The 57,671-nt window shown below is 17.5% G+C and carries 52 protein-coding genes, 4 tRNA genes and 1 pseudogene (1 of these 57 cut by a window edge); 38 read left to right on the top strand and 19 right to left on the bottom strand.

The features are described 5' to 3' along the window. The 15 genes from gpmA to tsaB all read left to right on the top strand — a co-directional run. Positions 1–310, top strand: the 3' end of a protein-coding gene (gpmA, locus tag GFK87_RS00835; RefSeq protein ID WP_226799314.1) for a 2,3-diphosphoglycerate-dependent phosphoglycerate mutase. The gene continues 398 nt to the left of window position 1, outside the view; only the last 310 of its 708 coding nucleotides appear in the window; its start codon lies off the left edge, out of view; it ends in the stop codon at positions 308–310. Positions 311–379: 69 nt separating this feature from the next. Then, positions 380–2,296: a threonine--tRNA ligase gene (thrS, locus tag GFK87_RS00830; RefSeq protein WP_226799312.1), complete on the top strand. Its 1,917-nt coding sequence runs from the start codon at positions 380–382 to the stop codon at positions 2,294–2,296. Continuing rightward, positions 2,277–2,837 (top strand): translation initiation factor IF-3, encoded by a 561-nt coding sequence (gene infC / locus GFK87_RS00825; RefSeq protein WP_226799310.1) that lies wholly within the window; start codon positions 2,277–2,279, stop codon positions 2,835–2,837. The genes thrS and infC overlap by 20 nt, the downstream gene beginning before the upstream one ends. 33 nt (positions 2,838–2,870) lie before the next feature. After that, on the top strand, positions 2,871–3,068 hold the full coding sequence (rpmI, locus tag GFK87_RS00820) for a 50S ribosomal protein L35 (RefSeq protein WP_226799308.1): 198 nt from the start codon (positions 2,871–2,873) through the stop codon (positions 3,066–3,068). A gap of 20 nt (positions 3,069–3,088) precedes the next feature. Next, entirely contained in the window at positions 3,089–3,445 is a 357-nt protein-coding gene (rplT, locus tag GFK87_RS00815; protein ID WP_226799306.1) for a 50S ribosomal protein L20, read from the top strand. Between the two features lie 49 nt (positions 3,446–3,494). Then, complete coding sequence (gene pheS / locus GFK87_RS00810; protein WP_226799304.1) at positions 3,495–4,481, top strand: phenylalanine--tRNA ligase subunit alpha; 987 nt, start codon at positions 3,495–3,497, stop codon at positions 4,479–4,481. A gap of 14 nt (positions 4,482–4,495) precedes the next feature. Next, entirely contained in the window at positions 4,496–6,832 is a 2,337-nt protein-coding gene (gene pheT / locus GFK87_RS00805) for a phenylalanine--tRNA ligase subunit beta (protein WP_226799302.1), read from the top strand. A 66-nt stretch (positions 6,833–6,898) separates the two neighbouring features. Then, positions 6,899–7,246 carry a HesB/IscA family protein gene (locus tag GFK87_RS00800; RefSeq protein ID WP_226799300.1) on the top strand — a complete coding sequence of 116 codons (348 nt, stop codon included), beginning with the start codon at positions 6,899–6,901 and terminating at the stop codon, positions 7,244–7,246. 40 nt (positions 7,247–7,286) lie between these two features. Beyond that, entirely contained in the window at positions 7,287–9,047 is a 1,761-nt protein-coding gene (aspS, locus tag GFK87_RS00795; RefSeq protein ID WP_226799298.1) for an aspartate--tRNA ligase, read from the top strand. 116 nt (positions 9,048–9,163) lie between these two features. Continuing rightward, on the top strand, positions 9,164–9,895 hold the full coding sequence (cmoA, locus tag GFK87_RS00790) for a carboxy-S-adenosyl-L-methionine synthase CmoA (RefSeq protein ID WP_226799296.1): 732 nt from the start codon (positions 9,164–9,166) through the stop codon (positions 9,893–9,895). A 28-nt stretch (positions 9,896–9,923) separates the two neighbouring features. Then, the gene (cmoB, locus tag GFK87_RS00785) at positions 9,924–10,868 is read left to right on the top strand and encodes a tRNA 5-methoxyuridine(34)/uridine 5-oxyacetic acid(34) synthase CmoB (RefSeq protein WP_226799294.1); all 945 of its coding nucleotides are present in this window, start codon (positions 9,924–9,926) and stop codon (positions 10,866–10,868) included. A 79-nt stretch (positions 10,869–10,947) separates the two neighbouring features. Beyond that, positions 10,948–12,372, top strand: a complete 1,425-nt coding sequence (zwf, locus tag GFK87_RS00780; protein WP_226799293.1) for a glucose-6-phosphate dehydrogenase — start codon at positions 10,948–10,950, stop codon at positions 12,370–12,372. Between the two features lie 245 nt (positions 12,373–12,617). Continuing rightward, complete coding sequence (gene cspE, locus GFK87_RS00775) at positions 12,618–12,827, top strand: transcription antiterminator/RNA stability regulator CspE (protein WP_226799292.1); 210 nt, start codon at positions 12,618–12,620, stop codon at positions 12,825–12,827. 245 nt (positions 12,828–13,072) lie between these two features. Next, on the top strand, positions 13,073–14,245 hold the full coding sequence (locus GFK87_RS00770) for a TerC family protein (protein ID WP_226799290.1): 1,173 nt from the start codon (positions 13,073–13,075) through the stop codon (positions 14,243–14,245). A 334-nt stretch (positions 14,246–14,579) separates the two neighbouring features. Then, positions 14,580–15,242, top strand: a complete 663-nt coding sequence (gene tsaB, locus GFK87_RS00765) for a tRNA (adenosine(37)-N6)-threonylcarbamoyltransferase complex dimerization subunit type 1 TsaB (RefSeq protein ID WP_226799289.1) — start codon at positions 14,580–14,582, stop codon at positions 15,240–15,242. A gap of 22 nt (positions 15,243–15,264) precedes the next feature. On the opposite strand, the gene argS is transcribed toward tsaB, so the two are convergent. After that, complete coding sequence (gene argS / locus GFK87_RS00760) at positions 15,265–16,995, bottom strand: arginine--tRNA ligase (protein ID WP_226799288.1); 1,731 nt, start codon at positions 16,993–16,995, stop codon at positions 15,265–15,267. A gap of 42 nt (positions 16,996–17,037) precedes the next feature. Next, the gene (locus GFK87_RS00755) at positions 17,038–17,577 is read right to left on the bottom strand and encodes a shikimate kinase (protein ID WP_226799287.1); all 540 of its coding nucleotides are present in this window, start codon (positions 17,575–17,577) and stop codon (positions 17,038–17,040) included. 113 nt (positions 17,578–17,690) lie between these two features. Between GFK87_RS00755 and GFK87_RS00750 the strand changes: the two genes are divergently transcribed. After that, positions 17,691–18,314 carry a DUF2076 domain-containing protein gene (locus GFK87_RS00750; RefSeq protein WP_226799285.1) on the top strand — a complete coding sequence of 208 codons (624 nt, stop codon included), beginning with the start codon at positions 17,691–17,693 and terminating at the stop codon, positions 18,312–18,314. 47 nt (positions 18,315–18,361) lie between these two features. On the opposite strand, the gene GFK87_RS00745 is transcribed toward GFK87_RS00750, so the two are convergent. Next, positions 18,362–18,967, bottom strand: coding sequence for a peroxiredoxin C (locus GFK87_RS00745; RefSeq protein WP_226799283.1), 606 nt, complete (start codon positions 18,965–18,967; stop codon positions 18,362–18,364). Positions 18,968–19,076: 109 nt separating this feature from the next. Here GFK87_RS00745 and brnQ point away from each other — a divergent pair, with 109 nt between their 5' ends. The 3 genes from brnQ to tgt are packed head-to-tail and all read left to right on the top strand — an operon-like array spanning position 19,077 to position 22,592. After that, positions 19,077–20,402 (top strand): branched-chain amino acid transport system II carrier protein, encoded by a 1,326-nt coding sequence (brnQ, locus tag GFK87_RS00740; RefSeq protein ID WP_226799281.1) that lies wholly within the window; start codon positions 19,077–19,079, stop codon positions 20,400–20,402. 12 nt (positions 20,403–20,414) lie between these two features. After that, entirely contained in the window at positions 20,415–21,461 is a 1,047-nt protein-coding gene (queA, locus tag GFK87_RS00735) for a tRNA preQ1(34) S-adenosylmethionine ribosyltransferase-isomerase QueA (RefSeq protein ID WP_226799279.1), read from the top strand. Between the two features lie 18 nt (positions 21,462–21,479). Then, entirely contained in the window at positions 21,480–22,592 is a 1,113-nt protein-coding gene (gene tgt, locus GFK87_RS00730; RefSeq protein WP_226799277.1) for a tRNA guanosine(34) transglycosylase Tgt, read from the top strand. 4 nt (positions 22,593–22,596) lie between these two features. Here the strand turns inward: tgt and GFK87_RS00725 are convergent, their stop codons facing one another. Genes GFK87_RS00725 through cyoA form a run of 6 tightly spaced genes read right to left on the bottom strand, consistent with a single transcriptional unit; the run spans position 22,597 to position 28,661 of the window. Further along, positions 22,597–23,934 carry an MFS transporter gene (locus tag GFK87_RS00725; RefSeq protein ID WP_226799275.1) on the bottom strand — a complete coding sequence of 446 codons (1,338 nt, stop codon included), beginning with the start codon at positions 23,932–23,934 and terminating at the stop codon, positions 22,597–22,599. 39 nt (positions 23,935–23,973) lie between these two features. Continuing rightward, complete coding sequence (cyoE, locus tag GFK87_RS00720; protein WP_226799273.1) at positions 23,974–24,834, bottom strand: heme o synthase; 861 nt, start codon at positions 24,832–24,834, stop codon at positions 23,974–23,976. Between the two features lie 11 nt (positions 24,835–24,845). Beyond that, positions 24,846–25,136 carry a cytochrome C oxidase subunit IV family protein gene (locus GFK87_RS00715; RefSeq protein ID WP_226799271.1) on the bottom strand — a complete coding sequence of 97 codons (291 nt, stop codon included), beginning with the start codon at positions 25,134–25,136 and terminating at the stop codon, positions 24,846–24,848. A 32-nt stretch (positions 25,137–25,168) separates the two neighbouring features. Continuing rightward, positions 25,169–25,762 (bottom strand): cytochrome c oxidase subunit 3, encoded by a 594-nt coding sequence (locus GFK87_RS00710; protein ID WP_226799269.1) that lies wholly within the window; start codon positions 25,760–25,762, stop codon positions 25,169–25,171. After that, positions 25,752–27,740, bottom strand: a complete 1,989-nt coding sequence (gene cyoB / locus GFK87_RS00705) for a cytochrome o ubiquinol oxidase subunit I (RefSeq protein ID WP_226799268.1) — start codon at positions 27,738–27,740, stop codon at positions 25,752–25,754. Before cyoB ends, GFK87_RS00710 begins: the two co-directional genes overlap by 11 nt. 48 nt (positions 27,741–27,788) lie before the next feature. Continuing rightward, positions 27,789–28,661: a ubiquinol oxidase subunit II gene (gene cyoA, locus GFK87_RS00700; protein WP_226799266.1), complete on the bottom strand. Its 873-nt coding sequence runs from the start codon at positions 28,659–28,661 to the stop codon at positions 27,789–27,791. Positions 28,662–28,887: 226 nt separating this feature from the next. Here cyoA and clpP point away from each other — a divergent pair, with 226 nt between their 5' ends. The 3 genes and pseudogenes from clpP to GFK87_RS00685 all read left to right on the top strand — a co-directional run bounded on the left by clpP (position 28,888) and on the right by GFK87_RS00685 (position 30,918). Then, positions 28,888–29,460, top strand: a complete 573-nt coding sequence (gene clpP, locus GFK87_RS00695) for an ATP-dependent Clp endopeptidase proteolytic subunit ClpP (protein WP_239022512.1) — start codon at positions 28,888–28,890, stop codon at positions 29,458–29,460. Between the two features lie 28 nt (positions 29,461–29,488). Next, positions 29,489–30,550: pseudogene (clpX, locus tag GFK87_RS00690) on the top strand (ATP-dependent Clp protease ATP-binding subunit ClpX); the annotation flags it as partial. 158 nt (positions 30,551–30,708) lie between these two features. Further along, complete coding sequence (locus GFK87_RS00685; RefSeq protein ID WP_226799264.1) at positions 30,709–30,918, top strand: RnfABCDGE type electron transport complex subunit B; 210 nt, start codon at positions 30,709–30,711, stop codon at positions 30,916–30,918. Here the strand turns inward: GFK87_RS00685 and tyrS are convergent. After that, positions 30,915–32,189, bottom strand: coding sequence for a tyrosine--tRNA ligase (gene tyrS / locus GFK87_RS00680; RefSeq protein ID WP_226799262.1), 1,275 nt, complete (start codon positions 32,187–32,189; stop codon positions 30,915–30,917). The two genes, GFK87_RS00685 and tyrS, sit on opposite strands and share 4 nt — an antisense overlap. 120 nt (positions 32,190–32,309) lie before the next feature. On the opposite strand from tyrS, the gene GFK87_RS00675 reads away from it, so the two are divergent. Further along, positions 32,310–32,927, top strand: coding sequence for an exonuclease domain-containing protein (locus GFK87_RS00675; RefSeq protein WP_226799260.1), 618 nt, complete (start codon positions 32,310–32,312; stop codon positions 32,925–32,927). A gap of 15 nt (positions 32,928–32,942) precedes the next feature. Here GFK87_RS00675 and grxD read toward each other — a convergent pair whose 3' ends face one another. Continuing rightward, complete coding sequence (grxD, locus tag GFK87_RS00670) at positions 32,943–33,251, bottom strand: Grx4 family monothiol glutaredoxin (protein WP_226799258.1); 309 nt, start codon at positions 33,249–33,251, stop codon at positions 32,943–32,945. Between the two features lie 115 nt (positions 33,252–33,366). On the opposite strand from grxD, the gene GFK87_RS00665 reads away from it, so the two are divergent. Then, on the top strand, positions 33,367–34,716 hold the full coding sequence (locus GFK87_RS00665; protein WP_226799256.1) for an MATE family efflux transporter: 1,350 nt from the start codon (positions 33,367–33,369) through the stop codon (positions 34,714–34,716). A 108-nt stretch (positions 34,717–34,824) separates the two neighbouring features. Here the strand turns inward: GFK87_RS00665 and pykF are convergent, their stop codons facing one another. The 3 genes from pykF to prfA all read right to left on the bottom strand — a co-directional run bounded on the left by pykF (position 34,825) and on the right by prfA (position 38,223). Continuing rightward, positions 34,825–36,240 carry a pyruvate kinase PykF gene (gene pykF / locus GFK87_RS00660; protein WP_226799254.1) on the bottom strand — a complete coding sequence of 472 codons (1,416 nt, stop codon included), beginning with the start codon at positions 36,238–36,240 and terminating at the stop codon, positions 34,825–34,827. Positions 36,241–36,324: 84 nt separating this feature from the next. Next, positions 36,325–37,158 carry a peptide chain release factor N(5)-glutamine methyltransferase gene (prmC, locus tag GFK87_RS00655; protein WP_226799252.1) on the bottom strand — a complete coding sequence of 278 codons (834 nt, stop codon included), beginning with the start codon at positions 37,156–37,158 and terminating at the stop codon, positions 36,325–36,327. 3 nt (positions 37,159–37,161) lie between these two features. Then, positions 37,162–38,223: a peptide chain release factor 1 gene (prfA, locus tag GFK87_RS00650; protein WP_226799251.1), complete on the bottom strand. Its 1,062-nt coding sequence runs from the start codon at positions 38,221–38,223 to the stop codon at positions 37,162–37,164. A gap of 130 nt (positions 38,224–38,353) precedes the next feature. Here prfA and GFK87_RS00645 point away from each other — a divergent pair, with 130 nt between their 5' ends. Beyond that, positions 38,354–39,298 (top strand): ribose-phosphate pyrophosphokinase, encoded by a 945-nt coding sequence (locus tag GFK87_RS00645; RefSeq protein WP_226799250.1) that lies wholly within the window; start codon positions 38,354–38,356, stop codon positions 39,296–39,298. Positions 39,299–39,317: 19 nt separating this feature from the next. Here GFK87_RS00645 and GFK87_RS00640 read toward each other — a convergent pair. After that, positions 39,318–39,404, bottom strand: a tRNA-Ser gene (locus GFK87_RS00640). 29 nt (positions 39,405–39,433) lie between these two features. On the opposite strand from GFK87_RS00640, the gene pth reads away from it, so the two are divergent. The 7 genes from pth to GFK87_RS00605 all read left to right on the top strand — a co-directional run bounded on the left by pth (position 39,434) and on the right by GFK87_RS00605 (position 47,818). Then, positions 39,434–40,009: an aminoacyl-tRNA hydrolase gene (gene pth, locus GFK87_RS00635; RefSeq protein ID WP_320411430.1), complete on the top strand. Its 576-nt coding sequence runs from the start codon at positions 39,434–39,436 to the stop codon at positions 40,007–40,009. A 36-nt stretch (positions 40,010–40,045) separates the two neighbouring features. Continuing rightward, positions 40,046–41,128 carry a redox-regulated ATPase YchF gene (ychF, locus tag GFK87_RS00630; RefSeq protein WP_226799249.1) on the top strand — a complete coding sequence of 361 codons (1,083 nt, stop codon included), beginning with the start codon at positions 40,046–40,048 and terminating at the stop codon, positions 41,126–41,128. Positions 41,129–41,170: 42 nt separating this feature from the next. After that, the gene (gene mnmA, locus GFK87_RS00625; protein WP_226799247.1) at positions 41,171–42,286 is read left to right on the top strand and encodes a tRNA 2-thiouridine(34) synthase MnmA; all 1,116 of its coding nucleotides are present in this window, start codon (positions 41,171–41,173) and stop codon (positions 42,284–42,286) included. Positions 42,287–42,405: 119 nt separating this feature from the next. After that, entirely contained in the window at positions 42,406–44,052 is a 1,647-nt protein-coding gene (gene metG / locus GFK87_RS00620) for a methionine--tRNA ligase (RefSeq protein ID WP_226799245.1), read from the top strand. An 11-nt stretch (positions 44,053–44,063) separates the two neighbouring features. Beyond that, positions 44,064–45,164, top strand: a complete 1,101-nt coding sequence (dnaX, locus tag GFK87_RS00615) for a DNA polymerase III subunit gamma/tau (protein ID WP_226799243.1) — start codon at positions 44,064–44,066, stop codon at positions 45,162–45,164. Positions 45,165–45,271: 107 nt separating this feature from the next. Continuing rightward, positions 45,272–47,140 carry a molecular chaperone HtpG gene (gene htpG, locus GFK87_RS00610; RefSeq protein WP_226799241.1) on the top strand — a complete coding sequence of 623 codons (1,869 nt, stop codon included), beginning with the start codon at positions 45,272–45,274 and terminating at the stop codon, positions 47,138–47,140. Between the two features lie 21 nt (positions 47,141–47,161). Continuing rightward, the gene (locus GFK87_RS00605) at positions 47,162–47,818 is read left to right on the top strand and encodes a nucleoside monophosphate kinase (RefSeq protein ID WP_226799239.1); all 657 of its coding nucleotides are present in this window, start codon (positions 47,162–47,164) and stop codon (positions 47,816–47,818) included. 38 nt (positions 47,819–47,856) lie between these two features. Here GFK87_RS00605 and GFK87_RS00600 read toward each other — a convergent pair whose 3' ends face one another. From GFK87_RS00600 to GFK87_RS00585, 4 genes are all read right to left on the bottom strand, one after another. Then, a complete protein-coding gene (locus GFK87_RS00600) occupies positions 47,857–48,621 on the bottom strand; it encodes an ABC transporter permease (protein ID WP_226799237.1) in 765 nt (254 codons plus the stop codon). Continuing rightward, a complete protein-coding gene (locus tag GFK87_RS00595; protein ID WP_226799235.1) occupies positions 48,622–49,536 on the bottom strand; it encodes an ABC transporter ATP-binding protein in 915 nt (304 codons plus the stop codon). 180 nt (positions 49,537–49,716) lie between these two features. Further along, positions 49,717–50,568 (bottom strand): polyamine aminopropyltransferase, encoded by an 852-nt coding sequence (speE, locus tag GFK87_RS00590; protein WP_226799233.1) that lies wholly within the window; start codon positions 50,566–50,568, stop codon positions 49,717–49,719. A gap of 82 nt (positions 50,569–50,650) precedes the next feature. Continuing rightward, positions 50,651–52,270, bottom strand: coding sequence for a glutamine--tRNA ligase/YqeY domain fusion protein (locus GFK87_RS00585; RefSeq protein ID WP_226799232.1), 1,620 nt, complete (start codon positions 52,268–52,270; stop codon positions 50,651–50,653). 77 nt (positions 52,271–52,347) lie between these two features. On the opposite strand from GFK87_RS00585, the gene GFK87_RS00580 reads away from it, so the two are divergent. The 6 genes from GFK87_RS00580 (at position 52,348) to leuS (ending at position 57,194) form a co-directional block, all read left to right on the top strand. Beyond that, a tRNA-Leu gene (locus GFK87_RS00580) sits at positions 52,348–52,432 on the top strand. Between the two features lie 8 nt (positions 52,433–52,440). Then, positions 52,441–52,512 (top strand) — tRNA-Gln (locus tag GFK87_RS00575). A gap of 12 nt (positions 52,513–52,524) precedes the next feature. Then, positions 52,525–52,598, top strand: a tRNA-Met gene (locus tag GFK87_RS00570). A gap of 104 nt (positions 52,599–52,702) precedes the next feature. After that, positions 52,703–54,025, top strand: a complete 1,323-nt coding sequence (gene miaB, locus GFK87_RS00565) for a tRNA (N6-isopentenyl adenosine(37)-C2)-methylthiotransferase MiaB (protein WP_226799231.1) — start codon at positions 52,703–52,705, stop codon at positions 54,023–54,025. 47 nt (positions 54,026–54,072) lie between these two features. Further along, on the top strand, positions 54,073–54,531 hold the full coding sequence (ybeY, locus tag GFK87_RS00560) for an rRNA maturation RNase YbeY (protein WP_226799230.1): 459 nt from the start codon (positions 54,073–54,075) through the stop codon (positions 54,529–54,531). An 83-nt stretch (positions 54,532–54,614) separates the two neighbouring features. Beyond that, on the top strand, positions 54,615–57,194 hold the full coding sequence (gene leuS / locus GFK87_RS00555) for a leucine--tRNA ligase (RefSeq protein WP_226799228.1): 2,580 nt from the start codon (positions 54,615–54,617) through the stop codon (positions 57,192–57,194). Positions 57,195–57,671 lie beyond the last annotated feature (477 nt).

Here is a 57,671-nt window from a genome sequence, read left to right as displayed (position 1 = left end):
TACTGGTTACGATAAAAAGTATTATGGATTAAATAAAGAACAAATACCTTTATCTGAAAGTTTATCAATGACATATAAACGTGTATTACCTTATTGGAGAAATTGTATATTAAAAAATCTTAAAGATAAAAAAAAAATATTAATTGTAGCTCATGGTAATTCTTTAAGATCATTAATTAAATATTTAAATAATCTAAACGATGAAGAAATATCTAAAATAGAAGTACCTACTGGTAAACCGTTAATATATGAATTTGATAAAGATTTTGAAGTTAAAAATTGTTATTATATAAAAAATAAAAAATTTTAATACAAATAATCACTTTTTTAATATTATTATATAAATTATTAAATTATATAAATAAATAAGAATAATGATATGCCTACTATTATTATTTCTAATGGAAAAAAATCTTTTTATAAAAAAAATATCAGTATTAAAAAATCTATAAAAAATATAAGTAAAAAATTATTAGAAAAATGTATTGCAGTAAAAGTAAATAATACTTTAGTTGATATAAATGATTATATAAATAAAGATGTTTTTTTAGAAGTTATAACTAATAAAAATCATAAATGTAAATTAATTATTAGTAAATCATGTGCTTTTATTTTAGGATATGTAATAAAAAAAAAATGGCATAATGCAAAGATGTCAGATTTTAAGATTACATCAAATGGTTTTTATTATGATATAGATTTAGATCATAAAATTAATAAAAATGATTTAATTGAAATAGAAAAAGAAATGAAAAGATGTATAAATAAAAATTTTAGATTTAATAGATTTTTTATAAAAACAAAAAATATTTTTAAATTTTTAAAAAAAAATAAAGAAATATATAAAATCAATGTTTTAAATGAATATATAAAAAAAAAATATAAAATTTATTTTTATTGTTATAAAAAATATTTTGATATGTCTAATATACCTCTTGCTTTTAATACAAAATTTTGTAATAATTTTAAAATATGTAATGTTTCTAATACAAATATTAAAATTAATGAAAAAAAGTATTTATTACAAAGAATTAATGGTAAAATAGATTTTAAAAAATATGTTTTTTTTAATAATAAAAAAAAAAATAAACAATGTTATGATCATCGTGAAATTGGAAAAAAACTAGACTTATATCATACTGAAGAAGAAACTCCAGGTGTAGTTTTTTGGCATAATAATGGATTGATAATATTTAATCAAATAAAAAAGTTAATAAAAGATAAATTAAAGAAATATAATTATCAAGAAGTTCAAACTCCTATTATTATGAACACTAATTCTTGGAAAAAAACTGGACATTGGAAATATTATAAAGATTTTATATTTACTACTAAATATAAAAAAACAAAATATTGTATTAAACCTATGAATTGTCCTGGTCATATACATATATTTAAAAAAAATATTAAATCATATAAATTATTACCTTTTAAAATATCAGAATTTGGTGTTTGTCATCGTCATGAACCTTCTGGGTCTTTACATGGTTTAATGAGATTAAGAAATTTTACTCAGGATGATGCTCATATTTTTTGTAGTGAAAATCAAATACAATCAGAATTAACAGATTGTATAAAAATGTTATATGAAGTATATAAAATATTTGGTTTTAATAATATTAAAGTTAAACTATCTACTTATTCAATTAAAGAAATAAAAAATAACTATTTATGGAAAATAGCTGAGAAACATTTAATATATTCTCTTAAAAAAAATAATATAAAATTTGAATTGCAAAATGGAGAAGGGGCTTTTTATGGTCCTAAAATAGAATTTATATTATTTGATAGTTTAAATAGAGAATGGCAATGTGGTACTATACAATTAGATTTATATTTATCTAAAAGACTAAATTGTTTTTATATAAACAAAAATAACAATAAAATTATACCTATAATAATACATAGAGCAATATTAGGATCAATAGAAAGATTTATAGGAATTTTGATAGAAGAATATCAAGGTTGTTTACCTTTATGGTTAACCCCTATACAGGTAGCTATAATTAATATAAATAGTAATCAAATAAATTACGTAAAAAAAATAAATAAAAAATTTAATAAAAAAAAAATAAGAACAAAAATAGATATAAGAAATGAAAATATAGGTTTAAAAATAAGAGAATATACATTATTAAAAATACCTTACATAATAATATGCGGCGATAGAGAAATAAAAGAAAATAAAATTTCTGTTAGAAATATATATGGTAAACAATATAATAATATTGATATATTAATGTTTATAAAAAAAATAAAAAAAGAAATATCAAATTATGAAATTAAACAAAAATAATAGTATAAGTAGATTTAAAAAGGATTATTTTTATAAAATTATTAATAAAATTGAAAAAAAAATAAAAGCAAGATTAACTGGTTTAAAAGGTGAACAAATAGGATTAGTATTATTAAAAAATATTATATTTAAATCTTATAAACTAGGATTAGATTTAGTAAAAATTAGCTCTAATTCTAAACAAACAGTATATAGAATAGTAAATTATAAAAAATTTGTTTATAAAAAATGTAAATCATCAAAATTTAAAAAAAAAAAAAAAAAAATTATACAGACAAAAGAAATAAAATTTAGACCTAATACTGATAAAAGCGATTATATTATAAAATTACGTAATTTAGTTAAATTTTTAAAAAACGGTTGTAAAACAAAAATTACGTTAAAATTTCGTGGTAGAGAAATAATTCATAAACAAATTGGAATAGATATGTTAAATAATATAAAATATGATTTAAAAGAAATATCTATTTTAGAATTTTTTCCTACTAAAATAGAAGGAAGACAAATGATAATGATGTTATCTCCTAAAAAAATAATCTAAAAAATTTTATAGAATAAATTAATTAGGAATAAAATGTTAAAAATAAAAACTATTAAAAGTGCTGCTAAAAGATTTAAAAAAACTTCATCTGGTAATATTAAATATAAAAATGCTAATTTAAGACATATTTTGACTAAAAAAAATACAAAAAGAAAAAGACATTTAAGATTAAAAAAAAAATTATCTAAAAAAGATATAAATAAAATATTATTATGTATACCTTATTTTTAAAAAAATAGGATTATTTAAAAATGGTTAGAATAAAACGTGGTGTAAGAGCACATTATCGTCATAAAAAAATATTAAAAAAAACAAAAGGTTACTATGGATCTCGTTCTAGATCTTATAGAATTGCTTATCAATCATATATAAAATCAGGTCAATATGGATATCGTGATAGAAAACAAAAAAAGCGTCAATTAAGAAAATTATGGATTATGCGTATTAATGCATCAGCTAGATTAAAAGGTATTACTTATAGTAAATTTATACATGGTTTAAATAAATCTCATATTAATATAAATCGTAAAGTTTTATCTAATTTAGCTGTAATTAATAAAACAATCTTTTTTAAATTAATAGAACATATAAAAAAAAAAATTAATTAATAATTTTTTATATTAATTTTATAAAATATTATTAAAATGTAATAATTATATGAAATCAATTTTTGAAAAATTATTAAAAGAAGCAAAGTATTCAATTAGAAATTCTAAAGATTTAAAATCATTAGAAAAAATAAGAATTAAATATTTAGGTAAAAATAGCTATTTATCTAATAAAATTAATATTTTAAGTAAAACTTCAAAAGAAGAAAAATCAATATTAGGTTATAATATAAATATTACAAAAAATAAAATTATAAATATTATTTTAAAATATAAAAAAAAAATAGAAAAAAAAATTTTATATAATAAATTTATTTCAGAAAAAATTGATATATCATTACCAGGGCGTAAATTAAAAAATGGAAAAATACATCCTATTAATAGTACAATATCTCGTATTGAATTTTTTTTTCAAAATTTAGGTTTTGATATAAAAATTGGTCCTGAAATAGAAAATGTATTATATAATTTTGATTATTTAAATATTCCTAGATATCATCCTTCAAGAAAATTATCTGATACTTTTTGGTTTAATAAAAAAACTTTATTAAGAACACAAACTTCAAATGTACAAATTCATGTTTTAAAAAATAATAAACCACCTATTAAATGTATATCTTCTGGAAAAGTATATAGAAAAGATAACGATAATACACATACTCCTATGTTTCATCAAATGGAAGGTTTTATAGTTGATAAAAAAATAAATTTTTCTAATTTAAAATATACATTATATAATTTTATAATGTATTTTTTTAATGATAAAAAATTAAAGATAAGATTTAGACCATCATATTTTCCATTTACTGAACCTTCTGCGGAAATAGATATTAAACAAAAAAATAATAATTGGTTAGAAATATTAGGTTGTGGTATGATTCATCCAAATATATTAAAATTATGTAAAATTAATTCTGATATTTATTCTGGATTTGCTTTTGGTTTAGGTATAGAAAGAATAACTATGTTATATTATAATATAAATGACATTAGATTGTTTTTTGAAAATGATTTAAATTTTTTAACTCAATTTTAATAAATAATTATTATATGAAATTAAATACAAAATGGTTATATGAATTTTTAAAATATAATATTACAACAAAATTATTATGTAAACAATTGTTAATTTTAGGTATAGAAATAAATAATATTTTAAATCTAAAAAAAATATTTTCTAAAATTATTGTTGGTAAAATTGTAAATTTTAGTATTAATAAAAAAAATATATGTTCAATATTAGTAAATTTAGGAAAAAAAAAAAATATAATAGTTAATTATAAATATAATAACTATTATATTGGTTTAAAATTAGCAGTTTTAAAATATAATGATATAAATAAAAATAAAAATTATAAAATATGTTCTTTTTCAGAAATAGGTTTAAAAAAATCTGATAATAAAATAATAAAATTAGATAATAGTATTCCTATAGGAACTAATATAGGTAATTTTTTTAACGTTAATGATAATATTATAAATATTAATACTAATACAAATAGATTTGATTATTTATCAATAATTGGTATAGCAAAAGATTTATCAATTTTAAATAATTTTAGTATTAAAAGTATTAAAAAATATAATATATTAAAAGATAATAAAGATTTTATTCCTATTAAAATAAATAATAAAAAAGCTTGTCCTATTTATATTTGTGTTACTATTAAAAATATAAATAATAAAATAGATACTCCAAAATGGATGCAAAGTAAATTATATTCTTATGGTTTATCTTCAAAAGATATAATTAATAATATTATTAATTACTTAATTATAGAATTAGGTATACCACTTTATGTTTTAAATTTGGATTGTATTAATAATTATATAAATATTAGAATGTCTGAAAAAGGTGAATATTTTAATTTAAGTAAAAATAAAATAATTAAATTAAAAAAAAATACATTATTAATTAATGATAAAAATAAAATTTTATCATTAGCAGGTGTTTATGTTAATAAAATAGCTAAAGTTTCTAAAAATTCTAAAAATATTTTATTATCATGCGCTTTTTTTAATTATAAATATGTTTTAGGAAAAAAAGAAATTTATAAAATTAAAAATAATATTTGGAATAATTATTCATCAACAAATATTAATTTAAATTTATTAAAAAAATCTTTTATGAAAGCAATTTATTTTATAAAAAAATTTTCTGGAGGTAAAGTAGGTAAAGTTACTAAAAAAATATATAAAAAATTTTTACCAAATAATAAAATAAAAATTAAAGTACAAGAAATATATAATATTATTGGTATTAAAATATCTAAAAAAAAAATAATTAAAATATTAAAAAATATAGATTGTTATATTAAATTAAATAAAAATTATTGGAATATAGTTACACCTAAAAATAGATCAGATATATTAATTAAAGAAGATATAATTAAAGAAATAATTAAATTTTACGGATATAATAATATTCCGATGATTCCTATAAAAAATAGCTTATTAAAAAAAAAAAATATATGTCATATTAAAAAAAAAATAAAATGTATAAAAAATTTTCTATTAAATAAAGGTTATCAAGAAATAATAACTTACAGTTTTATAAACCCTAAATTACAAAAAATATTATTTCCTAATATCGTACCTTTAAAAATATGTAATTATATTTCTAAAGAAATGTCTATTATGAGATCTACTCTTTTAAATGGTTTAATATCAACTTTATTATATAATCAAAATCGTCAGAAAAAATCTATTAAACTATTTGAATATGGTACTTGTTTTATAAATAATAAATTTAATTTAATAGATCAAGTAAACTGTATATCTGGTTTATTAAATGGTAATATTTATGATAAAAACTGGATTATGAAACCTAGAATAGTAGATTTTTATGATATGAAAGGTGATATAGAAATTTTATTTAATATTTTAGGTAATAATAATATAAAATTTTTACCAAATAATTTACATAAATATTTACTACATCCAGGCCAGGGTTCTTTAATTTATCAAAATAGTGATGTAATAGGTTATATGGGAACATTACACCCTATATTACAAAAAAAATTAAATATAAATAATAAAACTATAATTTTTGAAATTTTATATGATAAAGTTATATTAAAAAAAAAATTTGAATATAAAAACTTTTCAAAATTTCCTTGTAACAATAGAAATATTAACATTATAATAGATAATAATATTTTATCTGAAAATATTATTTTATTTTGTAAAAAAATAACAAAAAAAATTATAAATGTAGAGTTAATAGATGTTTATCATAATAATATAGATAAAAACAAAAAAAGTATTACAATAAGCTTAACTTTGCAATCAAAAAAAAAAACTTTAGAAGATAATGAAATAAATAAAATTGTAAAAAATTGTTTAATTTTGCTTAAAAAAAAATTTAATGCATATTTAAAATATTAAAAAATAATTATTTTATATAAATAAAATAATTTTTTTAATAATTTAAAAAATTATTTTAATATTAAAATGAAAAAAAAAAATAATTTAATTGGTATTACTATTTCTAAAAAAGCTGAAAAACAAATAAAAAATTTATTGAATAATAAATTTCAAGGAATTAAAATAGATATTAAATATTCAGGATGTATGGGTTTCAAATATAAATTAAATATTATAGAAAAAATATATAAAAATTATATAGTATTTAATAACAAAAATATAAATATATATGTAAAAAAAAATAAAATACATTTAATAGATGGTATGGAAATAGATTTTGTAGAAGATGGTTTGAACAAAAAATTTTGTTTTAATAACCCTAAGGCAAAAATTACTTGTGGTTGTGGTTCTAGTTTTAATAATGTTACAATATAAATAAAAATGTAATATATTTATTAAATAATAGGTATATTTTATGATAACTAATTATACTAATAGTATTAAATATAAAAAAATAGGTTCAATAATAAAATTATTTGGTTGGGTTAATAATTTTCGTAACTTAGGTAATATAATTTTTATTAATTTACGTGATCGTGAAGGTATAATACAAGTATTATTTAATAAAAATAATAAAATTTTATTTAATAAAGCCAATGAACTTAGAAAAGAATTTTGTATTCAAATAATTGGAGTTATACATCATCGTAATAAAAAAAATATAAATTATAATATATATAATGGTAATGTTGAAATATATGCAATAAAATTAATTATTTTAAATAGATCAAAATCTTTACCTTTAAATATTAACGTTAAAAATAATGAGAAAATTAGATTAAAATATAGATATTTAGATTTAAGAAGTAAATATATGATAGAAAGAATTAAAGTTAGGTCTAAAATTAATAATTTTATTCATAATTTTATGAATTCAAATGGTTTTTTAAACATTGATACTCCAATTTTAAACAAAGAAACACCAGAAGGGGCTCGTGATTTTATAGTTCCAAGCAGAATAAATAAAGGCAAGTTTTATGCATTACCTCAGTCACCTCAACTATTTAAACAATTATTAATGATTTCAGGGTTAGATAAATATTATCAAATTGCTAAATGTTTTAGAGATGAAGATTTAAGATTTAATAGACAACCAGAATTTACTCAAATAGATATTGAATCTTCATTTAGTTGTTCTTTTCAAATTAGAAAATTTATTGAAAATATGATAAAAAAACTATTTTGGAATATAAAAAAAATTAAAATTAAAAAATTTAATGTATTAAGTTTTTATGATGCAATAAAATTTTATGGATCAGATAAACCTGATTTAAGAAATCCTCTTAAATTAATAGATATTAATCATTTATTTCATTTAGATGAAATAAAAAAAATTTATCCTGAAATTATTAAAAATAAAAATATTAGAATAACAGCAATATTAGTTTCTAAAAATAATATTTTAAATAATAATAAAATTAATTTTTATTCTAAAATACTATTGAAATATGGTTTAAAAAAACTTTTTTATATAAAATTTAAAAATTATAATAATGATATTATAAAAATATATAATTCTTGCAAATATTTATCTTTAGATAAAACTAAAAAAATCATAAAATTTTTAAATGCTAAAAAAAACGATTTAATTTTTTTTTGTATAGATAAAAAAGATATAGTTACAAAATCATTATGTTATCTACGTAATAAACTGGGAAAAGATTTAAACATAATTGATAAAAATATTATTAAACCTTTATGGATAATTAATTTTCCAATGTTTAAATTAAATAAAAAAAAAAAAATATCTCCTATGCATCATCCTTTTGTTAATCCTATTAATAATAAAATAGAAATTAAAGATTTAAAAAATAATTATAAAAATATTATTTCTGATTCTTATGATATAGTAATTAATGGTTATGAAATAGGTGGAGGTTCAGTGAGAATAAATAATTTTGAAATACAAAAAGTTATATTTAATTTAATAGGTATAAGCAAAAAAGAAATTGATAATAAATTTGGTTTTTTTTTAGAAGCTCTTAAATTTGGAACCCCACCTCATTCTGGTATTGCCTTAGGTTTAGATCGTTTGGTTATGTTATTAACTAATACTGAGAATATTCGAGATGTTATACCATTTCCAAAAACTCATAATTATAATTGTTTATTAAGTAATACCCCTAATTATATTAATAAAATATTATTAAAAGAATTAAACATATCTATAACTTAATTAATTAATTAAAGTATTATAGTTGTTTTATCTTTTATAAATAATTAAAAGTGTACATATTTTTATAAAATTAATATAATGAGTTATAATATGATAATATAAATTTGGATTAAACAATGTTTGAAAAAGATAAAATTTTTTTTAAGATTAAAAATAAAATTAAAAAGTGGTCTTTTAATAACGAAGTTTCGAAAGCATTTCCTGATATGATACAAAGATCTATACCTGGATATAATGATATCAAATGGATTATAAGTATTTTAGCTAAATATGTAGTAAAGTATAATACTAATGTTTATGATTTAGGTTGTTCAACGGGTAATACTACTTTTTTAATAGGAAAATACATACCTAAAAATATTAAATATAAAATTATTGCTATAGATAATTCATCTTATATGATAGAGAAAATAAATTATATATTTAATAAATATTATAATTATTTACCTATTAAAATATTGAAATCAGAAATACAAAATGTAATTATAAAAAATGCATCATTAGTAATTTTAAATTTTACTTTACAATTCATTGATAAAAAAGATAGACAAAAAATAATTAATAGAATATATAATGGATTAAACTATAATGGTATTTTTATTTTATCTGAAAAAATTTATATTAAAGATAAAAAAATAAATAATATTATTTCTAAAATTTACCATGAATTTAAATTTTTAAATAACTACAATAAGATAGAAATTTTTAATAAAGAAAATTTATTAAAAAAAACTATGTTATTAGATAGTATTAATATACATAAAAATAGATTAAAAAAAGCAGGATTTAAATGTTATAGTTCTTATTTTCAGTATTTAAATTTTTGTTCTATAATTGCTTTTAAATAAGTTTTTTTTTTGGGGGATATTTAAAATAATGTTTAATTTTAATTATTTTTATAAAACTATTATAAATACTCCATTACATAATTGGTTAAACACTTTACCAACACAAATTCTACAATGGTATAATAATAACATTAATAATGTTAATTTTAAAAAACTTTTTTATATTTTGAATAATATTCCTATTGTTAAACCAAAATATTTAGATTTAAAAAATAGTATAATTGTTTGTAATAATTTAAAAAAAAAAAAAAAAAATATAATAAAGAAGTTATTATTTAAGTTGTTACCTTGGAAAAAGGGGCCATTTTATTTGTATGGAATAAATATTGATTCTGAATGGCGTTCAGATTGGAAATGGAGTATTATAAAACCTTATGTTAAAAATATTAAAAAAGATTTAGTATTAGATATAGGTTGTAATAATGGATATTACATGTGGCGAATGTTAGGTATGGGGTCTAAGATCATAATAGGTATAGAAAATATTCCATTATATTTTTTTCAATTTGAAGTTATACGTAAATTAGTTGGAAATTATAATAATATACATATGATACCATTAAACTTTAATATTATAAAAAAAATTGAAGCTTTTAATATTGTATTTTCTATGGGTTTATTATATCATTTAAAATCACCATTTAATCATATAATAAAAATAAGAAAAAATTTATTGAATGGTGGTGAATTAATTTTAGAAACTTTAGTAACTTTAAAAAAAGATAACACAATAATATTACCTATAGAAAAATATTTAAATATGAAAAATATTTGGTTTATACCATCTATAATATTATTAAAAAAAATATTAATAAAATGTAAATTTGAAAATATTAGAATTATAAATTATCGCTATATTAACGTTAAAGAACAAAGAAATACTAAATGGATTTTAAATAAATCATGCTTAAATATTAAAAATAAAAATCATAATATTCCTTTAAGAGTAATAATAATGGCTACTAAATGTTAATTAAAATATTAATCTATTTTAAAAAAATTATTTATAATATATAAATGATAAAATATAAATTTTTTTTGGAATTTTTAAAATGAATAATATAAATAATAAATCTTATGATTTATTAATTTTTGGAACTAAAGGTGATTTAGCTCGTAGAAAATTATTTCCTGCATTATATAATTTAGAAAAAAATAATTATTTAAAAAATAATGATAATATTATTGGTATTGGTAGAGCTAATTGGGATAAAAAAAAATATATTAGTTTTATTTATTATTCTTTAATTAGCTTTCTAAATTCTTGTATTGATATTAATGTATTTAACAGATTAATTAAAAGAATATTATTTATTAATTTAGATATTAATAATATTCAAGATTTTATAAAGATTAAAAAATTAATTAATTGTAAAAATAAAATAATTATTAGTTATTTTGCAGTTCCATTTAAAATATTTAAAAATATATGTAAAGGTTTAACATATATTAATTTAAATCATGAAAATGTACGTATAATAGTTGAAAAACCTATTGGAAATTCATTTAACACTTCTAAAATAATAAATAAAGAAATAAATAAATATTTTAAAGAAAAACAAATATTTTATATAGACCATTATTTAGGTAAAGAAACAGTATTAAATTTATTTGTTTTAAGATTTGCTAATACATTATTTTTAAATATTTGGAATAATAATTTTATTGAAAGTATTTATATAAATATATATGAAGAAATAGGTATTGAGGGAAGATGGAATTATTTTGATAATATTGGTCAAACAAGAGATATGATACAAAATCATCTTCTACAGTTATTAAGTATTATTGCTATGTCACAACCAAATAATTTTAGTAGTAAAAATATAAAAAATGAAAAAATTAATGTATTAAAGTCTTTGAGAAAAATTGATATAAATAATATAAAACAATATACTATAAAAGGACAATATATTAATGGTGTAGTAAATGGTAAAATAGTTCCAGGTTATTTAGAAGAATTGGGGGCTAATAAAAATAGTAAAACAGAAACTTTTATATCAATATGTACATATATAGATAATCTTCAATGGTCAGGAGTTCCATTTTATTTAAATACAGGAAAAAGATTAAATAAAAAAAAATCAGAAATTATTATTTATCTAAAAAAACCATTTATTAATATATTTAATAAATATATAAAAAAAATATATAATAATAAGATAATAATAAACTTACAAAATAAAGAAAGTATAGATATTAATATAATGAATAAAGTTCCTAATTTAGAATCTGAATTTTTATTAAAAGAAGTAAATTTAAACTTTGATTATAAAAAATCATTTAATTATGATTATATATATGATTCATATGAGCGCCTTTTATTAGAAGTAATTAATAATTCTCAAAGTTTATTTGTAAATAAAAATGAAATTGAATTATCTTGGTTATGGATAGATAGTATTATAAATTCCTGGAAAAAGAGTAATCAAAAACTATATAAATATCATGCTGGTATAGAAATAAAAAATTATTAATATTAAATAATTTTGTTATATATCTATTATTAAATTAATATTTAGATTATTGATAAAATATTATTTTATTAAGTACAATATTTAAATTAAAAAAACATTTGACTATTTTATTTTATAATGATATAATTTTATTTCAATAAGTGTTATTATTACATCTATATCATTTATATTGTAATATAAATGTTTAATATTTAATAATAAATTAGTTTTTTTATTTTTTTTAAATAAGTGCAAGGAATTTTAAAATGACAAAAATTAAAGGTCAAGTTAAATGGTTTAACGAGTCTAAGGGTTTTGGATTTATTACTCCAGCTGATGGAAGTAAAGATGTTTTTGTTCACTTTTCGGCTATTCAGGGTAATGGTTTTAAGACATTATCTGAAGGGCAAAATGTTGAATTTGAAATCCAAGATGGTCAAAAGGGTCCAGCAGCTATAAATGTAGTTTCTATTTAATAATAATTAGTAGATGAATAATTTGGGAAAATAATATTATATAATAAAATATAATATAGTCTAAACTTAAAAATAATATTATGATATATTGAAAAATATATTTTATAATATTGTAGTTTAGACTATTTATAAAATATATATAATAATAATATAATTTTGATTTTTTTTAGTTATTTAATCCCTATATTAATATATTATATAATATATTAATATATTATATAATAATAATAATAAAAAAAAACGGAGTGGTATTGGAAGTATATAGTTTAATAGTTAATTTAATTATTTTAGTATTATTAGAAATGTTACTAAGTATTGATAATTTAATATTAATTTCAATTATTATAAGTAAACTTCCGTATAATAAACGGGATAAAGCAAGTAATATAGGTATTTTATTAGCTATGTTAGCTAGGTTTTTATTATTATATATTGTTTATTGGACTTCTAAATTTAATAAAATATTAAATATATTAAGTTTTAATTTTTCTATAAAAAATTTAACATTTTTATTTGGAGGATTTTTCTTATTAATAAAAACCTCTATAGAAATATATAATTTTATTAATAAAAATCATAAAAAAAAAGATAATATAAAGGAGAGAAATGATAAATATTTTTTTTATTACGTTATATCACAAGTAGTTTTTTTAGATTCATTATTTTCTATTGATTCCATTATTACTTCTATAGGGATTATTGATAATATATGGATTATTTTTTTATCAATATTAATAGTAATGATTATTATTTTCTTTTTATCTAAAAAAATAGTTATTTTTTTAAATGATAATCCTAATGTAGTTCTTTTATTTTTAAGTTTTCTTTTATTAATGGGTATAAATTTAGTATTAAGTGGTTTTAGTATTTATATACCTAAAAGTTATTTATATAGCATTATATTTTTTGCTTCTTTAGTTGAATTTTTTAATTATATACTTCGTTATAAAATTAAAAATAAAAAATATATAGAAGATAACAAAAAAATAGAAAATGATATAGAAGATAGCAAAAAAATAGAAGATAATATAAAAGAGTATGATATAAAAGAGATTAAAAGCATAGAAGATGATATAGAAAAGTATGATATAGAAGAGAACAAAATAATAAAAGATAATATAGAAGAGCATGATATGGAATATAAAAAAATAATAGAAGATAATATAGAAAATAAAAAGAAAATAGAATATAATATAGAGGAGAACAAAAAGACAGAAAAAGTTATAGAAGAAAAAAAATGTGAAGAAGTAGAAAAAAATATAGAAAAAAAATATAAAAAAATAAAAGATGATATAAAAAAAAGAAGAAAAAAAAAAAAAAGAAGATTTAGAAAAAAAAAAAAAAGAGAAAAAAAAGAAGAAAACAAAAACATAGAAGAGGTTATAGAAAGAAAAAAAGATAAAAAAATAATAATATAAAAAAGTATACTATTATTAATAATTTATTTATTATTAACTATATTTAGTTAATAATAAATAAATTTAAAAAATATTATTGATAATTAAATTAAAACTAATTAAAATTAACTATTATATTAATCAAAAATAAATAAATAATAAAATTATTAATAATTATTTATTTATAATAAATATATAAATGATAAAAAATTATTTTATTAATAAAAATTTTAATTTAACAAATAAAAAATTAATATATTTAATAGTAAAATTTTTATATAATAAAAATAAAGTAATTAAAAAAAAATAAAATTAAAATTATAGATAAAAAAAACAATGCTTTAAAGGCTAATATATGATAATTTTAATAATTAATGTTAATCACAAAAAGTGCTCAGTTTCCTTAATTATAAATGAAAAAATTAGTTATTTAGAAAATATATGTTATAAAAACGGAAATGATCACATTTTATTAATGATAAAAGAAATACTAAATAATAACAATTTAAAAATTAATCAATTAGAAGCAATATCATTTTTAAATGGTCCTGGTCATTTTACTAATATAAGAATGAATATTAGTATTGCTCAAGGATTAAGTTTTGGTATGAATATACCTTTAATAAGTATTTCTATTTTAGATATTATTGCATATAAATTATATAAAAAAAAAAAAGTAAAAAAGATATTATCAATAGTTAATAGTGATTATAATGAAATATATATAGGAAAATATCAAAATATTAAAGGATTATGGACAATATATAAAAAAAAAATATCTATTAATAAACTTTTTAATGTAAAAGATATAATTTTAAAATCATGCTTTTGGATAATTATTAGTTTAAAAGGATATTTAAATATAAAATTAAAAAATGATTTATCAAATAATATTAATTTATTTGATGAAATAAATTCAATAGATATGATTGATTTAACTATAAAATATTTTAATAAAAATAATGTATTTTTTAATAAAAATATTAATCCTATATATTTAAAAAAAAAATTTATATAAATTATTTTTGTTAAATAATTTATTACATAAAAGTTACAGTATCAATTCCTATCATATTTAATCCTATTTTTAAAGTTTTAGCTATTAATAATAATAGTTGCAAATTATTAATTTTTTTTATATTATTTTTTGAATATAGTATTGGATATTTACTATAAAAAAATGAAAATAATGATGCTAAATCATATAAGTATCTACAAATAATATGTGGCATTCCTAATTTAGAAGCTTCAATAATATTTTCTTCAAATTGTAAAATTTTTATTGCAATATTAGATTCGTTTTTATTTTTTAATATAATTTTTTTAGAAGATAAATAATTATAATTAAAATTTGTATTTTTAAAAATAGAAAAAATTCTAGTATATGCATATTGAATATAAAATGAAGTGTTTCCTTCAAAAGATAGTATTTTATTCCAATTAAAAACATAATTTGTAGTTCTATTTTTTGATAAATCTGAATATTTTATAGCACCTACTCCTAATATTGATGATAAAAAATCTAATTTATCTTTTTTTATATTAATATTTTTTTTTAATATCATATTTTTAGATTTTTTTATAGATTTTTCTATTAGATAGTTTAATTTAATATTATTACCTTCTCTTGTTTTAAAAGGTTTACCATTATTGTTTAGTATCATTCCAAAATGATGGTGTTTTAATTTTACTTTTTTATCTATATAGTTTGCTTTATGTACAATATTAAATACTTGTTTTAAATGTTGTTTTTGACGATTATCTACATAATATATAATCTCTTTTGCTTTTAGTTTTTCAAATCTATATTTTATACAAGCTATATCAATTGTACTATATAAAAATATACCATTTTTTTTTTTAATAATAATACCCATGATATTTCCATTTCTATTATTAAATTCTTTTAATTTAATTACTGTATTACCATTTATAATTTCAGCTATATTTTTTTTTTTTAAATCTATTACAATTTTTGATAAATAATTGTGATAAAAACTTTCTCCAAAAATATCATCTTTACATAAACTTACATTTAGTTTTTTATATATTTTTTGATTATAATTAATAGTGATACTTACAAATTTTTTCCATATTTTTATATATTTTTTTTTACCATTATATAATTGTAATAAACAATAATCTGAGTATTTAGAAAAATTTTTATTTGTTTTATAATTTTTATTAGATTTTTTGTAAAATTTTTCTAGGTTTTTTAAATCAATTTTTTTTATTTTTTTTTTATTTTTGAAATAATATGCTAATAGTGATCCAAATTGTTGTCCCCAATCACCTATATGATTAGCTTTAAATACTTTATATCCTAAAAATTTTAATATTTTAAAAATTGAATCTCCAATAATAGTAGATCTTAAATGCCCTACATGCATTTCTTTAGCAACGTTAGGTGAAGAATAGTCTATAATTATATTTATACTTTTTTTTTTTTTAATACCAAGTTTAGGTAAAGATAATTTTAATAATAATTGTTCAGATAACCATTTATTATTAAAATATATATTAATAAAACCAGGATTGTAAACTATAATTTTTTTAGATATATTATATAAATTAATTTTATTTGCTATTTTTATAGATAAATTTAAGGAATATGTATTTAAATTCTTAGAACAATTTAATATACCGTTAATTTGGTATTTTATTAAAAATTTATCTTTAGAAGGATGTACTATTGGTTTATAAAATTTAGGTATATTAAAAATAGACATTGCTTGTCTTGTTTTTAATGAAATTATTTTTTTTATATTCAAAAAGATACCTTTTATATATTTATTTTATAATATTTTAAATAATTATAATTTGATATTATTTTTTTTTATTTTTAATATATATAAACATATATTCATTAAAATTTTTGTAATTGATATTTTTGATAAAATTTTATAATCTGATGTTTTTTCATATTTATTTTTTCTTTTTTTTAATATTTCTATTACTTCTTGTTTTAAATTTTTTTTAGTTAAGCTAGGTCTTTGACTTAATTTTTTATCATTATTTAATCTATTCAAAATTAATTTTGAATTAGCACATAAATATATTATTTTGCCATTATTATTCATATATTTAATATTTTTATCTAATAAAATTATTCCACCACCAGTTGATATAATAATGTTTTTCTTATTATTAACTATTTTTAATACAAAATTTTCATAGTTACGAAATTTTTGCCAATTATTATTAAATATTATTTCAGATATATTTTTACAATATAATTTTGTAATATAATTATCTATATCTAAAAAAAAATAATTAATTTTTTTAGATAATTTTTTACAAATAGTAGTTTTACCTGTTCCTCTCATACCTATTAAATATAATATTATTGACATTATAATTTGCTCTCTATGTTTTTTATAAAATCATATAACTTAAAAAAAATATAATATAAAATTATTTATTATTAATTTATTAATATTAAATAATAAAATTAGGAAATATAAAATTGAAAATAGAAGAAAAAAATTTAATTGAAGAATTATTTTTTAAATTAAAAAAAATAGAAAATATGGGGATTAAAAAGGATACAATGGCAGAAAAACTAATTAATAAAAACTTTATTAAACAACCTTATGCAGCATATTATATAACACAAACTATTTTAGTACAAGAAGCGGCTATTAAAATGTTAAATAGAAAAATAAAAAAATTAAAAAATAAAATTAATAAAAATTCTTTAAGTGATAATAAAAGTATATTTTCTAAATTGTTTAATTATAATGATAAAAAAAAAAATAATATTAATAATGAAGATAACATAAATAATAATTATAATAAAAATAGTAATAGTACTTTTTTAGGTAATGCTTTACAAACTGCAGTAGGTGTTGCTGGTGGTGTTTTTATGGGAAATCTATTAACCGGATTATTTAATAAAAATAATAATAATAAATCAGAAGAAATATTAAATATTATAAATGAAGAAGAATCAGATAATGATATTAACAATATAAATAAAAATGAATATAATAATGATAATTTTATTTCAAATACGGAATTATCAGAAGATTATGATGATAATTATGATTATAATGATGATGATTACGATAATTTTTCAGAAAATGATTAATAATTTTAATATTTTATTAAAGGAGAATAAAAAATTCTCCTTTGGAATTATTTTAAATCATTATATGATTCGGATAAATAATTTTTTATACCATTATCATTAGCTACTATTCCTTTTTTTCCTTTATACCATTGAGCTGGGCAAACTTCACCATATTTTTCATGAAAATGTAAAGCATCAATTATTCTTAACATTTCATCAATATTTCTTCCTAAGGGTAAATCATTTATAATTTGATGTCTTATTATTCTATTTTTATCTATTAAAAATGAACCTCTTAATGCAATACCTAATTTAGGATGTTCTACACCATAAGATTTTTGTATTTTTCTTTTAATATCAGATACCATTGTAAATTTTATTTTACCTATTCCCCCTTGTTCAATTGGTGTATTTCTCCATGCACAATGTACAAAAATAGAATCTATTGATATTCCTATAATAATAGTTTTTTTTTTTTTAAAAATTTCATATCTGTTATTAAAGGCTATTAATTCAGAAGGACAAACAAAAGTAAAATCCATTGGCCAAAAAAATAATACTACATTTTTATTTTTAGTAAATTTTTTTAAATTAAAATTTTCTATTACTTCTCCATTACCCAATACAGCTGATGAAGTAAAATCTGGAGCTATTTGAGAAACTAAAACCATTTTATTTTCCTATTAAATTTAATAAAAATAAATTATTTTAAAAATTAATTTATTTTTTTTAATAATATTAAATAAACTTATTTTAAACTTAATAAATAAGGTATTAAATATGAAAGAAAAATTATCTTATAAAGATATATTTGCTATTAGTTTTATGAATTTTGCTTTATTTGTAGGAGCAGGAAATATAATATTTCCTCCAATGGTAGGTATACAATCTGGTATATATATATGGAATGCTGCTATAGGTTTTTTAATTACAGCAACTATATTACCTACAATATCAATAATTGCTTTAGCAAATAAAGGGGGAAGTATTAATAAATTAATATCTCCTATAGGTAAAATAATGGGCATTGCATTAATTACAATATGTTATTTATCAGTAGGTCCATTTTTTGCTATTCCTAGAACAGCAGCAGTATCTTTTGAAATAGATATTGCTCCTTTTATTGGCAATTCTAATATTTCTCTATTCATATATAGTATAATTTATTTTATAATTATTAATATTATATCTTTGTATCCTGGAAAATTATTAAATACAATAGGATATTTTTTAGCTCCTATAAAAACAATAGCTTTACTTATGTTAAGTATTTCAGTAATATTTAATATTTCAGGAAAAACTACTACTAATGCAATAGATATATATAAAAACGCAGCATTTTCTAATGGTATTATTAATGGTTATTTAACTATGGATACTTTAGGATCTTTAATGTTTGGTATTATTATAATTAATGCTATAAAATCTAAAGGGGTATATAATGTTAAACGTTTAGTTTATTATACTATTTTAACTAGTTTAATTTCTGGATTAGGTATAATTATTGTTTATTCAAGCTTATTTAAACTTGGATCTAATAGTGGTTCAATAATTAGTCAAAAATCTAATGGTATTGAAATTTTAAGTGCTTATGTTAATAACATGTTTGGTATTTTTGGAAATTATTTTCTTAGTATTTTAATTTTTATTACTTGTATTGTAACTGCAATAGGTTTAACATGTGCATGTGCAGAATTTTTTTATAAATATTTGCCTATATCTTATAAAAAAATAGTATTTATAATAAGCCTAATTTCTATTTTGATTACTAATTTAGGTTTAGATCAATTAATAAAATTTTCTATTCCTATATTAGCAGCAATATGTCCACCATGTATGGTATTAGTTACTACAAGTTTTTTATCAAATTTATTTTGTAATACAAACATTATATTTATAACAGTTATTACAAGTTTAGTTTTTAGTATTATAGATATTATTCAAAAAACTAAAATAATAAAATGTTTTTCATATAATTTACCTTTATCTCAACAAGAATTATCTTGGTTATTACCAACTATTATAGTATTTATTTTTTTAATATTATATTATTTTTATAATATTATTAAAAAATTTTTTTTTGTAAAACTTAAAAAATTTTTTTAATGAGATTTATATATGCATTTAAATAATTTTTTTTTTAAATTACCAAAGAAACTAATTCGTCAATATCCAATAAAAAATAAAAAAAAAAAATTAATGATATTAGATAGTGTTAAAAAAAAAATATATCATGGTAAATTCAATAATATTATAAATATTTTGAAAAAAAATGATTTATTAATATTAAATAATACTAGGGTAATACCAGCTAGAATTTTTGCAAAAAAAATAAGTGGTGGTAAAGTAGAAATATTAATAAATAAAATTTTAAATAGTAATACAATATTAGGTATAATAAGATCAAATAAAAAAATAAATATTAATACATTTTTGTTTATAAATAATAATATTTACGCTATTATAAAATCTAAACGTAATTTTTTATATAAAATTGAATTTAAATCTAAAATTAAAATATGGGATATAATAAATAACTTTGGTAATATACCGTTACCACCTTATATTAAAAAAAAAAGTAAAGATATATATGAGTACCAAACAATATATAGTAGTAAATATGGATCTATTGCATCACCTACTGCTGGATTACATTTTAATAAATATTTACTTGATAAAATAAAAAATAAAGGAATAAAAGTAATATTTATTACATTACATATAGGATATGGTACTTTTAATTTAGTAAAATCATCAAATATTAAAAATCATATTATACATAAAGAGTATGTAATTGTTACAAAAAATACGATAAATGAGATTATTAAATGTAAATTAAAAGGAAATCGTATAATTGCAGTAGGTACTAGTACTTTACGTGCATTAGAAAGTATAATTTTTAAATCAAAATATATTACATCATTAAATCAAAACACCGGGATATTTATATATCCTGGTTATAAATATAAAATAGTAGATGCTCTTATAACTAATTTTCATTTACCTTATTCTACTTTAATTATACTTGTTTCTTCTTTTGCTGGTTATTATAATATAATGTCGTGTTATAAAATAGCAATTAAAAAAAAATATAATTTTTTTAGTTATGGAGATGCAATGTTAATTACATATAATCCTACTGCTTTTTTAGATAAAATTAATTAATAAATTTAGAGGTATTAATTGAAATTTAAAATATATAAAAAATTTAAAAATGCTCGTTGTGGTTATATTTTTCTAAAAAATGGTATTGTTAAAACACCAGCATTTATGCCAGTAGGAACTTATGGATTTATTAAATCAATATCTTTAAATGAATTAAAAGAAATAGGTAGTGATATGATTTTAAATAATGCTTTACATATGTATTTAAATTGTGATATTAAAATGATTGAAAGTAATGGTGGTTTACATAATTTTATGAAATGGAAAAAACCTATTATAACTGATTCTGGAGGTTTTCAAATTTTTAGTTTAAAAAAAATAATTAATATTGATAATAAAAAAATTATTTTTTATAATCCTATAAATGGTAAAATAGTAAGTATGGATCCTAAAAAATCAATTTATATTCAATACATTTTAGGATCTGATATTTCTATGGTTTTTGATGAATGTATTTATTATACTTTAAATTATGATAAAGTATATAATTCTATGAAAAAATCTATTAATTGGTCTTTAATTAGTAAAGAATATTTTAATAATATAAACAATTCAAACTATTTATTTGGTATTTTACAAGGTGGAGTATTTCAAAATTTAAGAGATATTTCTATAAAAGAAAATATTAAAATAGATTTTGATGGATATGCTATAGGAGGTTTATCAGTAGGAGAACCTAAAGAAGACATGTATCGTATTATAAAAAATACATGTTTACAAATTCCTGAAAATAAACCAAGATATTTAATGGGGGTAGGAACTCCTATAGATATAATAAACAGTGTATATTTTGGTATAGATCTTTTTGATTGTGTTATACCAACTAGGAATGCTAGAAATGGATATTTATTTACTAATAATGGAATCATAAGAATTAGAAATGTTATATATAAAAACAATATAAACCCTCTTGATATTAATTGTCTTTGTTATACATGTAAAAATTATAGTTGTTCATATTTACATTATTTAGATAAACGTAAAGAAAGTTTAGGATTAAGATTAAATACTATACACAATTTATATTTTTATGAAAATTTAATGTCAAATATAAGATATGCTATTTATAAAAATAAATTTGAAAATTTTATTAAAAATTTTTATAAGAAATTTAATAATATTAATTTATAATTTTTTATTTTTTTTGCTGTATTATTATATCTTTAATATTTTTTTTTTTAATTAATGTATTATTAATTTTTAAATATAAAAAATTTTTGTTATATGAAAAATGAGCTTCTAAAATTCCTTTATTATTGAATAATTTATTAATAGATACATGAGATAATTTTCTATTTAATTGAATACAAACATTACTTTTATTTAAGGGTTCTTCTATAGTTAATATTATTAATAACCATATTATTATAAGTACAAGTGTTGCCATAAATAAATAATCTATATTAAATTTATATTTTATATATTTACTTATTATACTACCAGAAAAAGAACCTAATAATTGAAATGTACTATATAAACTCATAGCAGCACCTTTTGATAACAATGAAGATTCTCTATTAATCATAGATGGTAATACTGATTCTAATAAGTTAAAAATTATAAAAAATATTTGTACAGATAAAATTAATAACCAAAGATATTTATTAAATTTCCATAAAATTAAAAATATAAAGAATGTTAAAATTATAATATTTATTATTGCTTTTTTAATACTATTAAAAATTTCAATAATTTTAATAATTGGAATAGCTAAAAATAAAGCTATAAATATTTCTATTAAATACATTTGCCAGTGTTCATCAACATCAAATCCTGCAGATGTTAGTTTATTTGATAAATTTAAAAACATAATATTTAATAATAAATGTAAAAATAAAACACTAAAATTAATTTTTAATAATTGTAAATTATTAATAACTTTTAAAATTTTATTTCTAAAATTAAATTTAGAATATATAGGATATTCTTCAGGAACTAAATATAATAACACAAAAAAAGCAATTAAAGATAAAATAGACATAAAAAAAAATAAACTTCTTAAACCAATAATACATGCAATCATAGGACCTATTATAAGAGATGATAAGTATGTAAAAAATAAAAGAATATTTAAAGCTGCCATAGCTTTAGGTATACTTTCTTCTTGAATTAAATCTGAAATTAATAATAAAATAATAGTATTAATAGCTCCAGAACCCTGTATAATTCTACCTAATATAATAATATAAATATTATTACTACAAGAGGCGACAATACTACCTATCATAAAAATAATTAAACCTAATTTTATAACTGGTTTTCTTCCCATTATATCAGATAATATTCCATATGGAATTTGAAATAATATTTGTAATAATCCATATATAGATATTGCTATAGAAATTAAATTACTTTTATTAGAATATGTTGGTAAATACATATTCATAATTGGTAATAACATTAAAATCCCAGACATACGTAATATGAATACTGTAATTAGACTAATAATAGTTTTATTTTCATTTTTATTCATATTTTCTTATATTTTTTTTTATTATTTTTATAATTAATTTTAAAAATTATAATTACAAAAACTAGTAATACTAAATATTATTATTATTAATATAGATAAAATAAAAATTACTCTAGACCATAATTCATTTTTTAATGTTCTTAATCCCAATATTGAAACTAAAATCCATGCAAAATCTAAAATTAAAGACACTATTATACACTTAAAATCATTAAAATAATTAATTAATAAAAAAAAATGCATTATAGAAAATAATATTATATAAAAAATAATATTATATTTAGTTTTTATTATTCCTTTAATAATAACAAATATAGGAATTTTAGCTTTTTTATAATCTTTTAAATGAATAATAGAAATTGAATAAAAATGAGGTATTTGCCATAAAATAAATATTGTAAATAAAAGTAATGCTTTAAAATCAAACTTATTAGTTACAGAACAGTAACCTATAACAGGTGGAATAGCTCCAGAAATACTACCAAATAATGTACTATATATGGAATATTTTTTTAAAATTAAACTATAAATTATAATATATACTAAAAAACCTATAATAGAAATATATAAAACTAATTTGTTTATTTTATAATATAATATAGTAAAACCTATTAAACTTGTAATTATAGAAATTAAAAAAGCTGTTTTAATAGAAATTTTTTTTTTTACTAATATTCTATTATTAGTTCTTTTCATTTTACAATCTATGTTTATGTCAATTATATTATTTAATACACAACAAGAAGAAATTATAAAAATAATTGATATTATAGTTATTATTAATATTTTAAATTTAATTTGTTTTTGACTAGCTAAAAAAAAACCTGTAATTAAAGATAAAATATTTCCTAATATTATTCCTGGTTTGAATATTTTAAAAAATATTTTTATTTTTTTCATATTTTTTATCATTATATTTTATGGTTTAAATTTAACATTATATAATTTGATCCAGTTAAAATAATGGTTATTATTATTATCATAAATATTAAAGAAATTAAATTCCAATTATTTTTAATTTTTAATTTTAAATGTAAAAAGTAAAAAAAATGTATAAACGTTTGTGTTAATAAACAAATATAAATAAATATTATTTTATATATTTTAATAACATATAATAAATTTAAAACAATTAATGAAAAAAAATTTAATAAAATAGAAAATGATAAACCAATAATATAATCTTTTAACTTATTATTCATTTTATTTTTTCTTATTATTTTTTAATAATTAATTATAGTGAGTTTTGAATATATGTTATTGTAAAAATAAATATCCAAATAATATCAATAAAATGCCAAAATAAACCTAGACAAATTAATCTATTATAATTTATTTTATTAATACCATTAAGTATTAAATTGAAACTAGTATTTAATATAAATATTAAACCAATAAATATATGTAAACCATGTATTACTAATAAAGTAAATAAAACTGACATAAATCCATTTCTTTGTGGAGAAAAACCTTTAATGATTAATTTATAGAGTTCATATAATTCTAAATTTAGAAAAATAGAACCTAAAAAAAAAGTAATAAAAAGATAAATAATTATAAATAATATATTTGATTTTTTAATATAAATATTAATCATACTGTAACTAAAAGAACTTAATAAAAGTATTAAGGTTTCAATAAATACTAAATAAATATTAAAAATATTTTTAATAAAATTAATAGAAGTATTATTTAATATAACTGAATAGGTTGCAAATAAAATAGAAAAAATTATACAATCACTCATTAAATAAATCCAAAAACCTAAATTTTTATTTTTATCTAATTTTATTTTGTCTGTTTTTAATTTTAATATTTTATTTATCATACAACAATCTCATTCTAATATTTCTATATTCTTCTTTTTTTATATAATTAGTTTCAACATAATGTCCTTTATTATAAAAAAAACTATCAAAAATAATAACTAATAATATAAAAAATAAAGAAAATGTAAATAAAAACCAAATACACCATATAAAAGTAAAACCAAATATAAATCCTAAAAATGATAAAAAAAAACCTAAATTACTGTTGTCATACATATGTATTCTTTTATAAAAAATACGACTGTATTTTTTTATGCTTTTTTTTATTTTAATTCTCCAAAAATCATCTTTTTCATATATAATTGGTATTATTGCAAAATTATAGCATGGAGGTGGAGAAGATATGGACCACTCTAAAGTTCTTCCATCCCATGGATCTCCAGTATTATCAATATTATATTTTTTTCTTTTTACAGATATAAACATTTGTATTATTTGGAATATAATACCTATAGCTATAATAAAAGTACCAACAGCTGCAATTAATAATGGTATATGAAATTTATAATTAATATCTTGACTAATACGTCTTGTCATTCCCATAAGACCAAGTATGTAAAGTGGCATAAATGCTATAAAAAATCCTATAATCCAAAACCAAAAAGCACATTTTCCTAAATTATCGTTTAATATAAATCCAAATGCCTTAGGAAACCAGTAAGTAAATCCAGCAAAACAACCAAATACTACTCCTCCTATAATAACAGTATGAAAATGAGCAACAAGAAATAAACTATTATGTAATAAAAAATCAACACTAGGATTTGCTAATAGTACTCCTGCCATTCCACCAATAGAAAATGTTATTAAAAATCCTATAGTCCATAATATAATAGAATTAATTTTTATTTTTCCTTTATACATTGTAAATAACCAATTAAAAATCTTTACACCAGTAGGAATTGCAATTATCATAGTCATTATACCAAAAAAAGAGTTAACATTAGCTCCTGCTCCCATAGTAAAAAAATGATGTAACCATACAACAAAAGATAAAATAGTTATAGCTACTGTAGCCCATACTAAAGAATTATAACCAAATAAATATTTTTTAGAAAAAGTTGCTACTACTTCAGAAAATATACCAAATATAGGTAATATTAAAATATAAACTTCAGGATGACCCCATATCCATATAAGATTAACATACATCATTATATTTCCACCCATATCATTAGTAAAAAAATGAAAATATAAATATCTATCTAAAGTTAACATTATTAAGGTTGTTGTTAAAACTGGAAATGATGCAATTATTAAAATATTTGAACATAAAGAGGTCCATATAAAAACTGGCATTTTGAACATACTCATATTGTATGCTCTCATTTTTATTATTGTAACAAAAAAATTTATACCAGTTAAGGTAGTACCTATTCCAGATAATTGTAAACTCCATATCCAATAATCTACACCAACACCATTATTATATAATAAATTTGATAAGGGGGGGTAAGCCAACCATCCGGTTTGAGCAAACTCACCTATTGCTAAAGAGAAATTTAATAACATTGCTCCTGAAAAAGTTAACCAAAAACTTAAATTATTTAAAATAGGAAAAGATACATCTCTAGCCCCTATTTGTAATGGAATAATAAAATTCATAAATCCGATAATAAGAGGCATGGCAACAAAAAATATCATAATAACGCCATGTGCAGTAAAAATTTGATCATAATGATGAGGTGGAAAAATACTGATATGATTTTTTCCTGAAGATAAAGCTTGTTGACTACGCATCATCATAGCATCAATAAATCCTCTTATTAACATAATTAGTGCTAATAAAATATACATTATTCCTATTTTTTTATGGTCTACTGAAGTAAACCAATTATACCATAAGTATTGCCATTTATCATGATACGTAATGGTAAAAAATATTATAAAAATTAAAATAGACATTAAAAAACAAGTTATCATTATGATAGGTTCATTAAATGGAATAGCATCTAATGTAAGCCTTCCTAATAACATTTTTATCTCTTTAGAATTATTATTATTTTTTTTTAAATGTATTAATAATTATTCACTAACAAATATTATTTTTTTATCTTCATGAAATGATTTAATTAAGTTATTAAATAATCCTGATTCACATCCATTAAAATATTCTACTTGATGTTTTACACTAGGTATGGATACTTGCATTAAATTTACTGCATCTAAATAATTTGGTGAATGTTTAACTTTTCTTAACCATTTATTGAAAAAATAAATATTTTTACACGAAATAACTTTAAATTTCATATTAGAAAAACCAGAACCACTATAATTAGAAGAAATACCTGTATATATGCCTGATTTATTAGATATTAAATATAATTGAGTTTTCATTCCAGCCATAGCATATACTTGGCTTCCTAGTTTTGGTATAAAAAAAGAATTCATAACAGAATTGGAGGTAATTATAAAATGAATAGGTACATTTGTTGGTATAGCAATTTCATTAATAGTAGCTATATTTTGTTTTGGATATAAAAATATCCATTTCCAATCTAAAGCTATTACTTCAATATCCATAGTTTTTTTTTTTGAATTAATAGATATACTAGGATCTAATTTATGTGTAGAATTCCATAAAATTATGCTTAAAAATATAACAATAATTATTGGTATAAACCAAGTTATACTTTCGATATAATTTGAATGGTTCCAATTAGGTTCATAATTATTTTTATTATAATTTTTTTCATTATATTTATAAGCAAATATTATTGACATTAATATTACTGGAATAACTATAATTAACATAATTGAAAAAGAAATCATAATTAATTTTGATTGTTCTATTGCTATTTGACCTGTAGGATTTAATGTATAACATTTTGTATTAAAATTTATTAAAAAAATAATTACTAATAATAATATGCAGTTTTTAAATTTTAATATTTTCATTAATTACCTTTTAATATAATTATAATTAATATAATTAATATTATTAAAAAAAATAAATTAATAATATATAATATATGGTTTAATTAGCATTAAAAAAAATTATTTAAAAAAAAACAAAATAATAAATTATTATAAAAAATTATTATAATATTTTTTTTAAAAATATTTTAATTCAAAAAAAAATAAGGAAATAATTGTGAATAATAAATGTATAAATATAATACCTATGGTAGTAGATAAAACTTCTAAAGGTGAAAATTCATATGATATATATTCTCGTTTATTAAAAGATAGGGTTATTTTTTTATCAGGTCCTATATTAGATGATATAGCTAATACAATAGTAGCACAAATGTTATTTTTAGAGGCAGAAGATTCTAGAAAAGATATATTTTTATATATTAATTCCCCAGGAGGAGTAATAACATCAGGAATGTGTATTTATGATACAATGCAATTTATTAAACCAGAAATTAATACTATATGTATAGGACAAGCTTGTTCTATGGGAGCTTTTTTGTTAGCATCTGGAGCTAAAAATAAAAGATTTTGTTTACCTAGTTCTCGTATTATGATTCATCAACCATTAGGTAATTATTCGGGTCAAGCTTCTGATATTGAAATTCATACAAAAGAAATTATTAAAATTAAAAATTATTTAAACAATTTAATGGCAAAACATACTGGTCAAGATTTAAAAAAAATTGAAAAAGATACAGAAAGAGATCATTTTTTTTCAGCTGAGGAAGCTGTTAAATATGGTATAATAGATAAAATATTAAAAAAAAGAAAATCTTAAATATATTAAATAAAAAAAATAATAATGGAGTAATATGAAATATATACCTAAACCTCATCAAATTAAAAAATATTTAGATAAACATATAATTGGTCAAAATTTGGCGAAAAAAACTTTAGCAGTAGCAGTTTATAATCATTATAAAAGATTGTTTATATATCAAAAAAGTAATATAAAATTAGAAAAAAGTAATATTCTAATAATAGGTCCTACAGGTAGTGGTAAAACTTTATTAGCTAAAACTTTATCTAAATTTTTAAATGTTCCATTTGTTCTTACTGATGCAACATCATTAACTGAAGCTGGATATGTTGGAGAAGATGTAGAAAATATAATTCATAAATTATTACAAGAATGTAATTATGATATTGAAAAAGCACAACATGGAATAGTTTATATAGATGAAATAGATAAAATTGCTAGAAAGGCAGATAATGTTTCAATAACTCGTGATGTATCTGGTGAAGGAGTTCAGCAATCTTTATTAAAATTAATAGAAGGAACTATATCTGCTATACCACCTAAAGGTGGTAGAAAACATCCTCAACAAGAATTTTTATATGTAAATACAAATGAAATATTATTTATTTGTGGAGGTGCTTTTAATAATATAGAAGAAATAGTAAAAAAAAGAATTAGAAGAAAAAATTATATAGGTTTTAATGCTAAAATGTACGATAAAGATTATTTAAATAGTAATATATTACAGAATATACAAACCGAAGATTTAATAGAATTTGGTTTAATTCCTGAATTTATAGGAAGACTTCCTGTAATTACTAATTTAAATAGTTTAAGTGTTATGGATTTTATTAGTATTTTACATAACACTAAAAATTCTTTAATTAAACAATATGAAATGTTATTTGAAGTTGAAAATATTAAATTAAAATTTAAAACAGAGGCTGTTTACGAAATATCAAAAAAAGCTATGAAACTTAATTTAGGAGCTAGAGGTTTAAAATCTATTTTAGAAAAAATTTTAATTAATACTATGTATAAAACACCTTTTAGAAATGATATTTATAAAATAATTATTAATAAATTTGTTATTTTAAATAATGAATTACCTGAAATTATAAAAAAATAAAAAAAAAAAAATAAATTTGCCCAACTTAATAAAATCTTATCAATTATTTTATATAATTATAAAATATGGTTCAAATTATATTTATTATTATTAAAATTAAAAATTAAGAAAAATTAAAAATTATTTTATTTAAATAATTAATTTAAAATATAAAAAAAATGAATAAAAAAAATAACTTACGTGTATATGCTTGGATAGATGAAAAAAATTGCATAGGATGTAATAAATGTACAAATAATTGTCCTACTAAAGCAATTGTTGGATCTAGAGGATTTTTACATACAATTATAAATAAAGATTGTATAGGATGTACATTATGTATGTCACAATGTCCTACTAAATGTATTAATATGTATAAAATAAATTAAATCCAATAAATTAAACAATAATTTTTTTTACCTCTGCAAATTATACTAAATTTTTTAAAAATTATATTTTTTTTTTTAAATTTGAAATAAATATTAGATTCTGTTTTACCATTTATTTTAATAGCATTTGATATAATCATATTTTTTGCTTTATTATAAGAAGAAGCTAAATTAGAAAGCAATAAAATTTTTTGAATATAATTAATATCTTTAAATTTTATTTTTAAAGTAGGAATACCATCTTGTTTTAATTGATAAAAATCTAATTTGGTAATTTCAGATATTTTATTATTAAACAGACTTTTTGTAATTCGTTTTGCGGAAATTAAACCTAATTTACCATGAATTAAATAAGTTAATTGATCAGCTAAAATATTTTGTGCAATAGGTTTTTTTTTAATATAATCATTTTTTTTAATTTTATATATTTTTGATATACTTATAAATGTAAATAATTTTAAAAAATTATAAACATCTGAATCTTTGGTGTTTATCCAAAACTGATAAAATTTATAAGGACTAGTTTTTTTGCTATTTAACCAAACAGTATTATTTTCAGTTTTACCAAATTTTATTCCATTAGATTGAATTAATAAAGGTAATGTTAATCCAAATACTTTATTTTTTGTTTTTTTTTTTATTAAATTAATACCTGAGATAATATTTCCCCATTGATCTGAACCACCAATTTGTAATATTACATTATATTTTTCATATAAATATAAAAAATCATAACTTTGTAATAGAATATATGAAAATTCTGTAAAAGATATACTTTTATTAGTATTTTTAATTCTATTTTTAATTATTTCTTTATTAATCATTTGATTAATAAAGAAATATTTTCCAATATTTTTTAAAAAATCAATAATTTTTATATCATTAAACCATTTATAATTATTGTAAATAATAATATTATTTTTTTTTTTTTTAATAAAAATTTTATTTATTTGAAATATAATTTTTTTAATATATTTTTTTATTTTTATTTTATTTTTTAAATTTCTTTCATTTTTTTTAAAACTGGGATCACCAATAAGACCTGTTGCTCCACCTATCAATATTATAGGAATATGTCCAAAATTTTGAAATCTTTTTATTGATATTAATAATAATAAATGTCCAATATGTAAACTATCTGATGTTGGATCAAAACCACAATAAAAATTAATATAATTATTTTTTAATATTTTTTTTAAGATATTTTCATTTGTAATCTGAAATAATAAACTACGCATTTTAAGAATTTTAATAATATTTATGTAATTCATAAAATTCCTATATATATTATTTAACAATTTAAATAAATTAAATAATAAAAAATAAAATTATAATAATAAATTAATTTTTAAATTAATTTATTTATTTATTATAAAAAAAAATAGGTATATTTGAAAATAAAAAATAATAAATATTTATCATATCGTTTTAAAGAATTTTATCCTATTGTTATAGATGTAGAAACATCTGGTTTAAATTCTAATTATAATTCTTTATTAGAAATTTCTTTAATAACTTTTAAAATTAATAATTATGGTTGGTTAGAAAAAGATCAAATAATTCATTTTAATATAAAACCATTTATAAATTCTAAAGTTAATAATAAATCTATTTATTATAATAAAATTAATTTTAATAGCCCCCTTAGGGGGGCTATAAGTGAATATAATGTTTTAAATAAATCTTTAAATTTAATTTTAAAAAAAATGAAAAAAAATTTATGTAGTAGATGTATTATAATTGCACATAATGTTATTTTTGATTATAGTTTTATTATGGCATCTATAGAAAGATCAGGATTAATAATTAATCCTTTTCACCCATTTACTACTTTTGATACATCAACAATAAGTAGTTTTGTAACAGGTCAAAATATTTTATCTCAAGTATGTATTAAAACAGGATTATATTTTAATATTAAAAAATCACATTCTGCATTATATGATTCTTTTTTAACATCATCTTTATTTTGTAAATTAATAAATAAATTTAAATTTAAAAAAAAATAAATAATATTTAAAATATTATTTACTTTTAATAATTTTTTTTAATTTTCCATTATTAAACATTTTAATTATAATATCACAACCACCTATAAATTTACCATTTATAAATATTTGAGGAAAAGTTGGCCAGTTTGAATATTGAGGTAATTTAGATCTAATTTTATCATTTTCTAATATATTTATATAACTAAAATTATTAGTATAATATGAAATAGCTTTTACAGCTCTTGAAGAAAATCCACATTTTGGTTCATTTGGTGTACCTTTCATATATATTATTATATTATTAGATAAAATTTGATTTTTAATTTTTTCTATAGTTTTCATATTACCTCTTATATTAAAATAAAAAAAAATAATTAAATTATTATAATTTTTTTTAAATAATTTATAAAATATTTATTAATTAATATATTTAAAAAAAAATAAGGATTTTTTTTAAATGAACATTTATTTAAAAGAAATAAAAAAAATATTAAAATTAGCTATACCTGTTATTTTTGCACAATTATCACAAACAGCAATAGGTATAACAAATACAGTTATGTCTAGTAATGTTAATGTATCTGATACAGCAGCCATTGCTATTGGTTCATCAATATGGGTTCCAATTGTTTTATTTGGACATGGTTTATTATTACCTATTACACCTATAATTTCTAAATTATATGGATCTAAGAATTTTAAAAATATTAATTATTATATATCACAAGCTTATTGGTTTGCTACTATTATTTCTATTATTATGATTTTAATAATATTAAATTCTCATTATATTATAAATTTTATGCATAATATTAATCCTATATTAGAAAATAGATCAATGCAATATTTAAAAATATTAGTATTTGGAGTACCAGGTTATTTATATTTTCAAGTTATTAGAAATCAATTTGAAGGCATATCTAAAACAACTCCTAATATGATAATAGGTTTTTTAGGTTTTTTATTTAATATACCTATTAATTATATTTTTATTCATGGTTATTTTTATATGCCAAAATTAGGTGGTATAGGTTGTGGAGTAGCCACAGTATCTATATATTGGTTAATGTTTATTTTTTTAAAAATATGGATGTTTATACATTATAAAAAAAATAATATTAAGAATAATATAATATTTTTTCCAAATATAAATATTATTTATAAACTAATTAAAAAAGGAATGCCCATAGCTGTATCATTATTTTTTGAAGTAACTTTATTTGCTTTAGTTGCTTTATTTATATCTCCTATTGGATCAATAGAAGTAACTGGTCATCAAATTGCTTTAAATTTTAGTTCTTTAATATTTGTATTACCATTATCTATAAGTACTAGTGTTACTATCAGAATTGGTTTTCACTTAGGAAGAAAATCTAATAAATTAGCAAAAGTATCAGCCATATCTGCTCAAATAATAGGAATATTAACAACAATTTTAATCATACCATTAACTATTATATTTAGATATAAAATAGCATCACTTTATAATAGTAATTTAATTGTTATAAATTTAGCATCAGAATTAATGTTAATTTCATCATTTTATCATTTTTCAGATTCAATACAAGTAATCAATAATGGTATTTTAAGAGGATATCAGGATACTAAAACAATATTTATAATAACATTTTTTTCTTATTGGATTTTAGGATTACCCTTAGGTTATATATTATCATTTACTAATATTATAATACCTCCATTAGGACCTAAAGGTTTTTGGTATGGATTTATAATAGGATTAACTTCTTCTGCAATAATAATGACTTATCATATATTTAAATTACAAAAATCAATAATTTCAAAATAATTATATTTATATAAAAAATAAATAATTTTTATAAAATATATATATATTTATATATATATTAGATAATATAATAATTTAATATATATTAATTATAAAATTATTATAATTTTATAAAGTATGAATTGAAAAATTATAAATTATTTTATTTAATTTACAAATACCTGATAAAATTATAATAATATCCCCAATTTTTGCATATCCACTATTTATTGCTTCATTTTTACTTATATAATAAAAATCATTTTGAGATTTTGGTTTTTTTATAACTTTAGCATTAATACCTCTACTTAATATTAATTGATTTGCTATATTTTGACTATAAGTTAATGCTAAAATTATTGAATTAGGAAAATATTTTCTTAAAGCCTTAGCTGATATTCCTTTTTTTGTTTCAACTATAATAAGTTTTGCTTTTATTTTTTCTGCTATTTCTACAACTCCACGACATGTAGATTCAGTAAATATTAAATTTTTATATTTACTATAATTTGTATTTATTTTTGGTTTTACAATTTTATCTGTTTTAATACATATTTTTTTCATAATTTTAACAGATTCTATTGGATAATTACCTTTTGCAGTTTCTCCTGATAACATTACTGCATCTGTACCATCTATTATAGCATTAGAAATATCACCAGCTTCAGCTCTTGTTGGTCTTGGATTTCTTATCATAGAATCTAACATTTGTGTTGCTGTAATAACAAATTTTAAAGATTTATTACATTCTTTAATCATCATTTTTTGAGAAAAAATTACTTCTTCTAAAGGTATTTCTACTCCAAGATCTCCACGAGCAACCATAATACCATCTGATAAATCTAATATTTCTAAAAAATTTTCTAAACCTTTTTGATTTTCAATTTTAGATATAATTTTAATATTTTTACCTCCATTACAATCTAAAAATTCCCTTATTTTTAATACATCAGTTTTTTTTCTTACAAATGAAGCAGCAATAAAATCAATATTTTTTTTACATCCAAATATCAAATCTTTTTTATCTATATCTGATAGTGTTGGTAATTTAATATTAATATCTGGTAAATTTACACCTTTATTTTCTCCTAAAATTCCATCATTTAATACTGAACAAAAAACATATTTTTCATTAACATTTACAACTTTCATTTTAATTAATCCGTCATCTACTAATACTAAATTTCCTATGCTTAAATCATTTATAAAATTTTTATATGTAACAGCCACTCTATTAATATCACCAATAACATTTTTATCTATAGTAAATTTAAAAAATTGACCTTTTTTTAAAAAAATATCTTTACCATTTATTAATTTCATAGTTCTAATTTCAGGACCTCTTGTATCTAATAAAATTGCTATATTTTTTTTAGTTTTTTTCATTGCTATTCTTATATTATTTATTCTCCTGTTATGTTCTTTATGGTCACCATGAGAAAAATTTAATCTCATAATATCCATACCCATATTTATTAATTTAACTAACATACAAACAGATTCTGTTTTAGGACCAATAGTACAAATTATTTTAGTTTTTCTCATAAATTCCTTTAAAAAAAATAAATAATAAAATATATTATTTAATAAAAAATATATTTTATTTAATTTATAATTTTTATAATTTAATTAAATTAATTGACCAATTGTAACACGATATTTTTTATTATAATCTTTATAACTATTAATATTAGAAAAATTATATTTTTTGAATAAATATTTTGTTTTTATTTTTTGATTAAAACCATGTTCTATTAATAACCATCCATTTAAATTCAAATACAGTCTAGATTTATTTATAATATATTCTATCTCATTTAAACCATTATTTTTAGATAATATTGAATTAATAGGTTCAAATTTTAATGATAAATTATTTAAATTTAAATCATATATACTTATATAAGGAGGATTACTAATAATAATATTAAATTTTTTTTTTTTTAAAATAGAAAACCAATTACTATTTATAAATAAAATGTTTTTTAATTTTAAATTAATTGCATTTTTATTTGCTAATTTAATTACTTTATAAATATTATCTACTCCAACTATTTTAATATTTTTATTTTCATTAGCTAAAGATAAACTTATTATTCCACTACCAGATCCTAAATCTAAAATAGTATCATTATTATTTATTTTTTTTAAAGCAATTTCAATTATTATTTCTGTATCTTGTCTTGGTATAATTGTAATAGGTATAATATTTATTATTAAAGACCAAAATTCACATTTTTTTAATAAATATTCAATTGGTTCACCATTAATTCTTCTTTTTATAATTTTATTTATTTTTTTTTTTATATAATTTATATTAATTTTATTTTCATTAAATATTCTTATCCAGTTTATTGAACGATTTATTATATTACTTAATATAATTTCTGAATTTAATTTAGGTTTTTTTAAGTATTTTAAATTAATACAAATATTTTTTAAAATTTTTTTAATTTTAATCATATATTATTTAAATATTTCATATAATTTATTATTTTTATATTCTTTTATTAAAGGAGTAATTAATAAATCTAATTTTCCATTAAGAACTTCATTCAAACTATATATAGTTAAATTTATTCTATGATCTGTTATTCTATCTTGCGAAAAATTATATGTTCTATTTCTATCTGATCTAGTACCACTACCTAAAAGATTTTTTCTTATTGTAGTTTTTTTTTTATTTTTTTCTTTATTTTTAGCGGCATAAATTCTAAAACGTAAAATTGATAAAGCTTTTGATTTATTTTTATGTTGAGATCTTTCATCTTGACATTCAACAACAATACCAGTAGGTACATGAGTTATTCTTATAGCTGAATCAGTTGTATTTACATGTTGCCCTCCAGCCCCCGAAGACCTAAAAGTATCTATTTTTAAATCTTTATTATTTATTTCAATTTCATTAACTTCTGGTAATATAGGTACTATAGCTATAATACATGTTGAAGTATGAATTCTTCCTTGATTTTCTGTGTCTGGAACTCTTTGTACTCTATGACCTCCAGATTCAAATTTTAAAAAACCATAAGATCCTTTTCCTAATACTTTAATTATAATTTCTTTAAAACCACCATGTTCACCATTATTAATATTTATAATTTCAATATTCCATTTTTTAGATTGTATATAATTATTATACATTTTAAAAAGATTTCCAACAAATATACATGCTTCATCACCTCCAGTACCTGATCTAATTTCTAAAAAACAATCTAATTTATCATTATTATCTTTTGGTATTAATAATTCACAAATTTTATATTCTATATATTTAATTAATTTATTTATTTTTTTTTTTTTTATTAAATTATTTTTATTTAAATTTAATAATATATTATTAAATTCTTTTTTTTTTTTTTTCCATTTTTTAAAATAAATATAAATATTATTAAAAAAACAATATTCATTTGATATTTTTTTTAAAATTTTTTTATTATTAATTATATTATTTTTTAAAAAAAGTCTTTTTATTCTTTTATAACGTTTTTCAAAATATTCTAATTTATTTATAATAAAATTTTTCATTTTTAATCATAAATTATAATTATAATAAATAAATATTGAATTAATTTATTTATAAATAAAATATTTTAAAAATATTTTTATATTATAATCAATATTGAATAAAAATTAATTTAGGATGGTAATATTGTTTATGAAAAATATAAGATTATTTGCAGGAAATTCAAATCCTTTATTAGTAAAAAAAATTTCTAATTATTTAAATATTAAATTAGGTAAAGCAAAAGTAGGTCGTTTTAGTGACGGTGAAATTAGTGTTCAAATTAACGAGAATGTACGTGGAAATGATATATTTATTATACAATCTATTTGTTTTCCATCTAATGATAATATTATGGAATTATTAATTATGGTAGACGCTTTAAGAAGAGCTTCAGCAGGTAGAATTACTGCTGTTATTCCATATTTTGGTTATGCTCGTCAAGATAGAAAGATAAGATCAGCAAGGGTACCTATTACAGCAAAAATAATAGCTGATTTTTTATCTAATGTTGGAGTTGATCGTATTTTAACCATAGATTTACATGCAGAACAAATTCAGGGTTTTTTTGATATTCCTGTTGATAATATATTTAGTAGTTCTATTTTAATAAAAGATATTTTAAAAATAAAATTAAATAATCCTATTATAGTATCACCTGATATTGGGGGTGTAATAAGAGCAAGAACTATTGCAAAGTTTTTAAATGATATTGATATAGCTATTATTCACAAAAAAAGACCTAAAAATAACATAGTTAATATTGTTCATATAATTGGAGATGTAAAAAACAGAGATTGTATTATTATAGATGATATTATAGATACAGGTAATACTATATTTAAAACAGCTAAGTTTTTAAAAAAAAACAAAGCAAATAAAGTTTTAGCTTATGTAACTCATCCTATTTTATCAGGAAATGCTATAGAAAAATTTAAATATTCTAAATTAGATCAATTAATAGTTTGTGATACCATTCCTTTAAAAGAAAAAATAAATAATATAAAAAATATAAAAATTATTACTATTTCAAAAATTTTAGCAGAATCTATAATACGTATTAATAATGAAGAATCTATTTCAGAAATGTTTAAATAAAAAATAATAAATATTTTAATGGTGAAGAAGGGATTCGAACCCTTGATATGAAAAATCATATATACGTTTTCCAAACGTATTCTTTAAACCTCTCAGACACTTCACCAAATTATATAATTTTTATAGGAAAATAATATTATTAAATTAATTGTAGGTTTATCTAATCCTGGAATTAAATATTTATTTACTAGACATAATATTGGATCTTGGTATATATATAAATTAATAAATATTTATAGTAAATATTTAAATAAAAAATATATATTTAATAGTTTTTTAGGAAAAATTTCATATTCAAATAATATAATATATTTATTCATACCAAATATATATATGAATTATAATTATAAGTATATAATTAATATAATGAATATATATGATATTAAAATTAATGATTTAATTATATTACATGATGATTTAGATTTATTTCCTGGAAAAATTAAAATACAAAAAAATGGTTATCATGGTGGCCATAATGGTATAAAATATCTTATTTTAAAATTTAAAAATAATAATTTTAATAGAATACGTATAGGCATTGGTCGTCCTAATAGTAAAAATAAGATATTAAAATTTGTATTAAATAATATTACAAAAAATGAAAAATTTTTAATTAATACTTCAATAAATAATTTAATTAATTATACAAAAATTTTTTTTAAAAAAAATGATATAAATGTTTTAAAAAAAATAAATAATTTTAAAATATAATTTTTATATATATTAATTATAAAAAAGTAGGAAATTATGGTACTTAAATGTGGTATATTAGGATTACCTAATGTTGGTAAATCTACTATTTTTAATGCTTTAACTAAATCTAAAATTGCAACGAATAATTTTCCATTTTGTACAATTAATCCTAATATAGGTTTTTCTATTATACCTGATAAAAGATTAATTTCAATACAAAATATTGTAAAATCTGAAAAAATATTACCAGCTAATATAAAATTTATTGATATTGCCGGTTTAGTAAAGGGTGCTTCTTCAGGAAATGGTTTGGGTAATAAATTTTTAAATAATATAAGAACAGTAAATTCATTAATTCATGTTGTTAGATTTTTTAAAAATAAAGAAATTCATCATGTATATAATAGAGTTGATCCCATAGAAGATATTAATATTATTAATACTGAATTAATAATATCAGATATTGAATTATGTGAAAAAAATTTGTCATATTTAAGATATAAAGATAATGATTATAAGCAACATAAATTTTTATTAGAAACTTGTTTATATAATTTAGAAAATGGTAAAATGTTAAATACTATTAATTTTAAAGAAGATGAAAGAAACTATATTAAAAGTATTAATTTTTTAACATTTAAACCAATGCTTTATGTGGCTAATAATGATGAAAATTTAATTAATAATAATAAATTTTTTAATAAAATAAAAAAAAAAATAAAAAAAGAAAAATATAATATTATTAATATTTGTGCTAATTTAGAATTAAATATTTCAAATATAAAAGATTATGAAGAAAAAGAAAAAATATTATCTAAATTAAAATTAAAAGAACCAAAATTAAATAAATTAATAAATTATAGTTATAAACTATTAAATATGCATACTTATTTTACTGTAGGTGAAAAAGAAATTTGTGCAAGATCAATTTTAATTGGTACTAATGCATTAGAAGCTTCAGGTAAAATTCATACTGATTTTAATAAAGGATTTATTAGAGCTAAAGTAATATCATATAAAAATTTTATTAAATATAAAGGTGAACTAGGGGTAAAAAAAGTTGGTAAAATTAGATTAGAAGGTAAAAAATATATAATAAAGGATGGTGATATTATACAATATTTTTTTAACATTTAATATATGTTTATAAAAAAATATAATAAAACTTTATAAAAAAAAATGAATAAAAATAAAAAAAAAGTAATTGTTGCAATGTCTGGTGGTGTAGATTCTTCAGTAGCAGCATGGATTTTAAAAAAACAGGGTTATTATGTAGAAGGTTTATTTATGGAAAACTGGGATATTAATGATAACAATTATATTATAGAAGATTTTCGTGATACTAAATTAGTATGTAAAATATTAAATATAAATTTACATAAAATAAATTTTAGTAAAGAATATTGGAATAATGTTTTTAAACCATTTATTAATGATTATAAAAAAGGTATTACACCAAATCCTGATATAGCATGTAATAAAAAAATAAAATTTAAATGTTTATTAAAATTTGCTCTAAATAATTTAAAAGCTGATTATATAGCTACTGGACATTATGTAAGAAGTATTAAAATTAAAAATAATTTTTTTTTATTAAAAGGAATTGATAAAACTAAAGATCAAAGTTATTTTTTATATACATTAAATAACTTTCAACTTTCTCGTACTATATTTACAGTTGGTTATTTAAAAAAAAAACAAGTAAGATTAATTGCTAAAAAACTTAATTTACCTGTTGCTAAAAAAAAAGATTCTACTGGTATATGTTTTATTGGTAAAAAAAAATTTGATGATTTTATTAGTAGATATATTACATATAATCCTGGTTTTATTATTGATACAAAAAAAAAATTTATTGGAATACATAAAGGTTTAACATATTATACTTTAGGACAAAGAAAAGGATTAAAAATAGGTGGTATAAAAAAATATGTTAAATCTCCATGGTATGTTGTAAAAAAAGATTTTAAAAATAATTATTTAATTGTTTCTCAAAATTATTATGATCCTTATTTAATGTCAAATGGGGTAATTATTAATGAAATTAATTTAATTAATTATAGTAATATAAAAAAAAATTTTTATTGTACAGTAAAAATAAGATATCAACAAAAAGATATTCCATGTCATGTAAGTAAAATAAATAATTATTTATTAGTAATGTTTTTTTTTCCATTATTAGCAGCAACACCTGGACAATCTGCTGTGTTTTATATTGGTAAAACATGCTTAGGTGGGGGTATTATAAAAAAAATAATACCTTATACTCAATTAATTACTAATAATAAAAAATAAATAATTTGAAATATTTAAAATTAATTTTAAAAAAAAATTAATATTATAAAAATAATTATAATATTATTATAAATTTATATATACATTTACAAAAATTAATAACTAAAATATTAAAAAAAATGATAAAAAAAAGAATTTTAGTAACATGTGCTTTACCATATTCTAATGGACCAATTCATTTAGGTCATATGTTAGAACAAATACAAGCTGATATTTGGGTAAGATATAAAAGAATGTGTGGAAATGATGTTTATTTTATTTGTGCTGATGATTCTCATGGAACAGCTATTATGATAAAATCAAATAAAATAAATATTTCACCTAAAATAATGATTAATAAAGTAAAAATTAAACATAAATTAGATTTTTCTAGATTCAATATTACACATAATTATTATGATATTACTGATAGTGATAGTAATAAAGAATTAGTAGAAAAAATATATTTAAATCTTAGATTTAATGGTTTTATTAAATCAAAAAAGATATTTCAGCTATATGATGAAAAAAAAAATATTTTTTTACCTGATCGTTTTGTAAAAGGTACATGTCCTATATGTAAATCAAAAAATCAATATGGTGATAATTGTGAAATATGTGGATCTACATATAATGCAATTAATTTAATAAAATCTAAATCTATATTATCTAATTCAAAACCTGTAATAAAAAAAACTAATCATATTTTTTTTAATTTGCCATATTTTAAAATTTTATTAAAAAAATGGATAAAATCAATAAAATTTCATAAATCAGTATATAATAAAATAAATAATTGGTTAAAATTAGATTTAAAAAAATGGGACATTTCTAGGGATAAACCTTATTTTGGTTTTAAAATACCAAATTTTGAAGAAAAATATTTTTATGTATGGTTAGATGCTCCAATTTGTTATATTAGTACTATTAAAAAACTTTGTAGTAAAAGATTAAATTTTAGTTTTAAAGATTTTTTTAAATATAATTCAAAACTTAAAACATATCATTTTATTGGTAAAGATATAATTTATTTTCATGCACTATTTTGGCCAGCAATTTTAGAAAGTATTAAATTTAAAAAACCAGATAATATTTTTGTACATGGTTATTTAACTATTAATAATTATAAAATGTCTAAATCTAAAGGAACTTTTATTACAGCTAATGATTGGTTAAAATTTTTAGATTCAGATAGTTTACGTTATTATTATGCAAGTAAACTATCTGATAATATTAATGATATTAACATCAATATGTATGATTTTATGAAAAAAATTAATAATGATATAGTAAATAAAATTGTAAATTTAGCTTCTAGAAGTTCTAAATTTATTAATAATGATTTTAACGATACTTTATCTGAAAAATTAGAAGATAAAAAATTATATAACTATTTTATAAAAAAATCTTATATAATATCAAAATTATTTAATTCAAGAAAATTTAGTCATGTTATAAAAAAAATAATTAATTTAACTAATATTGCTAATAATTATATTGATAATAAAACTCCTTGGAAATTGTCTAAAATAAAAGATAAAAAATTATTACATGAAATAGTTTCTATGGGATTAAATTTATTTAGAATATTAGCTACTTTTTTAAAACCTATTGTTCCTGAATTAATTATTAAAATAGAAAAATTTTTAAATATATCATTGACTTGGAATAGTATTTTTTATCCTTTATTAAATCATAAAATTAAAAAATTTAAAAAACTATATAATAGAATTAATATAAATCAAATAAATAGTATAATTAATTTATATAAATGTAAATGTTTATAATAAAAATAAATATGAATAATTTAATATTATCTTTAAAGTATAGACCTCAATCTTTAGATAAGGTTGTAGGACAAAAATATATAGTAATGGCTATAAAAAATAGTTTAGATATGAAATATATAAATCATATTTGGTTATTTTCAGGTTCTTATGGAGTTGGAAAAACTTCTATAGCTAGAATATTAGCTAAAAGTTTAAATTGTAAAATTAAAATTTCTTATAAACCATGTAGAAAATGTGTTAATTGTATTAAAATAGAAAAAAATAATTTTATAGATGTTATAGAAATAGATGGTGCTTCTAAAACTAAAATAGAAGATATAAAAGATTTATTAGATAACATAAAATATTTACCTATAATTGGAAGGTTTAAAATTTATATTATAGATGAAGTTCATATGTTATCTAAATATAGTTTTAATGCTTTATTAAAAATATTAGAAAACCCTCCTAGTCATATTATATTTATATTAGCAACTACTGATCCTCAAAAAATTCCTGAAACTGTTTTATCAAGATGTTTACATTTTTATTTAAATAAAATTAGTAATTATGAAATAAATAAAAGTATAGTTAAAATACTTAAAAAAGAAAAAATAATTTTTGAAAAAAAAGCAATATTATCTTTATCTAATTTTGCAAATGGAAGTATGCGTGATGCTTTAAATCTAACAGATCAAGCAATTATTTTAGGTAAAAAAAAAATATTAAATAGTAATGTTAATAAAATGCTAGGTTTAATAGATATAGAAAATTCTTTAATTTTATTAGAATATATTTTTTATAAAAAATATGAAAAAACAATCAATTTAATAAAAAATATTTCTACAAAAAATATAAATTGGAATTTATTTATATATGATATTATAAATATTATACATCAAATATATTTATGTAAATTTAATATTATAATAAAAAAAAATCATAAATATTATATTTATTATGATCGTATTAAGAATTTATCTAACTTAACATCATTAGAAGAAATAAAACTATATTATAAAATTTTAATAAAAGGCACTAAAAATTTATATTTAGCGCCTAATTTATATATAGGTTTTGAAATGATTATTTTAGAAATATTAACAATTAATAATAAAAATATTATATAATTTTTTTTAATATTTAATTAATTAAATAAAATATTGTAATAATTTTAATATTTATAAAAATATAATAAAATTAAAATAATTTTATTATTTTTTTTAATGGAAATAATATGAAAACAGATAATAAAATAACATATGGTTTTAAAACAGAGATTAAACAATTATTAAATATAATGATACATTCATTATATTCTAATAAAGAAATTTTTTTAAGAGAATTAATATCTAATGCTTCTGATGCTATTGATAAGTTAAGATTTAATAATATTTCTAATCCAGATCTTTATGAAAAAATTGATAAACCTCATATAAGAATTTCAGTAAATGATAAAAAAAAAAAATTAAAAATAATAGATAATGGTATTGGTATGACCAAAGAAGAAGTTATTAATAACTTAGGTACTATTGCTAAATCTGGAACTAAAGAATTTATAAAATCTTTAAAAGAAAAAAAAAATATAAAAAATAATATGATTGGAAAATTTGGTGTTGGTTTTTATTCTTCTTTCATGGTTGCTAATAAAGTTTCTGTAATTACTAAATCTGCTTTAAAAAATACAGATGCTGTATTATGGTCTTCTAATGGAGATGGTAAATATTCTATTGAAAATATTAATAAAAAAAACAATGGTACAGAAATTATTTTATATTTACGTTCAAAAGAAAATAATTTTTTAAATAAAGATATTATTAAAAATATAGTAAATAAATACTCTAATCATATTTCAATACCAATTGAAATTGAAACTAAAGATAAAAATAATAATATAAAAAAATGGAATAAAATAAATAAAACTAAAGCATTATGGTTAGTTAATAAATCTGAAATTGATAAAAAAAAATATATAGATTTTTATAAAAATACTTTTAATCAAATAAATGATCCTTTAATATGGAGTCATAATTTTGTAGAAGGTAAATATGAATATATAAATTTAATATATATACCTTCAAAAATATCAGAACAAATATGGAATAGAAATTATAAAGGTGAATTAAAACTTTATATTCAACGTGTATTTATTATGGAAGATATTAAAAAATTTTTACCATATTATTTACGTTTTGTAAAAGGTATAATTGATTCTAAAGATTTACCTTTAAATATATCTAGAGAATTATTACAAAATAATAATATAATAAGAAATATAAAATTATCTTTAACTAAAAGAATAATTAAAATGATTATTAAATTATCTAAAGATAAAGATAAATTCAAAATTTTTTGGAAAGAATTCGGATTAATTTTAAAAGAAGGGGTAGTAGAAGATTTAGATAATAAAGATTATATTATTGATCTATTAAGATTTTCATCATCTTTTAATGATGATAGTACAAAAGTAATTTCATTAAAAAAATATATTTCTAGAATGAAACCTAATCAAAATAAAATTTATTATATTACTGCTGATAGCTTTAAATCTGCTAAAAATAGTCCACATTTAGATTTTTTTTATAAAGAAAAAATAGAAGTTTTATTGTTATTTGATAGAATAGATGAATGGGTTATTAATAATATAATAGAATTTCAAGGAAATAAATTTCAATCTATTAGTACATCTGATAATTCTGTAGATGAAATTATAAAAAAAGATAAAAAATCAAATATAAAAAATAATAATGATTTTACTGTTTTTTTAAATCGTATAAAAAATATATTAAAAGATAAAATAAAAGAAGTTAAGTTATCTTATAACATGGTTGATAATATTCCGGTTATATTAAAAACTGATAAAAATGATATTAGTACTCAAATGTTTAAATTATTAACTTCAGTCGGTCAAAAAGCTCCAAAAGTTAAATATATTTTAGAAATAAATCCTAATAATAAATTAATTAAAAAAATCATTAATATTAAAGATGATATAATTTTTAAAGATTGGGTATATTTATTATTAAATCAATCTTTATTGATTGAACAAGGTTTTTTAAATAATCCAAATAAATTTATTAAAATTATAAATAAATTATTAATATAATAAAAAAAAGGAAATAAATTTATGTATATTGTTTTATTAGGATCACCTGGATCTGGTAAGGGTACCCAAGCTAAAATAATTTCTAATCAATACAATATTCCTCATATTTCTGCAGGAGATTTGTTAAGATTTATTGTTTATAAAAATAAAGAAAAATATAAAGATATAAATAATATTATGAAAAAAGGTCAATTAGTAAATAATAGTTTAATAATTTCAATGGTAGTAAGAAGATTATTAAAATCAGATTGTTGTAATGGTTTTATACTAGATGGTTTTCCTAGAAGTATTAATCAAGCTATTTTTTTTAAAAAATATTTTGGTTCATCTATATATTTGGTTTTAGAATTATTAACTCTTAATGAAATAATTTTTGATAGAGTAAAAGGAAGACTTATACATCCAATATCAGGAAGAATATATAATACTAAATTTTTTCCTCCTATCAATAAAGGTATTGATGATTTTACCGGAGAAAAATTAATTAGAAGAAATGATGATAACGAAGAAACATTGCTTAAAAGATTAATGTTATATTATAAAAATAATATTTTATTATCATCTTTTTATAATAGACAAAATCTTTCAGGAAGAATAATATATTATAGAATTTATGGTAATGGTAATGTTTATGACATTAATAAAATTTTAAAATCAATAATAAATAGTTATTTATAATATATATTATTAATATTTAAAAATAAAAAAAATATTTATTAATTAAATAATTTTTTTTTAAGGAAATACCATGTAATGATATAAAAAAAGAAAGTTAAAAAAAACAAAATAATTATTATATATTTTATTGGTATGAAATTTATACCAATAAAACCATATCTTAAACCACTAATCATGTAAGTTATTGGATTAATTAAAGAAATTTTTTTCCAAAAATCAGATAAACATCTAATAGAATAAAATATACCACCTAAATAGTTTAAAGGAGTTAAAACTAAAGTTGGAATTAAACTAATATCGTCAAATGTTTTTGCCATTATAGCACTTAATAACCCTATTAAAGAAAATAATGTTGAAGTAAGAATAATAATAAAAAAAATTGTTATCCATGAATGAATTTTATAATTTATAAAAAATAATGATATTAATATTAATAAATTACTAATAAATAAAGATCTTACTATACTACCACATATATATCCTATAATAGTAATATGTGTTGATATTGGTGATATAATTATTTCTTCAATATTTCTTTGAAATTTAGAATTAAAAAAGGAGGAAGATACATTGCTATAAGAATTATTAATTATAACCATTATAATTAATCCTGGAACAATAAATTGTAAATAATTAAAACCTTCTATTTTTTTTATATCATTATTCATAATATTACCAAAAATTATAAAGTATAAAGTCATATTTATAATTGGAGGAATTAAGGTTTGTATCCAAATCCTTGTAAATCTAGATATTTCTTTATGTATAATATTTATTAAAGATATTAAATAAAAATTTATCATTTATAATTTTTCCTTAATTTTTAATTTATCAATAAATAGTTTTTCTAATCTACTAACTTTATTTCTTATACTTAAAATTTTTATATTTTGTTTATGTAGTTGTAAAAAAACATCATTTAAATATTGACCACATTTAACTTCAATTTCTAAATTATATTCATCAATATATTTATAATGAAAATTATTTAATATTATACATTTTTTTTTTTTATTAATGTGAAAAATAAATACCTCTGAATCTAATTTTTTTAATAAAACTTGCATAGAAGTATTTTCTATTAAAGTTCCATTATAAATTATTCCTGCATGATTACATAAAAGTTCAGCTTCTTCCAAATAATGAGTTGTTAATATTATAGTTGTACCCTTTTTATTTAATTCTTTCAAAAATAACCACATTGATCTTCTTAATTCTATATCAACTCCAGATGTAGGCTCATCTAAAATTAATAATTTTGGTTTACTCATTAATGATCTTGCTATCATCAATCTTCTTTTCATACCACCAGATAGTTTTTTAAAATTTAAATGACGTTTATTCCATAAATTTAATTTAATTAAATATTTATTAGCTCTTTTATTAGCTATATCATATTCTATTCCATAATATCCAGCATAATATAATAAAATTTGTTTTATATTTTCAAATAAATTACAATTAAATTCTTGTGGAACTAATCCTATTAAAAATTTTGATATAAATTTATATTTATCTATATTTTTTCCAAAAATATATACTTCACCTGAATTTTTTTTTGTTAAACCAGAAATTATATTTATAAGAGTAGATTTTCCTGCTCCATTAGGACCAAGTAATGCATAAAAATCACCCTTTTTAATTATTAAATTTATATTATTAATAACTTTTTTATTACCATATATTTTATTTATTTTTTTTAAATTTAAAGCTTTCATATATAATTATTCCTTTTAGAATTTATATTAAAAATAATTAAAATTTTTTAGTTATTTTCATATTAAAAATTATTATTAATATTTATTATATAAATATTAATAATATTAAAATATTATTATTTATTTTTTTTAATTAATTTTATTTAAAATATAATATTTTTTAGTTTATTATTTTATTAATTATATATTATTTAAAATATATTCTGGTAATATAAAACTATTAATATGTGTTAAAGTATTATAATATTTACATATTATTTTATATTTTATAAATTTTTTATAAATTTTATCATATTCATTATCAATTTTTATTAAATTATTAGTAGCATATAAAAAAGTTGTAGCTCCGCCATAGTAACTAGGAATAAATGTTTGATATAAATTTACATTATTAAAAATTTTTTTTATAATAGAAATATTTTTAATTACCATAGATTTTTGTATAGGAATAATTCCATTTTGAATTATAAATATACCATTATTATTTAAACATTTTTTACAATTTATATAAAATTTCAAAGAAAAAAATTTTGAGTTTAATTCTATTTTACTAGAAATATCTGAAATAATTATATCAAATTTATCTTTGTTTTTTTTAATAAATTCAAACCCATCATTTATTTTTAATTTTAATTTTGAATTTTTAAATGAATTTAAACTACTATTAGGTAGATATATTTTACAATATTTAATTATTTTAATATCATTTTCAACCATTGTTATTTTTTTTATTGTATCATATTTTAATAATTCTCTTAAAATTCCTCCGTCTCCTCCACCTATAATTAATATATTTTTTGCAGAACCGTGTGATATCATAGGTACATGTACAATCATTTCATTATATATAAATTCATCATATTCAGTAGTTTTAATAACATCATTTAATGATAAAATATTTCCAAAAATTTTATTTTTGAAAAAAAATAAATCTTGGTATTTTGTAGATTCTTTATATAATTCTTTATCAATAGTTAAATATTGTCCACAATATTTATTAAATTTTTCATGCCATATTTTTTTTTGTTTCATAAATATATTAATTAAAAAGTTATAATAAAATAAATATTTAATTATTATTATAATGATTTTATAAAAATTATTATAATGATAATTATATTATATTTTTTAATTTAACAATTCTATTAAAATAAAAAATATTATTATTTTTAAAATTTTTATTTAAACAAAAATAACCTTTTCTTTCAAACTGATAAGAAAAATTATTTATATTTTTTATGTTTTTTTCTATAAATCCTCTATTAATTACTAAAGATTTTTTATTAATATATTTAATAAAATTTTTTTTATTTTCTGGATTAGATATTTTAAATAAATTATAATATAAAAAAAATATTGCAGGTATAGAATATAATTTAGATATCCAATGAATAATACCATTTACATTATTTTTTTTTCTATTTTTGTAATATTTACATAATATATATATTATATTACCATTTTTATCTTTTTTTATTTTTTTAGCTTTTATAATGTAAGAATATCTTAATTTTACTTTATTACCTATAGTTAAACCTCTATAACCATTTGTTTTTTTTTCTTTAAAATCTTTATTATCAATATATATTTCTTTACTAAAAACATATTTTCTTTTACCCATATTTTTGTTTTGTGGATGATTTGGAATTAAAATTTTTTCTTTTATTTTATTAAAATTTTCTATTATAATTTTAATAGGATTTAAAACAGCAATTAATCTTTGTGATTTTATATTTAATTCTTTACGAATAAAATTTTCTAAAAAAGAAATTTTAATTAAACTATTTTGTCTAGTTACTCCTATAGAATTACAGAAATTTAAAATAGAATTAGATGTGTAACCTCTATTACGTAATCCAGATAAAGTGACTATACGAGGATCATCCCATCCTGTAATTATTTTTTTTTTAATTAATATTGACAACTTTCTTTTAGAAATAACATTGTATTCTATATTTAATCTAGAAAATTCATATTGTTTAGGTTTATTAAAAATTTTAAGATTATTTAAAAACCAATCATATAAAATTTTATTATCTTGAAATTCTAATGTACATAAAGAATGAGTTATTTTTTCTATATAATCTGATAAACAATGAGCAAAATCATACATAGGGTATATACACCATATATATTTCGTTTTATAATGTTTATTAAATTTAATTCTATACAATATAGGATCTCTCATTAGAATATTAGGAGATAACATATTTATTTTAGCTCTTAAAGATATTTTACCATTATTAAAAAAACCATTTTTCATTTTTTTAAAAAAAATTAAATTTTCATTTATACTTCGTTTTCTATAAGGACTATTTTTACCTAAATTATTAAAATTACCTTTATATTTACTAATTTGATGTTTATTTAATTCATCTATATATGCTAATCCATTTTTAATTAATTTTATAGAAAATTTATATAATAAATAAAAATATTGTGAAGTATAATATATATCATAATAAAATTTAAATCCTAACCATTTAATATCATATTTAATAGAATTAACATATTTTTTGTTTTCTTTAGATGGATTTGTATCGTCTAATCTTAAATTACATATTCCATTAAATTTTTTTGCTATATTAAAATTTAATAATATAGATTTAGCATGACCAATATGTAAATAACCATTTGGTTCTGGGGGAAATCTAGTATATATTTTTTTATGTTTGCATTTTTTCAAATCTTTAGTTATAATATTATATATAAAGTTATTTTTTGTTTTATTCAAATTTTTACCTATATTTATATTTATTTTATTTTATTATAATATAAATATTTAATAATATATTTTTTTATTATAATAAAGCGGAGATGGCGCAATGGTAGACGCACCAGATTTAGGATCTGGCACCCCTTATAAGGTATGCGAGTTCAAATCTCGTTCTCCGCATTTTTTTTTGGGGTATAGCCAAGTGGTAAGGCACCGGTTTTTGATACCGGCATTCCCTGGTTCGAATCCAGGTACCCCAGAGTTTGTATTATGGCTACGTAGCTCAGAAGGTTAGAGCACAGCACTCATAACGCTGAGGTCACAGGTTCGATTCCTGTCGTAGCCATATTATAAGTTTTTTTAATAATTAGTATATAATAATTATATTTTTAATTAAAAAAAATAATATATTATAAGTAACATTTATAATATTAATGTATAAAAAAATAAATGATTAAAAAACTATATATTAAAACTTGGGGTTGTCAAATGAATGTGTATGATTCCTCTAAAATAATAAATATTTTGAATAAAAAAAAATATTTGATTACTAAAATAGATTTAGAAGCTGACATATTAATTTTAAATACATGTTCTATAAGAGATAAATCTCAAGAAAAAGTTTTTCATCAATTAGGAAGATGGAAAAAAATAAAAAAAAAAAATCCCAAAATTATTATTTGTGTTGGTGGTTGTGTTGCTTCACAAGAAGGTGAAGAAATATTAAAAAGAGCTAAATATGTAAATATTATATTTGGACCACAGAATATACATGATTTACCTAATATGATAGATAATTTTTTAAAAAATAATAAAACTGTAATAAAAATAAATTTTGGTAAAATAAAAAAATTTGATTATTATTTTAATTTTAAAAAAAACTTTAAATCTACAGCTTTAATATCAATTATGGAAGGATGTAATAAATATTGTACTTTTTGTATAGTTCCTTATACAAGAGGTTTTGAAATAAGTAGACCATGTGATGATATAATAAGAGAAATTGTTTTTTTATCTAAAAATGGTGTTAAAGAAGTTAATTTATTAGGACAAAATGTTAATGCATATAAAGGTAAAAAAAATGATGGTAAAATATGTAACTTTTCATCATTATTACATTTAATATCAAATATTAATGGTATAGAAAGAATTAGATTTTTAACTAGTCATCCTATTGAATTTACAGAAGATATTATAGAAGCATATGAATATATACCAAAAATAGTAAATTTTTTACATCTACCAGTACAAAGTGGTTCTAATAAGATATTAGAATTAATGCAACGTTTATATACAGTTGAAGAATATAAAAATATAATAAAAAAAATAACTTCAATTAGACCTAATATACAAATAAGTTCTGATTTTATAATAGGATTTCCTGGTGAAACTAAAAGTGATTTTGAAGATACAATGAAATTAATAAATGACATAAATTTTGATGCAAGTTTTAGTTTTATTTATTCACCAAGACCTGGAACTCCTGCTTCTGAATTTAAAGATAACGTAAGTCTTAAAGAAAAAAAAAATAGATTATATATATTACAAAATAGAATTAACCAACAAACTATATCTTGGAGTCGTAGAATGTTAGGTAGTATTCAAAAAGTATTAGTTGAAGGTATATCAAAAAAAAATAATTTAAAATTATCAGGAAGAACTGAAAATAATAGAATAGTTAATTTTTCAGGAAATAATAAAATGATAGGTAAATTTATTTATTTAAAAATAACTGGTATAAAACCTCATTCTTTAAGAGGAGAAATAATATAATTTTTTTTTAAATTTAAAATATAAAAAAAATAAATAAATATAAAAAAATGAAAAAAATTATTTGTAATTTAAAATTAATGTGTAAATATAAAAGAAAAATAATTTCTTTATCTAAATTACAATATTTATTAATATCTATAACAAAATATAAAAAAATTAATAAAGAAATAAATATTGTTATTGTTGATAAAAAAAAAATAATAGAATTAAATAAATTATATTTTAATAAAAATAAAGTTACTAATATTATTACATTTAATGATATAAATATACCAAATACAAATATTAAAATAATAGGAGAAATAGTTATATGTTATAAAAATATTATAAAAGAATCAAAATTATATAAAATAAAATTTGAAACGCTTTTTTTACATAATATTATGCATGGAATTTTACATTTAATAGGATATAAACATAAATTATATAAAGATTTAATTTCTATGATTAAAATAGAAACAAGTATTATGAAATCAATGGGATATAAAAATCCTTATTTTTTATAATAATATATTTAATTATTTAAATTTTATATTATTAAATTTAGTTTTAATTAATTAAAAAAAAATAAAACAATATAATAAAAAAAATGCAAGAAAAATATTGTCATCAAATTATAGAAAAATATGTTCAAAAATATTGGAGTAAAAAAAAGACTTTTACAGTAAAAGAAATAAAAAATAAAAAAAAATATTATTGTTTACCTATGTTACCATATCCTTCTGGTAATTTACATTTAGGCCATGTAAGAAATTATACTATTTCTGATGTAATTTCTAAATATTATAGAATGTTAGGTAGAAATGTATTACAAACTATAGGTTGGGATGCTTTTGGACTTCCTGCAGAAAATGCTGCTATAGAAAGAAAAGTAGAACCAAAAAAATGGACATATAATAATATATATTATATGAAAAAACAATTAAAAAAATTAGGTTTTGGTTATGATTGGAATCGTGAAATTACAACATGTGATCCTAAATATTATAAATGGGAACAATGGTTTTTTATTAAATTATATAAAAAAAAACTTGCATATAAAAAAAAAACAAAAGTACATTGGTGTAATTTTGATAAAACAGTTTTAGCTAATGAACAAGTTATAAATAATCGTTGTTGGCGTTGTAATAATTTAGTTATTAAAAAAAAAATATCACAATGGTTTATTAAAATTACTAAATATGCTGATGAATTATTAGAAGATTTAAATAAATTAAAATATTGGCCAGAAGAAGTAAAAACTATGCAAAAAAATTGGATTGGAAAATCAAAATTCATAGAAATTAAATTTAATATTTTTAATAATAATGAAATAATTAAAGTATATACAAAAAATCCATCAGATATTTTAGGTGTTACTTATATCTCTTTGTCTATAGATCATTATTTTTCTAAAAAAATAAGTAAAATAAATACAAGTGTTAATAAATTTATAAAAATTAGTAAAAAACTAATAGATATAAAATATCCAAATGATAAATTAAATAACATTGGAATTAATACTAATTTATTTGTTATAAATCCTTTTAATAAAAATAAAATACCTATTTGGATATCAAATTGTGTAAAAAACGATTATGGGGTTAAGGCTATAATATCTATTCCTGCTCATAATAAAAATGATTTTAATTTTTCAAAAAAATATTCTTTAAATATTAAAAAAATATTTAAATCTACAGATAAAAAATATGAATCTAATTTACCTTATATATTTAATAATAATAATAGTATTATATGTAATTGTAATAAGTTTAATAATTTAAATTTCAAAGATATTAATAATATTATTTTTGATATTATTTTGATAAAAAAAATAGGTTGTTTAAAATATTATTATCGTTTAAAAGATTGGGGGGTATCTCGTCAAAGATATTGGGGTGCACCTATACCTATGATGAAAAATAAACATGGTATTATTAAACCTATACCAGATAATTATTTGCCAATTTTATTATCAAAATATAAATATTTTAAAGAAAATAATAAATTAATTTTAATTGATAAAAATAAAATTAATATTAATAATAAAATTTATTTTAAAGAAAAAGATACTTTTGATACATTTATGGAATCTTCTTGGTATTATATACGTTATACTTGTCCTAATTTTAATAAAAGTATGATAAATTCTAAAAAAGCAAATTATTGGTTACCAATAGATCAATATATCGGGGGGATTGAACATGCAACAATGCATCTTATATATTTTAGATTTTATCATAAATTACTTAGAGATGCAGGTTTTATTAAATCATCAGAACCAGTTAAAAAACTTTTATGTCAAGGTATGGTAGTTAATGAAAGTTTTTATTGCTTAGATAATGGTATTGTTAAATGGTTATCTAATAAAAATTTAATTATTAAAAGAAACAAAAACGATAAAATTATAAAAGTTTATAAAAAAAATGGTACTAAAGTATTTTATGCTGGTATAAATAAAATGTCTAAATCAAAAAAAAATGGAATAGATCCAAAAACTATTATTAATAATTATGGAGCTGATACATTAAGAATGTTTATCATGTTTGCAGCCCCAGTATCTATAAAATTAAAATGGAATAATAATGGTATTAAAGGTATTTATAGATTTTTAAATAAAATTTGGAATTTTGTATATAAACATATAAAATTTAAAAAAATATATTATGAAAAAAAATATAAATTAATTAAAAAAGAAAAATTATGTAAAAAAATATTAACAAATTTAAATGAAACAATAAAAAAAGTTTCTAATTATATTGAAAAAAAACAATTATTTAATAAAGCAATATCTTTAATTATGGTTTTATTAAATAATATTATTAAAATTTCAAAAAAATATTATTATTATGAAATAATAAATAAATGTTTATTAGTTATTATAAGACTTATTTATCCTTTTACTCCTCATTTTAGTTTTTATTTATGGAATAAAATGGGAAATAAAAAAAATATAGATGAAGTTTTATGGCCTTTAACAAATAATTATTTATATAAAAATAATAATATATTAATTTTAATACAAATTAATGGTAAGTTTAAAACAAAATTTTTAATTTCAAATAATATTTCTAAAAAAAAAATAATAGATATAATTTTTAAAAAAAAAAAAATTTATAAAATTTTAAAAAATTCAAAAATATTAAAAATAATATATATAAAAAAAAAAGTTATAAATTTTATTATATAATAAATATTAATATAATTTAAAAAAATAGGAATTTATAACATTAAAACTAATTTTATTAAATTTTATAAAAAAAAAAATATATTTCCAATATATTTAATTTTAGAAAAAAATGAAATTTTAAAACTAAAAATTAAAAATCAAATAATAAATATTTTAAAAAAAAAAGATATTTATAATGTTTATAATTTTTCAATTAAAAAAAAAGATGATTTTATTTTAATATTAAATTTATTACAACAAATAAATATTTTAGAGAAAAAAAAAATTTTTATAATTAAATTAAAAATAAATATATCAAATAATATTTTATTTAATAAAATTGATAAAATAATAAATTTATCAAGTTTAAATAATATAATAGTTTTAATTTATAATAAAAATTATAATTTAATAAAAATAAACTATTTTTATAATAAAATAAAATCAATTGGTATTATTATAGAAGATATAACAAAAAATTATACAAAAGATAATTTT

Source organism: Candidatus Annandia pinicola (genome assembly GCF_020541245.1).
Classification (GTDB): domain Bacteria; phylum Pseudomonadota; class Gammaproteobacteria; order Enterobacterales; family Enterobacteriaceae_A; genus Annandia; species Annandia pinicola.
Note: the sequence above shows the minus strand (reverse complement) of the source record. Positions and strands in the feature narration are given on the sequence as shown.

Bases quoted from the DNA above. Each gene is read 5' to 3' on its own strand.
- thrS (WP_226799312.1), top strand. From the start codon at position 380: ATGCCTACTATTATTATTTCTAATGGAAAAAAATCTTTTTATAAAAAA.
- infC (WP_226799310.1), top strand. From the start codon at position 2,277: ATGAAATTAAACAAAAATAATAGTATAAGTAGATTTAAAAAGGATTAT.
- rpmI (WP_226799308.1), top strand. From the start codon at position 2,871: ATGTTAAAAATAAAAACTATTAAAAGTGCTGCTAAAAGATTTAAAAAA.
- rplT (WP_226799306.1), top strand. From the start codon at position 3,089: ATGGTTAGAATAAAACGTGGTGTAAGAGCACATTATCGTCATAAAAAA.
- pheS (WP_226799304.1), top strand. From the start codon at position 3,495: ATGAAATCAATTTTTGAAAAATTATTAAAAGAAGCAAAGTATTCAATT.
- pheT (WP_226799302.1), top strand. From the start codon at position 4,496: ATGAAATTAAATACAAAATGGTTATATGAATTTTTAAAATATAATATT.
- GFK87_RS00800 (WP_226799300.1), top strand. From the start codon at position 6,899: ATGAAAAAAAAAAATAATTTAATTGGTATTACTATTTCTAAAAAAGCT.
- aspS (WP_226799298.1), top strand. From the start codon at position 7,287: ATGATAACTAATTATACTAATAGTATTAAATATAAAAAAATAGGTTCA.
- cmoA (WP_226799296.1), top strand. From the start codon at position 9,164: ATGTTTGAAAAAGATAAAATTTTTTTTAAGATTAAAAATAAAATTAAA.
- cmoB (WP_226799294.1), top strand. From the start codon at position 9,924: ATGTTTAATTTTAATTATTTTTATAAAACTATTATAAATACTCCATTA.
- zwf (WP_226799293.1), top strand. From the start codon at position 10,948: ATGAATAATATAAATAATAAATCTTATGATTTATTAATTTTTGGAACT.
- cspE (WP_226799292.1), top strand. From the start codon at position 12,618: ATGACAAAAATTAAAGGTCAAGTTAAATGGTTTAACGAGTCTAAGGGT.
- tsaB (WP_226799289.1), top strand. From the start codon at position 14,580: ATGATAATTTTAATAATTAATGTTAATCACAAAAAGTGCTCAGTTTCC.
- GFK87_RS00755 (WP_226799287.1), bottom strand. From the start codon at position 17,577: ATGTCAATAATATTATATTTAATAGGTATGAGAGGAACAGGTAAAACT.
- GFK87_RS00745 (WP_226799283.1), bottom strand. From the start codon at position 18,967: ATGGTTTTAGTTTCTCAAATAGCTCCAGATTTTACTTCATCAGCTGTA.
- brnQ (WP_226799281.1), top strand. From the start codon at position 19,077: ATGAAAGAAAAATTATCTTATAAAGATATATTTGCTATTAGTTTTATG.
- queA (WP_226799279.1), top strand. From the start codon at position 20,415: ATGCATTTAAATAATTTTTTTTTTAAATTACCAAAGAAACTAATTCGT.
- GFK87_RS00725 (WP_226799275.1), bottom strand. From the start codon at position 23,934: ATGAATAAAAATGAAAATAAAACTATTATTAGTCTAATTACAGTATTC.
- cyoE (WP_226799273.1), bottom strand. From the start codon at position 24,834: ATGAAAAAAATAAAAATATTTTTTAAAATATTCAAACCAGGAATAATA.
- GFK87_RS00715 (WP_226799271.1), bottom strand. From the start codon at position 25,136: ATGAATAATAAGTTAAAAGATTATATTATTGGTTTATCATTTTCTATT.
- GFK87_RS00710 (WP_226799269.1), bottom strand. From the start codon at position 25,762: ATGATAAATAAAATATTAAAATTAAAAACAGACAAAATAAAATTAGAT.
- cyoB (WP_226799268.1), bottom strand. From the start codon at position 27,740: ATGTTATTAGGAAGGCTTACATTAGATGCTATTCCATTTAATGAACCT.
- cyoA (WP_226799266.1), bottom strand. From the start codon at position 28,661: ATGAAAATATTAAAATTTAAAAACTGCATATTATTATTAGTAATTATT.
- clpP (WP_239022512.1), top strand. From the start codon at position 28,888: ATGGTAGTAGATAAAACTTCTAAAGGTGAAAATTCATATGATATATAT.
- GFK87_RS00685 (WP_226799264.1), top strand. From the start codon at position 30,709: ATGAATAAAAAAAATAACTTACGTGTATATGCTTGGATAGATGAAAAA.
- tyrS (WP_226799262.1), bottom strand. From the start codon at position 32,189: ATGAATTACATAAATATTATTAAAATTCTTAAAATGCGTAGTTTATTA.
- grxD (WP_226799258.1), bottom strand. From the start codon at position 33,251: ATGAAAACTATAGAAAAAATTAAAAATCAAATTTTATCTAATAATATA.
- GFK87_RS00665 (WP_226799256.1), top strand. From the start codon at position 33,367: ATGAACATTTATTTAAAAGAAATAAAAAAAATATTAAAATTAGCTATA.
- pykF (WP_226799254.1), bottom strand. From the start codon at position 36,240: ATGAGAAAAACTAAAATAATTTGTACTATTGGTCCTAAAACAGAATCT.
- prmC (WP_226799252.1), bottom strand. From the start codon at position 37,158: ATGATTAAAATTAAAAAAATTTTAAAAAATATTTGTATTAATTTAAAA.
- prfA (WP_226799251.1), bottom strand. From the start codon at position 38,223: ATGAAAAATTTTATTATAAATAAATTAGAATATTTTGAAAAACGTTAT.
- GFK87_RS00645 (WP_226799250.1), top strand. From the start codon at position 38,354: ATGAAAAATATAAGATTATTTGCAGGAAATTCAAATCCTTTATTAGTA.
- ychF (WP_226799249.1), top strand. From the start codon at position 40,046: ATGGTACTTAAATGTGGTATATTAGGATTACCTAATGTTGGTAAATCT.
- mnmA (WP_226799247.1), top strand. From the start codon at position 41,171: ATGAATAAAAATAAAAAAAAAGTAATTGTTGCAATGTCTGGTGGTGTA.
- metG (WP_226799245.1), top strand. From the start codon at position 42,406: ATGATAAAAAAAAGAATTTTAGTAACATGTGCTTTACCATATTCTAAT.
- dnaX (WP_226799243.1), top strand. From the start codon at position 44,064: ATGAATAATTTAATATTATCTTTAAAGTATAGACCTCAATCTTTAGAT.
- htpG (WP_226799241.1), top strand. From the start codon at position 45,272: ATGAAAACAGATAATAAAATAACATATGGTTTTAAAACAGAGATTAAA.
- GFK87_RS00605 (WP_226799239.1), top strand. From the start codon at position 47,162: ATGTATATTGTTTTATTAGGATCACCTGGATCTGGTAAGGGTACCCAA.
- GFK87_RS00600 (WP_226799237.1), bottom strand. From the start codon at position 48,621: ATGATAAATTTTTATTTAATATCTTTAATAAATATTATACATAAAGAA.
- GFK87_RS00595 (WP_226799235.1), bottom strand. From the start codon at position 49,536: ATGAAAGCTTTAAATTTAAAAAAAATAAATAAAATATATGGTAATAAA.
- speE (WP_226799233.1), bottom strand. From the start codon at position 50,568: ATGAAACAAAAAAAAATATGGCATGAAAAATTTAATAAATATTGTGGA.
- miaB (WP_226799231.1), top strand. From the start codon at position 52,703: ATGATTAAAAAACTATATATTAAAACTTGGGGTTGTCAAATGAATGTG.
- ybeY (WP_226799230.1), top strand. From the start codon at position 54,073: ATGAAAAAAATTATTTGTAATTTAAAATTAATGTGTAAATATAAAAGA.
- leuS (WP_226799228.1), top strand. From the start codon at position 54,615: ATGCAAGAAAAATATTGTCATCAAATTATAGAAAAATATGTTCAAAAA.